Consider the following 40,660-nt stretch of genomic DNA (forward strand, 5'->3'; position numbering starts at 1 on the left):
GACTCCCCGAGGTCCGCCGGGCCCTCCCTAACTAGTTCAGCCCTCCCGTCGACGGGAGGGCTGAACTAGTTAGGGAGGGCTTTTCGGGTCTGGCCGACGCTCAGGGGGTGATCTCGCGGCCGTCCAGATCGGTCACCAGCGAGGTCGTGCCGATGGTGAAGTACATCCGCGGGACGCCGGTGCGGGCCCGGTCGTCGACGGTCACCTGCCAGCGGGTGTCGGCGGTGAACTCGCCTTCTGCGCGGGCCTCGGCGAGCACCCGCCAGATGGACGCGGACCGCACCCTGGCGACGGCGAACGGCGGCAGGTCGGGCTTCTGCGACCGTTCGTTGATGGTCACCGGAACGGTGGACGTGCGCAGCCGGCGGATGGTGGTCGTGGTGCTTCCCGGGAAGTCGACCCAGGCGCCGAGCGTCGACTGGACGCCGACCGCGGTCGCGGTGGTCCGGGTACCCAGCACGTCGGCCAGACCGCGTTCGATGCCGCCCTCGGTGGTGAAGTCCAGCGTCGGCAGCAGGCTGCCGTCCGGGTAGAAGAAGACCGTTCGTGACTCGGGAACGGTCGAGACGCTCATGAAAACCTCGCCGGCGGACGAGTCGACGATCTGCAACTCCTGGTCGCTCTCCGAACCCGAGATGCCGGCGGCGGCCCGGAACAACGCACCGACGTCGTTGATGTGGAAGTCGTCGATCGAGAACACCGTCTGCTGCACATAGGCGACGTCGGTGTCGACCTGCTTGATGGTGTTGTCGCGCCACGCCCAGGTCTCGGGCTGGTCGTCCTTGACCACGGTGATGGCGGCCCACTCCTTGGTGATCTCGACCTGGATCAGCCGCTGCGTCCCGGCCTTGGCGATTAGCCGCCGGACCATCGCACGAGCCTGGCCGGGGGCGGTCAGGTCGAGCGCGACCGCCGACGAACTGGCGGTTGGGCTGGGCGAAGGAGCGGGTTGGGTGCATCCAGCGAGCAGACTGAGCACGGCGATCGCCGCTGCCAGGGCTGGGGTGCGCACCAGGCGAGACTACCGCCCGCTCAGGGCAGACTGACCCCATGGACCTGACCCGTGACTCGCTGACGGTGGCTCCCGAACTGCTCGGAACCCGGCTGCGGGTCGGTGCGGTCACCCTGCGGATCACTGAGGTCGAGGCCTATCACGGCGCGGCCGACCCGGCGGCGCACGCCTACCGCGGCTGGCGTCCGCACACCCGGCACCTGTTCGAAGCGCCGGGAACGCTGTACTGCTACCGGTCCTACGGCATCCACATCTGCGCCAACCTGGTCTGCGGGCCGATCGGCAGCGGTTCTGCGGTGTTGCTGCGGGCCGGCGAGGTGGTCGACGGGTTGGACATCGCCCGCGCCCGCCGTCCCGGCGTCCCCGACGTCCGGCTGGCCCGTGGTCCGGGCTGCCTGGGCCAGGCGCTCGCGCTCACCCTGGACGATTCCGGACGCCGGCTGGGCGATCCCGAGCTGGAATTGCTGCCGCGCACCGGTGAGGTCGGGCCGATCGCGACCGGTCCCCGGGTGGGGGTGTCGGTGGCCGCGACGCGTCCGTGGCGGTTCTGGCTGGCCGGCGATCCGACCGTTTCGCCGTACCGGGCGAGCCCCCGGCTGGGCCGCGGAGCGGGTGCCGTCACCGAGAAGAAATGAAGCTCTGAGACGTCTCCATCGACACGCCGTACAGGGCATCAGGGCCGGGGGTATGGTGTGGCTACCGGTCACCGTCGACCGGGTTCGGACCGATCGGATCGAGGTTTCAATGTCAGATCAGAGTGCGAGCGACTCGCTCGAGGAGTCCCAGGACACCACCGTGGTCGTGCAGCGGTCGGTGTCCCAACCTGTGAAGGAAGTCTGGCGTCTCCTGGTGACGCCGACGGGAGCAGAAGCCCTGCTGGGCGAAGGCGGCTCCCTCGGCGACAAGGGCGACAGTTGGCGTTCCAACGACGGCACCTATGGCGTGGTGCGCAGCTACCATCCGCTGGAGCAGATCCGCTTCAGTTGGCATGCTGAGCCCGACGCCCCCAAATCCCTGGTGGATCTGCATCTGGTCGAGCAGTCCGAGGACTCGACCGTCGTCGAGATCCGCCACGAGCACATCCCGGGCGGCTGGGACGTCGACGCCATCACCCAGCACTGGGAGAGCGCGCTCGAGCGGATCGCCGCCGCAAGCTGAACTCGTTGACGGAGCGGGCGGGCCGGTGATCCGGTCCGCCCGCTGACGTTTTCGGCTCAGCGCGAGGGGGTTAGCTGGCGAAGCGGGCGGCCGAACGGGCGCGGGCCTTGGCGGCTTCGACCTCACGGTTCTTCGGCGGAGCGGACGTGGTCAGGTGCTCCAGGAGATGCCGGGTGATGTGGGCGATCTCCTCGACGGCCTCGTTGAAGTACTGCTCGTTGGCCTTCGACGGCTTGGTCGTCCCGGACACCTTGCGGACGAACTGCAGCGCGGCGTCGCGCACCTCGTCGTTGGTGGCCGGCGGCTCGAAGTTGTTCAGCGGACGGATGTTGCGGCACATGCGGTCAGCGTACGCCGCTGCGCTGCGCTGGCCCATGCCGGCTGACGCAACGCCCGCCCTCGCTGCATCGATCTGCGGCGACCGCGCGAGCAGCGCGGCTGTGTCGCCCATCGGTGGATCGAGGCCAGGGCACAGAGTTCTCACAGACCGGTTCCGTACAACGGATGCATGAGCGATTCCGCATTGGCCCGGCGCATGTCCCGCCGTCTGCTGTTGGGCGGCGCGGTGGGCGTGGCCGGGCTGGGCGGCAGCACAGCCTGGGCGCTGAACCGTTACGTGATCGAGCATGTCGAGGCGTCGGCTGCCGATACCACCACGGCGGCCGCGACCCAGGGCAGCTTCACCGACAACGGCTACACCAGCGCCACCTCCACGGTCGGCATCGAGAAGGTGACGACGGGCTCCGGCTCGGACACCGTGACCTACTTCGCGGCCGAGCTCACCACGACCGACGCGACGCTGATCAGGTCGGCGTTCGCCAAGGACTCCTTCGGCACCAACATCATCGACTACCCGTCCTCGATCGCGGCGACCAAGAACGCGGTGCTGGCGATCAACGGCGACTACTACGGATTTCGCGACACCGGCATCGTCGTCCGCAACGGGGTGGCGTACCGCGACAAGGGCGCCCGGCAGGGTCTGGCGCTGTATCGGGACGGGTCGGCGTCCCTCTATGACGAGACGGCCACCAACGCGGCGGCGCTGATCGACGACGGCGTCTACCACACGCTCTCGTTCGGCCCGGGACTGGTTGAGAACGGCAAGGCGATCGCCGGCATCGACTCGATCGAGATCGACACCAACTTCGGCAACCACTCCATCCAGGGCAGCCAGCCCCGGACGGCGATCGGCCTGATCGAACCCGGCCGGCTGCTGTGGGTCGTGGTGGACGGCCGCAGCACCGGCTACAGCCGCGGCATGACGATGACCGAACTGGCGCAGCTGTTCCTGGACCGCGGCGCAACGGTCGCCTACAACCTGGACGGCGGTGGTTCGTCGGCGATGGTGTTCAACGGCTCACTGGTCAACAATCCGCTGGGCCGCGGCCAGGAACGCGGCACCTCCGACATCCTCTACCTGGCGGGCTGAGCGATGATCGTGCTGATTCCCGCCTTTGAACCGGACGGCCGGCTGCTGGCGCTGCTGCGTGAACTGGCGCTCGCCGCGCCCGAGCTGGCCGTGGTGATCGTCGACGACGGCAGCGGTCCCCGCTACGCGCCGGTGTTCTCCGACGCCGCGGTGCTCGGCGCCGACGTGATCGGCTTCCCGGCCAACCGTGGCAAGGGGGCGGCGCTGAAGCACGGCTTCGCCCACATCGCGGCGCACTATCCCGGACAGGACGTCGTCTGTGCAGATGCGGACGGCCAGCACACCGTCCGCGACATCCTGCGGGTCGGACGCGCCGTCCGGCCCGGTGCGCTGGCGCTCGGCGTCCGGGCCTTCACCGGACGGGTGCCGCTGCGCAGCCGGCTCGGCAACACCCTCACCCGCTGGGCGTTCCGGGCCGCCACCGGGATCTCGGTCAGCGACACCCAGACCGGCCTGCGCGGCTATCCGGCGGCAGCCCTGGACTGGTTGCTGAGCGTGCCGGGCGACCGGTTCGAATACGAACTCAACCTGCTGCTGAGGGCCCGCGGCGCCGGCTGGACCATCGAGGAACTGCCGATCGACACGGTGTATCTGGCCGACAACGCGTCGTCGCATTTCCGGCCGCTGGCGGATTCGGCGCGGATCTATCTGCCGCTGCTGGTGTTCTCGGCATCGTCGTTGGCCGCGTTCGCGGTCGATTTCGTGGTGCTGCTGGTGGTGAACGCGCTGAGCGGGAACCTACTGGCCGCGGTGGTGGCAGCGCGCGGGGTGAGTTCCGCGGTGAACTTCCTGATCAACCGGCGGATGGTGTTCGCCTCCCGGCGTCCGTTGCGCTCCACCCTGATGCGCTACTACCTGCTGGTCGCGGTGCTGCTGCTCGCCAACTACGGACTGCTGTCGGTGCTGACCGGGATCGGCATGGCGCTGGCCCTGGCGAAGCTGGTGGTCGAACCCACCCTGTTCCTGGCCAGCTACGGCGTCCAGCGCAGCTTCGTCTTCGCCGAGTCGGACGCCGTCCGTTCCGCAACGCGCGCTGCCGAACCGATGGCGGTCGGACGCCGCTGAGGGCGACCCGTTCAGCGGAGGAGCCGGACCCAGCTCCCGTGTGCGTCGGCCAGCGCGAAGGGCTGCTCATCGAGGGCGATCAGGAAGTCCGTTGCAGCGGGTTGGATCCCCGACAGCGCGAGCCGATCGCGCACTCGTGGCAGCACCCGGAGACCTTCGTTGGAGATCCAGTGAGCATCGCTGTTCCGCATCCGTTCGGCGAACAGGTCGCGATGGTCCTGCTTCAGATAGGCCAGCACGGCGGTGTGGAATACGACGACTGTCGCCGCCCGCTCGCGAGCCTCATCGATCAGCGCCCAAGTGTCCTCGAGAAGATCTCCGCGCCGGACTGTGGGGCCGAACTCGCGAGAGAGGGCCACCGCTTCATGCAGCCTCCGGACGCGTGCAGTGTCGACCTCGCCGTCGCCCACCGGCCAGATCAGAGCCTCCAGCCAGGCGACATCGGCAGGGTTGTCCGCGGACAGAGGGTTCAGGTCGAGCCCGGCACTCCAGGCGACCTGCGGTGCGGCGGGTAGCGGGCCGTCCAGATCGGCCGACAGCCGCGGCCCGGTGGGGTCTCCCACGGTTAACCCGTTGTAGTTGTACGACCAGCGTCCGGGTTGAAGACACAACCCCATCGACGCACCCACCTCGATCAACGCCAGTGGCTGCGGCAGCGCCGCGAACGCCGGCAGCAGGGTGGCCAGCCGGCGCGCCTCATTGGTTTGCGTCGACCGTCGTCGGATGGTCGCCAGGATCGGGTCCCAGCGTTCGATCACCAGATCTCGGATCGTTGGCCAAGGTGCCAGTGGGACGCCGCAGGCTCGAAAGGCGGCCAGCACGAGATTGGGTTGCTGTTTGACGGGAGGCAGCGAGCCGAGCCTGACCGGCAACTCCGCGTCCGCCGCAACTCCTCGCGCCCAGTCGGCGTACCGCGGGCTCCGTAGGTCGCCCTCCAGTTCTGCGAAGAGCCGGTAGCGGTCTCGGACGTCCGCCGCCGACGTCTCGTCGTCCACGGTTCAGCCGCGCTCGCGCCATTCGATCGCGGGGCAGGTGTCCATCACCATCGGCAGGTCGGCGGCCTGTGCCCGGGCGAATGCGTCGTGGTCGACGACGCCCAGCTGGAACCAGACCCCGCCGGCGCCGATCGCGATCGCCTCGTCGACGAACTGCCCGGCCGCCTCGGAGCGGCGGAAGACGTCCACCACATCCACGTGGAACGGTACGTCGGCCAGTGAGGCGTACCCCTGCTGGCCGAGCACGGTCGGTGCCGACGGGTGGATCGGCACGATCGTCTTGCCGTTGTTCTGCAGCAGCCGGGCAATGCGAAACGCGGTCTTGTCCGGGTCGCCGGACAGCCCGACCACCGCCCACACCTCGGCCTGGTCGAGGAAATGATCGATCACGTCCTGCTGCTGCCAGGCCGGCCGGGTCTGTGTCGCATCCGTCATATCGTCACCTTAATCGCATGCGTGGGGACGGTTCTCCCGGTCACCGGGGACGGTTCCTTTGGTCACTGGGGACGGTTCCTTTGGTCACGTACGCAGTCAGGTGGTGAGTGGGGTGGCGGGCTTGAGGGTGATCCAGAGCGCGCGGCTGGCGGCGAGGAGTTCGCCGTCGGCGCTGTGCAGGGCGGCGGCGGTGTCGTATTTGCGGCCTTCGTGGCCGAGTGCCCAGCCCATCGTGACGCAGGGTTCGCCGACCTGCGGGAGTCGGTACACCTGGGCGGTGAACCGGCCGAGCAGCATCAGCGTCGGCCATTCGGCGAAACAGCCGTAACCGAACAGCGACGGGCAGTCCACGCTGGCCCACACCACGGCGGGCAGCACGGTGCCGTCGTCGGCACCCACTGTGGCGTCCGGCACCCAGGGTGCGGCGGCGACCCGGCGTCCGGCGACCGGGCCGGGGAAGATGTGCAGACCGTCGGGACGGTCGGTGCCGCAGACGAAGCACTGCGGGTACGGATGGTTCACCAACCACGGGCAGTCGCGGCTGGCCTGCTCGGCCTCGGCGAAGCTGACCGGGGCAGGAACCTCCAACTCCAACGGCGCCGGACGTCCGAGCGCGACTGTACCCGCGTCCGAATCGATCCGGACGCCGTCGCCGTCCGTCGCGACCGGCAGGTGGACGTCCAGCGGAGGTGGCAGCTGCAGGGTGACCTCGGCCGGTCCGAGCGGACGGCCCAGGGCCGCCGCGACCGTGCCGGCGCTGTACCCGCCGTTGCCGGAGGTGTTGGGCCCGCGGAATCGGTGCGGGATCAGTACGCTCACGGCTCACCCAGCACATGCAGGACGGCGCGCGCATAGGCCCGCTCGGCGTCGATGTCGAGATGCCTGCTCTCATCGGCCAGCACGACCGCGAAACCGCCCGGCACCGCAGTCAGTTCCCGGAAATGATCGCCGAGGGCATCGCGCAACTGGTCCTCGCGCGGCAGCCAGAGCACCCGGTTCTGGTCGATGGAATCCAACGCCCACTCGGTGGTGCCGTTGAACTTGAAGATGCTCGAGCCGCCCGGGACGTCCTGGATCTGAATCACCATCTCGGCGATGACGAAGATCTCATCGGCCAGCTCGCCACCGGGGATCGTGAAGCGGTCGCCGCTGCTGGGTCGCCAGGGCATCCCCGCCGACCGCAGACGGCCGGCAAGGTCGGCGTCGATCATGGCGCTCAGAATAGTGCTCACCAACCAGCTGGTTGCTGTGCCTCCCCCGCGAGAGAACCGCCGATCAACGCACCCGCCGCTGGCCGGATCCGTCGAAACCCCTCGTCGGCGCGAACACGTCCGAGGTCTCGACAAGCTCGACCAGCGACGGTACTGGCTCAGCCGGCGCGGCTGCCCGGGTTGCAGGTCACCCCGGTGGCGTGCACCGGGCAGTAGCCGTTCGGGTTCGCGTCGAGGTACTGCTGGTGGTAGTCCTCGGCGTAGTAGAAGGTTTCCGTCGGGATGATCTCGGTGGTGATCGGGCCGTATCCGGCTGCCGCGAACTCGGGCGCGAAGGCATCCCGGACGGCCTCGGCGCGACGGGCCTGATCCTCGTTCTGCGGGAAGATCGCCGAGCGGTACTGGGTGCCGCGGTCGTTGCCCTGACGGAATCCCTGCGTCGGATCGTGGTTCTCGAAGAAGATCCGCAGGATGTCCTCGTAGCTCAGCTTGGTGGGGTCGTAGACCACCCGGACCGACTCGGCGTGCCCGGTGCGGCCCGAACATGCCTCTTCGTAGGTCGGGTTCGGGGTGTAGCCGCCGGCATACCCGGCGGCGGTGTTGACCACGCCCGGCGTGTTCCAGAACAGCTTCTCGGCGCCCCAGTAACAGCCCAGCGCGAGCACCGCCACCTCGGCGCCCTCCGGCACCCGGTCGATCCGGTGCCCGAAGACCCGATGGAAGAATGGCTGCCGCAGGACGGGTGTCTCGCGTCCGGGCAGCGCTACGCGCGGATCGACCATGGTCGGTTTGGTGAACAGCATGCTTGGCCTCCTGGCAGATGCAACCGCGGTGGGCCGTCCGGCATTCCTCAGCCGGCCCAGGCCGCCAGTGTCGCGCCGACCTTGTCGAACACGACCCGTGGTGAGTTCGTCTTGTAGCTGCCGAGCATAGAGAAGGTGTACGTCCGTCCGGTCTTGTCGGTGACGTAACCGCTGAGTGCGGTCACGCCGCTGAGCGTGCCGGTTTTGGCGCGCAGATTGTTCTGCGCGGCGGTGCCGACCATCCGGTCGGTGAGCGTGCCGCCGACCGCCGGGTCGGGATTGCCGGCGACCGGAAGCGCGTCACGGAAGGTGCCGAACCACGGACGGGTGCGGGCGTACTGCAGCACGCGGACGATGACCCGTCCGGTCAGCCGGTTGGTGTGCGCCAAGCCCGAGCCGTCCACGATGCGCACCGTCGACGGCACGCTCTGGGTCGTCTTCAGCCACTTCAGGACGCGCGCCGAACCGGCCGCCCAGGTGCCCGCCTTGTCGCCGGTGCGTCCCATGGTCTTGATCAGGTGCTCGGTCATGCCGTTGTTGGACGGCTTCATCAGCAACCCGACGATCGTGCTCAGCGGCACCGAGGTGTCGGACGCCAGCCGCGCCCGTGTCTTCGGGGTGCTGCCGGTGGTGGCGGCGCCGTCCACCGCCACCCCGAGCGAGCGCAGCATGCCGGTGAAGACGTACGCCGCGTACCCGGCCGGCTTGCTGATGGTGATCACCGCGCTGGTCTTCGAGCGCTTGAGGGCGACCCGGCCGGACACGGTGATCGTGTTGCCCGAGCGGCGCAGGCTGATCGCGGCGCCGCTGCCGGCCTTCTTCGTGGTGGTCTTGTTGACCAGCTTCACGTACCCGGTGGCCAACGCCGGGACGACCCCGAGCACCGCCTTCTTGCCGGCCTTCGAACCGGGCTTGTAGCTGACGTTGATGGTGCCGACCCGCAACGCCGAGGTCGGCGACAACGTCAGCCCGGAGATCTGGGCGGCGTACGCGGAGTTCTGGTCGACCGGGTTCCAGTAGTTGTTGTACTTGTCGTTGTCGAAGAACCCGCCGTCGCCGACGACCGAACCGGTGACCCGCCGAACGCCGGACGCCTTCACCTGCTCGGCCAACGACTTCAGATCGGACTCGCGCAGGGTCGGATCGCCGTTGCCGCGCAGATAGAGCCGGCTCACCGTGCCGTTGCCGGTGGGTGCGCCGGGCGCGAACACCTCGGTGCTGAACCTCGCGTCAGGTCCGAGCACATCGAGGGCGGCGGCTGAGGTGAGCAGCTTCATGTTCGACGCCGGTTTCAGCGCGGTGGTGGCCTTCTTGCTGAACAACTCGGTGCCGCTGGCCGTATCGGCGACGACCACACCGACGGTGGCCTTGGCTGCACGGGAGTCCTTCAGGACATTGGCGACCTTGGTGGCCAGCGCATCGTCGTTGACCGCCGACGGCACGGTGGGAATGGCGTGCGCGGCGTCAGGGGTGACGACCAGCGCGAGACTGCACAGGGTGAGGACGGCGGTAAGCATGCCGCGGCGCGTTCGAGACATCGGGAGCTCCAGGGGTGGGGGCCCGCCCACCATGACACAGCCGTCCGGCGACTCGCCAGGCCGTCCGGCTCAGCTCAGCGCCGGCAGTTCCCAGTTGATCGGCTCGGCGCCCTGGGCGACCAGCGCGGCGTTGGCCCGGCTGAACGGACGCGAGCCGAAGAAACCGGAGCGGGCCGACAACGGCGAAGGATGCGGCGAGGCGATCACCGGGACGTCGCCCAGCATCGGCTGCAGATTCTGCGCGTCCCGCCCCCACAGGATCGCCACCAGCGGACCGCCGCGGCTGGCCAGCGCCTCGATGGCGCACTGGGTGACCTCCTCCCAGCCCTTGCCACGATGCGATCCCGGGGCACCCGGACGAACCGTCAGCACCCTGTTGAGCAGCAGCACGCCCTGATCGAACCAGCCGCTCAGATCGCCATGGACGGCCGGCGGAATGCCCAGATCGGTGGACAGCTCGGCGTAGATGTTGGCCAGCGATCGCGGCAGCGGCCGGACGTCCGGCGCCACCGAGAACGACAACCCGACGGCATGGCCCGGGGTGGGGTAGGGATCCTGCCCCACGATCAACACGCGGACGCCGGACAGCGGCCGGCTGAACGCCCGCAGCACATTGGGGCCGCTCGGGAAGTAGCCACGTCCGGCGGCGATCTCGGCGCGCAGGAAGTCGCCCACCGACGCCACCCGGCCGGCGACCGGCGCGAGCGCCTCCGCCCAGTCCGGAGCGACCAGGTCAGCCAACGGTTTCGGGTTCACTGTTCCTCCTGTCCAGCCGTGCCGGGATGAGCGCGGCGGCCACGGCACCCGCCAACAGAATGGCGGCACCAGAGCCGAATGCGGCACCCATTCCCCAACTGTCGGCCAACACGCCCGCGGCGAGCGGACCGAGGATCGAACCCAGGTCACCCGCCATCGAATAGATCGCGACCGGCTGGCTACCGGCGTCCTTGGCCGCATCGCCCAGCGCAGCGGTCGGCGCGGTGCCCAGCGCGGCGGCACCGACGCCGTAGACACAGAGCAGCACGATCAGCAGCTGCATGTTCGGCGCGAACGGGGTGGCCAGCGTCGACGCCGCCGCCAGCAACCCGCCGACGACCATCACCGGACGGCGTCCGAGCGTGTCCGTGGCGCGTCCGGCGGCCGGCAGCGCGGCGGTCTGGGCGATGGCGGCGATCGCGAACGCGATGCCGGCCCACGACGGATCGGACCCCAGGGCACCCACCACCAGCAGCGGCACCAGCGCCGAACGGACGCCGAAACTCTGCCAGCCCTGACCGAAGCTCATCAGGCAGGCGGCACGGAACCGGCTGTCGGCGACCACCTCGCGCAACGATCGGGTCGGGGCGACGGCGGCCGCCTCGGCCATCCCCGGCGGGTCATGCAACTGGCTGAACGCGATCGCGCCCGCAACCACCAGGGTGCCGGCGTAGAAGTAGAACGGCGCGGTCAGTGACACGGTGGCCAGCAGGCCGCCGATCGCCGGGCCGGCCATCCCGCCGAGCAGGAAGCCGCCCTGGTACAGCCCGCTTGCCCGGCCGCGCAGCTCCGGGCCGACGCTGGCCAGCAGCAGAGCGGTGGCCGAGATGGTGAACATCGCCGAACCGAGCCCGCCGATCGCCCGCCACAGCAGCAGTTCCCAGTAGCTGCCGGCCAGGCCGCACAACGCCGACGACGCCCCGACGATCCACATGCCGATGCCGATCGTCCGGCGATGACCGATCCGGTCCGAGATGCGCCGGCAGAACGGGCTGATCGCTAGCCGCATGCCGGCGAATGCCGACACCACCAGGCCGATCATGAAGTTCGTCACCCCGAACGAGGCGGCGAAGATCGGCAGCACCGGGATCATCACGCCGAACCCGACGGCCACGAAGAACGCGGCGACCGCGAGCATCACCACGGTGCGTGGCAACGGCGTCCGCAGCGTCCATTTCACCCGAGTCAACTTAATGGACGCCCGTCGTCGGCCGAACCTCGACCGTCTGCCCGGACCGGACATGTTGGCTATCGGGCAAGTGTCTGAAATCGACCCCAGAGATGGGGAGCTTGTCGTCTTTGCTAAGCCGTCACTGGGCGTCTCCGTCAGCGACTCTGGGGTCGATTTCAGACCAACTCGCGAGTACGCCAGGGAGTCAGAGACCCGGGCGGGGGTCGGCTCGGCCAGCCGAGTCAGTTGATGGTGACGGTGACCCGGTGCAGGCCGCTGGCGCCGTCCGGGAAGGGCGGGGCGACCTGCTCCGACTGCGGAGTGCCGCGGTCGTCGATCAGCCGGCTCTCCAGCGTGTGTTGCCCGGGTGTCGCCGGCCAGCTGAATCGCCACTGCCGCCAGTAGTCGATCCCGGCGTCCGGGCCGATGGTGGCGTCCTGCCATTCCCCCTCGTCGACGCGGACCTGCACCCGGGCGACACCGATCTGCTGGGCCCACGCGGTGCCGGCGACCGTCACGGTCCCGGCAGACAACTGGGACAGGTGACGGGGTACGTCGATCCGGCTGGACGGCTTCACCGGCCCGCGCTCGGCCCAGCCGCGGGCGGTCCAGTAGGCGGCCTGCTGGGTGTAGGTGGTGAGTGTCATCCGGGTGAGCCACTTGGTGGCGCCCACATAGCCGTACAGCCCGGGCGTGATGAGCCGTGCGGGGAACCCATGCTCGGCAGGCAGCGGACGGCCGTTGATGCCGATCGCGACCAGCGCGTCCCGGTCATCGAGCAGCGCCTGCACCGGCGTGCTGACCGTGAAGCCGTCCACCGACCGGCTGAGCACCTGATCCGCCTCAGGCCGGACCCCGGCACGCTCCAGCAGGTCGCGGGTCCGGACGCCGAGCCAGCGGGCGCCGCCGATGTACGGTCCGCCCACCTCGTTGCTGACACAGTTCAGCGTGATGTCGCGCTCGATCACCGGCAGCGCCGTCAACTCGTCCCAGCTGAGGCTGAACGGACGCTCCACCAACCCGTCGATGTCGAGCCGCCAAGTGCCGACATCCACGCCCGGCACGAGCAGGTTGATGTCCACCCGGTAGAAGTCGGACGCTGGTGTCACCCACGGCGACAAACCCGACACGTCGAGGCCGGCAGGCAGCGCCCGCAGGGCCGGGGACGCCTTCGGAAGCACCACGTCGGTCGCGATCCGGGCCCGATCGGCGAACCACTGCCCGGTGACCACCGCGACGGCGCTCGAACCACCGACCACCCCGGTACCGACCAGGAAGGCGCGGCGTGGCATGGCGCGCGGTGCGCCGTCCGGCTGGCCGGGAGCGGACGGCACCAGGGGTGCGTGGGGCAGCAGCCAGCCCAGAACGGTTCCGCTGACGATGCCGGCCACCACGGACGGCAGCGCACCCAGCGTCGTGGACACCGTCGAAGCCGACGCCGCCGACGTCGCCGCGACACCGCCGAGTACCGCCAGAACGGCCGGCATCGCCCAGATCAGCCCGCGACGCCGGACGGCCACCAGGCCGGTCGCCGCCCCGATGCCCAAGGTCACCAGAACCACACCGGTGACGAGAATCGGCTTGTCAGCGGTGCCGAAGGTGGCCACCGCCCAGTCCTTGACGGGGGTGGGTGCGAGGTCGATCAGCCGGCTGCCGACCGCCAATGCCGGGGACGCCTCGGGTGCGATCAGGCCGGCAACCAGGTGTCCGGCGGCCAACCCGCCCAGCATCGCGAGAACGCCCGCGGTCGCGGCCCGCAGCCGTGTGGCCTGCTGTCGGTCGGCGCTCATGGCGCCCCCTTCCGCCCGGCGGCGTCCGCGCGAGCCGTGGCCCCTCCACAGTAGGAGCCCCAGCGGGCGAAGCAAGGGTCTCTGACCAGGACGCCAAGGCCTTACCTGTGAAGCATCTAAGCTGGCGGCTACCCCACGAAAGGACGGGTGCGTGGCATTCAGTCTCTTCCGTCGTCCGCGCCGCCGACCGGCGGTGCCGGCACGGATCACCGAACCGCAGGTGGTGGTCGTCGAGCCGTCCACCGAGTCCACCGAGGATCGCATTCCGCAAGGCGTCCGGACGGCTGCCGGCTGGGGCTGGCGTGCGCTGGTCCTCGCCGCGCTGGTCTGGGGCATCGGCTGGCTGCTGTCGGAGTTCTCCGGAGTCACCGTCCCGCTGGCGATCGCCTTCCTGTTGACGGCGCTGTTGGCTCCGATCGTCCATCGGCTCAAGCAGTGGCGGTGGCCGCCGCTGCTCGCCGCCGCGGGCGGTCTGCTGGTGATGGTGCTGGTAGTCGTGGTGATCGGCTGGGGCATCGGTGCCACCGCGGCCCGGCAGGCACCCGAGTTGGTCGACCAGACCGTCGCCGGGTTCAACGCTCTGATGCAATGGCTGGCCGGCGACCCGCTGTACATCGATCAGGCGCAGATCGACAGCTGGATGACCTCGCTGACCACCTGGGTCTCCGATTCGCGGGCACTGATCGCGGGCTACGCCGCCAAGATCGGTACCTCGGTCGGCCACTTCTTCGCCGGCATCGCCATCGCGATGATCGCCACCTTCTTCTTCCTCGCCGAGGGCGAGCATCTGTGGAAGGGATTCGTCGGCATCATGCCGGCGCGCTACCAGAATTCGACGGACGCCGCGGCGAACCGCGGCTGGGCGTCCCTGGTCAGCTACATGCGCGCCCAGGTGATCGTCTCGGCCGTGGACGCGGCCGGTGTCGCGATCATCGCCGCCATCATCGGTGTGCCGATGGCCCTGGCGCTGTTCGCGCTGACCTTCGTCGTCTGCTTCGTGCCGGTCGTCGGCGCGGTCATCGCCGGAACAGTGGCCACCTCGCTGGCGCTGATCACCCACGGCTGGGTGGCGGCGTTGATCATGCTGGGCGGCACCATTGCGGTGATGTGGCTGGAGTCGCACCTGTTGCAGCCGCTGCTGCTGGGCCGGGCGGCTTCGTTGCACCCGCTCGCGGTGCTGATCGGCATCGCCGTGGGTGCGACCGTTGGCGGCATCGTCGGTGCCCTGGTGGTGATTCCGGTGATGGCGTTCGGGGTGGCTTTCATCCGTCATCTGCGGGGCATGCCCGTCGGTAGCGTGGAGAGTAAGGGTAAGCCCTGAGCCCCTGGCTCTTTCCAGATTAGAAAGTCGGGTTTACATTTGCTTCATGGCAACTGAACCTGACCTCACCGACATCCTCGAAGAGCTGGCCGCCGGCCGGATCGACGCATCCGAGGCAGCACGGCGCATCGACGCGCTCAAGGCCGCCGCCGCGCAAGCGGAACAGGCCGAACCGGCCGCCGAGCCGTCCGACGCCGAGGTGGCCGACGAGGTCGCCGCCGACAGTCCGCAGCATTCCGCCGGCGTGTTCAGCCAGCCGCCGTTCGTCGAGCAGGACGTGCCGCCCAGCCAGCGCCGGGCCAGCGGAGCGAAGGGTGTCGACCGGATCAGCGTGCGTGCGGTGGCCCGCCGGGTGCGGATCGTCGGCGACAGCAGCGTGGCCACGGCGTCCGTGGACGGGCCGCACGTGCTGCGCCGCAGCGGGTCGGTGCTCGAGGTGACCAGCGACGGCGATCAGGGCCCCAGCCTGGACGGCTTCATCCTGCGTCCGCCGCGCAGCTTCGACGACCTGCGGGCGCTCGGGCTCGGCAAGGAACTGCTGGTCCGGGTGAACCCGACCATCGCGGTGGACGCCGAGGTGACCGCGGGCATGCTGACCACCGAGGGTGTCCCGTTCCTCGGCAAGGTGCGGGTCACCGCGGGCGGGGCGACGCTGGATCGGGTGGCCGAGGCCAACGACGTGCTGGTGCAGGCCGGGTCGGCGAGCATCCGGGGCGACCTGGCGTCCGGCCGGTCGCGGATCCGCTGCGAATCGGGCTCGCTCGACATCGAGTTGGGTGAGCGGTCGAACGTGACGGTGCGCACCGACGTCCAGCTCGGCAAGGTGAGTTGGGCCGGCGCCGACAACGACAATGTCGATGAGGTGGTGCTCGGCAACGGGGCGGCGCGGCTCGACGTGGGTGTTGTGATGGGCTGGGCCACGATCAAGGCCGACCTGCGGTGAGCGGGCTGCGTCCGCCGACTGACTGCCCGGTGTGCGGTGACGAGCTGATCACCAGCCGGCTCGGCTGTCCCGGCTGCGGCACCGAGTTGTCCGGCCACTTCGCCCGCTGCGCGTTCTGTGCCCTGGACGCCAAGGAGCTGGAGCTGCTCACCGTCTTCCTCAGTTCGCGCGGCAATATGCGCGAGGTCGAGAAACACCTCGGGGTGTCCTACCCGACGGCGCGCTCCCGGTTCACCGACCTGCTGGTCAAACTGGGCATGGCCGGTGAGCCGGACGCCGCCGGCGCGGCCGCGTCCGATACCCGCGAACAGGTGCTCGCCCAGGTCGCCGCCGGCATCCTGGCCCCGGACAAGGCCGCCGCCCTGCTCGCCCGCCTCCCCTGACACCCGGGGACGGTTCTCCCACATTCGAATCTCGCATCTTCGGGGACGGTTCTTTCACGTGCGAAATTCGCACGTCGGGGGACGGTTCTTCCGCGTTCGAAATTCGCATCTGCAAGAACCGTCCCCGCGCGTGCGAAATTGACACCTGCAAGAACCGTCCCCGGGCGTGCGAAAAGCGAATGCGGAAGAACCGTCCCCGGACGTGCGAAGGGGACGGCTCCCGAGCTTCGCTGCGGTGAACCGTCCCCGTGGAGAGCGGATGGGTGAAGGCGTCAGCCGACGTAGGGCTCGACTTCGAGGATGGTCACGTCGATCGGCTTGCCGTTGGGTGCCGAGTAGCTGGCGGTGTCGCCGATCTTCTTGCCGATGATCGCCGAACCCAGCGGGGACTGCGGCGAGAACACCTCGACCTCGGTGTTGCCGGCCAGCGCCATCAACTCGCGCGAGCCCAGCAGGAAGGTGTCGGTGTCGTCGGGATCATCGTCGTAGTAGATGGTGACCTTGCAGCCGGGGGAGACCTGGTCGGCATCGCCGGCGGGGGCCTCACCCACCTGCGCATGTCGGAGCATCGACTCCAACTGCCGGATCCGCAGCTCCTGCTGCCCCTGCTCATCGCGAGCCGCGTGATACCCCGCGTTCTCGCTCAGATCTCCTTCGTCGCGGGCGCGCGCGATCTTGGCGGTCACCGCCGCGCGGCCGGCGCCCTTGAGGTGTTCGAGTTCCGCCGTTGCGGCGTCGAATGCCTCCTGGGTCAGCCAGACCGTGTCAACCTGCTCGTCAGCCATCGAGCGAGCCTACCAACTTCCTCGAAGGTCTTCAGGAAGGCCCGCAGCTGTCCACGGTGACCGCCGTCCCGCGCTTGAAGGTGCGCAGGCTGACCTCGACCTGGGTGACCCGCTCGGTGCCCGGCGGGATCTCCACCCAGCGCTCGCCGACCCGCTCGTAGCTGACCGCCTGGACGACCAGGAAACACTTCACCGGCTGCGCCGGATCGGGACGGTCGATGGCGAGGGTGGCCTTCAACTCGTTGTCGGAGACCACGGCGAAGGTGTCGATCCGTCCGCTCACCGGCGGGTTCGCCTTGTGCGACGCCACCCAGATCACGTAGCCGATCAGGGCCAGGATGACGAGGCCCAGGACGGCGACCGCGGCCGCCGACAGGCGTTTGGGCGGGTACCGCCGACGGATCCGTTCACGGTCTGCTGCGGTGATGGTCACCCGGACATTCTGCCCGTCCGCCGAGTGGATCGGACGCCGTCCGTTTGCGACGCTGGGCACAATGGCGCCCATGTCCACCACCAGCGCGATCCGCGTGGACGCGTCCGGCGAGCCGCTGCGGCTGCTGCACGTCCACGCTCATCCCGACGACGAGTCGTCGAAGGGTGCCGCCACCACCGCCAAATACGTGGCGCAGGGCGTCAAGGTGCTGGTCGCCACCTGTACCGGCGGCGAACGGGGCTCGATTCTGAACCCGCGAATGGACACACCAGAGAACTGGGCGCGGATCTCCACCCTGCGCACCGAGGAGATGGCCCGCGCCAAGACCATTCTCGGCATCGACCAGACCTGGCTCGGCTTCGTCGACTCCGGACTGCCCGAGGGTGATCCGTTGCCGCCGCTGCCCGAGGGTTGCTTCGGCCTGCAGGATCCCGAGGTGGCCGCCGGGGCACTGGTCAAGGTGATTCGCGAGTTCCGTCCGCACGTGCTGACCACGTATGACGAGAACGGCGGCTACCCGCACCCCGACCACATCATGTGCCACAAGATCTCGATGGCGGCCGTCGAGGCTGCCGCCGACCCGGACGCCTGGCCCGAGCACGGCCCGGCCTGGCAGGTGCTCAAGGTCTACTACCACATGGGTTTCCACCGGGCCCGGTTCGCGAAGCTGGACGAGTTGATGCACGCCCACGGACTGGAGAGCCCGTACGCGGAGTGGCTGAACAACTGGGAGCGGGACGAGGTCGAGGACCGGCTGACCACCTTCGTGCCCTGCGGCGACTACTTCCCGCTGCGTGACCATGCGCTGCGCGCGCACGCCAGCCAGATCGACCCGGACGGCCCCTGGTTCGCGGTGCCGCTGGCCATTCAGCAGGCGGGCTGGCCCACCGAGGATTTCCAGCTGGTCAAGTCGATGGTGCCGGTCACCCTGCCCGAGGACGACCTGTTCGCGGGCATCGACACCCGAACTCCGATTACGCTCGACACATGGTCCTACTCGATCTAGCCGACGCCAGTTGGTTCCCCCTGGTGATGGTGATCGTCATCGCCGGGCTGATGTACCTGCTCTACCTCAGCATGCGACACGAGATCCGCAAGATCCGGGTGCCGCGAAGCGACGCCGCTCAATCGCCGGAGAGTCCCGCCGAGAAGTAGGCCGGCGCCGACCCTCGTTGGTCGAGCTTGTCGAGACCTCCCTGGCAACGGGTCACGACGAGTTCATCCAGGGCAAGGGTGTGTTGAATCGGTGATTCCCTATTCGTCGGCGGTCATCGCAACCCGCCAAGGTCGGACGCGGACTTCCAGCAAACCGCAGGCGACGCTGCCGTCCTGAGTCTGAGCGGCCGACACCAGCAGGCGCGCGGCGTCCACCGAACGCGTCCGGACGATGGTCATGCCCGCTCCAGGCGTGTCGGGTAACGGCCCACCGGCGACCAGCAGGCCGTCCGACTGGAGTTCGCCGAGGAAGCGCAGGTGTTTCGGAAAGTCCGGTGAGGCGAAGACACCCGCCGGCGGCGCGGCCGGGCCTGGCGTGTGCTGCAGGACGAACCACAGGTCGGCGCTGTCGTCGGCGGCTGTCAGGACGTCGGTGAAGCTGCCGAGCACGGTGACCCAGCCGCCGGCGTATTCGTCGCGGGCGGCCTCGGGATCGCCGTACGCCTCCCACCCGGTGTGCTCCAGGGTGACCAGAGTGGCGTCCGGGTTGCCGGTCGGGGTGAACGCCACCGTGACCCGGGTGGCCGCGTCGGCGTCCCGGCCGGGATGCCAGCTGAAGGTGACGGTACGCGGTTCGTCCTCGGCGAGGACGGTTCCCCAGACCGCGACGTCGCCCGCCGGTCCGGTTTCGACGATCCGCCCGTCGGTGAGCGCAAGATTGCCGCCCGCGCCGAAGCACCCGTGCGTGTCGAGCGGCCACCAGGCGCCGATCTCGCCCAGGAACACCCGGTACGCGGTGGCCTGATCGCAGGCGACGAGCACCTGGCGGCGGAGTGGAGGAAGGCTCATCGTCGATTCCTTTCGACGTGCTCGGCGAAGGCGCCGAGCGCGGTATCCCACTGCGCCACCAGCCAGCGCTGGACGACGTCCAGCCCGTCGGGGGCGAGAGCGTAGAGGTTGCGGGTGCCGACCGACCGGTGTTCGACCAGCCCGGCACCCTCGAGCACTTTCAGATGCTTGCTCACCGCCGGACGTCCCACCGGCAGCGCTTCGGCGAGGGCACCGACGGCCTGTGGGCCGTCGCGCAGTACCTCGACGATCCGGCGCCGGGTCGGATCGCCGAGTGCATCGAGCGCGGCATAGGCTTGGTTACTCATGGGCAACGGTTACTCTATGGCAACCAATGGCTTCCGGCAACGGATAACCTCGGTTGCCCGCTTGTGTGAAGCGGTGGTCTCCCCGGGTCGGCGTCGTGTTTGCTCCTAGGCTGTGAAGCCGGGGCGAGGTGGCCCGAGTCCTCCCCTCGCGTGTCATCGGAAGCGGATGCGCATGACCGATCAGGAGTTCATCACAATGGCCAACCGGCTCGCCGAGGCGTCCAGCCCGTACCTGCTGCAGCATGCGGAGAACCCGATCGACTGGTGGCCGTGGACGCCGGAGGCGTTCGATGAGGCACGGCGGCGCGACGTCCCGATTCTGCTGAGCGTCGGCTATGCCGCCTGCCACTGGTGCCATGTGATGGCTCACGAGTCGTTCTCCGACCCTGAGGTGGCGGCCCTGGTGAACGCGCACTTCGTGGCGATCAAGGTCGACCGCGAGGAGCGTCCCGACGTCGACGCCGTCTTCATGAAGGCCACCCAGGCGTTGACCGGGCAGGGCGGCTGGCCGATGACCGTCTTCCTGACCCCGGAGGGCCGTCCGTTCTTCGCCGGCACCTACTACCCACCCGAGCCGGCGCACGGGCTGCCGTCCTTCACCCAGTTGGTCACCGCTCTGGCGGACGCCTGGACGTCCCGACGCGACGAGGTGCTGACCAGTGCGGACTCGATCGTGGCCCATCTCAGTGACGAGTTCGGCGTGCTGCCGGCGTCCGGCGGTCTCGATGTGGCCCAGCTCTACGAAAAGGTCTCGGCCGATTTCGACCCGGTGCACGGCGGTTTCGGCAGTGCACCCAAATTCCCGGCGCCCGGGCTGATCGACGCCCTGCTGGTCACCGGCGAGCCGGCCTCGCTCGATCTCGCCCAGCGCAGCTTGGAGGCGATGCTGCGCGGTGGCATCCACGACCAGGTCGGCGGCGGCTTCCACCGCTACAGCGTCGACGCCGGCTGGGTGGTGCCGCACTTCGAGAAGATGCTCTACGACAACGCGTTGCTGCTCGGCAGCTACACCCGCGCCTGGTGCCGTACCGCCGATCACGATCGTGGGTTGCGGCTGCTGTTCGAGCGCGCCGTCCGCGGCATCGTCGACTTCCTCACCCATGACCTGCAGCTGGACGGCGGCGGTTTCGCCGCCAGCCTGGACGCCGACTCGTGCGACATCCGCGGCATGGTGCACGAGGGCATCTACTACGTCTGGTCGCCGGAGCTGCTCACCGACGCCCTCGGCGAGGCCGACTCCGACTGGGCCTGCGAGGTGTTCCACGTGACGGAGCGCGGCACCTTCGAGCACGGCCTCTCCACCCTGCAACTGCGCGGCACCCCCGACTGGGACCGGTTCGACGCCGTCCTCGACCGGCTGCGCGAGGTGCGGGCCGGACGGTTCGCGCCGGCCCGCGACGACAAGCTGGTCGCCGCCTGGAACGGCTTCGCGATCGACTCGCTGGTCAACGCCGCGCTGGTGTTCGGCGAGCAGGATTGGCTGGAACTCGCCGAGCGGGCCGCGCAGGCGTCCTGGCGGTTGATGGTGGACGGCGAGCTGCGTCGCGCGGGCCTGGACGGCGTGCCGAGCGACGCCTCCGGGATGGCCGACGACTACGGGGCGCTGGCGCTCGGCTACGCACGGCTGGCCGGGGCGATCGGTGACGCGATCTGGTTGGAGCGGGCGGTCGCCCTGCTCGAGACGGCGCTGCAGCGATTCGGGGCCGACGACGGCGGCTTCTACGACGCGCCGGCCGATGGCAACGGCGTCCGGCCCTTCGCCCGGGCTCGCGACACCGCCGACAACCCCACCCCGTCCGGGACGGCGTGCCTGGTCGCCGCGCTGCGCCTGGTGGGACTACTGGCCGACCGGGCCGACTTCGAGGCGCGTGCCGATCAGGCGGCGGCCACGCTGCGCGGCGTCCTGCAGGCGGCGCCCCGTTTCGCCGGCTGGGCGTTCGTCGACGCACTGATCACCGACCAGGCCGCGAAGCGTCTCGCTCCCGCGGTTGCCGTGCTGGTGACCCCGGACGGCGCCCAACTGACCGAACTGATCCGTGCAGCCGCCCGGATGGCGCCCGCCGGCACCGCCCTGGTCGCCGGACCGGCCGGGACTCCCGGTTTCGCCCACCACTTCGATGATCGGGACGCCCGCGGCGGGGAGACCACCGCGTATGTATGTCGCGGAACTGTCTGCTTCACCCCGGCTACCGACGTGCGCGAGTTGCGTTCGGCGCTGTGGAAGAGGATGTGACAGCCCGGAAGAGCAGAGAGCGCGAGCCGTCCCGATATTCCGGCTTGTGGGACGTCCTGGTGGTCATCCGCCCGGGTGACCCTGAAGTGAACCCGGCAATGAGAGGATGTCCGGAGCCCGTGACCTCTCCGGGCGTGATCAGTTGGAAGGTATTCATCATTCTCATGCGCAGAATCACCCCTGTTCTCGCCGCCTCCGGCCTGACTGCCGCGATTGCTCTCGCCGGTTGCTCGGCGCCCGACCCGAAGCCGACCGTCGACCAGGCGGTCAAGGCCCTGACCGCTCGACAGGCGGCGACCACGACGCTTCGCCTGGACACCACCGCCGAGGATCTCAGCACCATTTCGAAGGCCGTGGAGCAGGACGCCGATCCCTCCCGCCTCGCCCAGCTCAATGCGGCGTTCAAGGTGATCCCGATGGTCAGCATCAGCACCGCGACCCGTGCCCACGAGGGCACCCTGCAGCAGGCGACCTCGCTCGACAAGGTCGATTTCGCCACCCGGGTGATGGTCGGCGACAAGCCGCTCGAGATCATGAAGGTGAACGACAAGGGCTTCCTGCGGGTCGATGTGGACGGCATCGGCCAGCAGACCGGACTGTTCACCGGCAGCCAGGTGCGGATGATGGCGGCCAGCCTCGCGAACGGCAAGCCGTGGGTGAACGATCTGATCGACGGCAAGTGGATGCAGGTCGACGGCGCGACGATGAACGAGTTGGCCGCCAAGGCGACCCAGCAGAGCGCTGCGCCCCAGGTCGCCGACCCGGCCAAGTACCTCGACGTGGTGACCGCCAACTCGACGGTGACCAAGGTGAACGACACCACCTACACGGTGGTCACCGACGCCAAGGGCCTGATCAAGGGCCTCGCCGACGTCGACCCCAATGATGACTTCAGCACCGAGGACGCGGACAAGGCGATCGCCGACCTGCAGGACGGCGCCAACCTGGACACCACGCTGACCATCGAGGGTGGCGTGTTGACCAAGGCGTCCATCGACCTCGCCGACATCATCAAGACCTGGCCCAAGGTGAAGGACGGCGCCGACGACGAGGCGCTGCGCCGCCTGCAGGCCGCGCAGTTCAAGCTGAACGCAGTGGCCGAGTTCAGCGACAAGGTGGACATCACCGAGCCGACCTCGGCGACCACCATTCCGGACGCCGACGTGAAGGCTCTGCTGAACAGCCTGCCCGGCAACCGCTGACCTTCGCAGCCGCCGAACGGCGTCCGAGCCTCGATCCTTGGGGCTCGGACGCCGTTCGGCGTTTGTGCGTCCGTAGGGGAGGAGGCCGTGCCAATGTTTGATACGGCTCCGTAACTTACGGTACCGTAGGTATATGTCCACGACCCGCGCACAGTCACTGACCCCGGCGGAGGCGTCCGTTCCCAAGCCGCTGCTGCGCGGCTGGCTGCATCTGGTGATGACCCCGATCGCGCTGCTCGCCGGCATCACCCTGGTCGTCCTGGCACCCACTCAGACGGGACGGATCGGTGGCGCGGTGTGGCTACTGGCCGCCGTGGAACTCTTCGGCGTCAGCGCCCTATACCACCGCGGTCACTGGGGCGAGCGGACCCAGCTGATGCTGCGCCGGCTCGACCACGCCAACATCTTCATCTTCATCGCGGCGTCCTACACGCCGCTGGCGCTGGCCCTGCTCAGCCCGCCGAGCCGGGCCGCCCTGCTGTGGTTCGTCTGGCTCACCGCGCTCGCCGGGGTGTTCTTCAACCTGGTCTGGATCTCGTCCCCGCGCTGGCTGCACACCCTGCTCTACCTGCTGATGGGGTGGGCGGCGCTCGGCTGGATCGGTGAATTCTGGGCCAACGCGCCGCTGCCCGCATTCGTGCTGATCGCCGTCGGCGGCTTCGTCTACAGCGGCGGTGCGGTGGTCTACGCGCTCAAGCGGCCCGATCCGTCCCCGCGCTACTTCGGCTATCACGAGATCTTCCACGCCTGCACGGTGGTGGCCGCGATCTGTCATTTCGTCGCCATCGCCCTGGTCACGCTGCGCTGAACGCCGACCGCTACCTCTGGGCATGACCCCTGCTCCCCACTCCCGGGCAGCCATCAAGCCGCTCACCTGACAGCGATCCTGGCTCGTGTGCGCTACCGGGTCGCGGAGACGTCCGCCGAGTTGGACCGTGGCACTACCCGATAGGGGGTGTTGCGCCGGTATTCTGAGCGGCATGGAGTTGGCCACTCGCGTCGCCCGAGTGCTGTCGGCGCTCGATCCGACCGGTTTGCTCTACCGCACCTACGAGCAGCGGCTGGTCGCCGAGCTCACCCCCGACCAGTTGCCCCGGCACATCGCGGTGATGGCGGACGGCAACCGCCGCTGGGCCCGCCGCAACGCCCCCGATGAACCCGTCGCCGTCGGCTACGACGCCGGTGCCGACAAGCTCAAGGAGTTCGTCGGGTGGTGCGAAGAGGTGGGCATTCCGACTGTCACCGTCTGGGTGCTGTCGACCGAGAACCTCGACCGGTCCAGCGACCACGAGTTCGCCCCGCTGCTGCAGGTGATCGAAGACCTGGTGGTCGACCTCGCCGCCGACGGCCCATGGCGGGTGCAGGTCGTCGGTGACCTTGATCTGCTGCCGCCGACGATGGCCGCACGGTTGCGCCAGGCGTCCGCCAGCACCGAGGGTCGCCACGGCATGCACGTCAACATCGCCGTCTCCTACGGCGGACGCCATGAGTTGCGCGACGCCTTCCGTTCGTTGCTGGCTGCCGAGGCGGCCAAGGGCACCAGCCTGGAGGAGCTGTCCCACACCCTGGAGATCGACCAGATCGCGTCCCATCTGTACACCGCCGGGCAGCCCGACCCCGATCTGGTGATCCGTACCTCGGGTGAGCAGCGGTTGTCCGGCTTCCTGATCTGGCAGTCGGCGCACAGCGAGTTCTACTTCCACGAGGCGCTCTGGCCCGACTTCCGCAAGGTCGACTTCATCCGTGCGCTGCGCTCGTACGCCCAGCGTGAGCGCCGTTTCGGCCGCTGACGGCAAACGGTTGGTCGAGCCTGTCGAGACCCCTTCCTCGCCCTGGTGCATGTCCCGATCCGTAGACCCCTCCCTAACTACCTGTGCCCTCCCTCTGGAGGGAGGGCACAGGTAGTTAGGGAGGGCTTTATGGGCGGCGGCAAGGGGAGAGATGGTGTCAGCCGTCGGAGAGCAGGATCTCGCTGAGCGCGGCACGCAGCGGGTCGGGCAGGTCGATGCCGTCCAGCCGGCGCACCACATCCAGCGTGTCGCCGGGGTGGCTGATCATCGTCCAGGCCCGTTCCTTTTCCGCGTAGTCGCACTGCGCCGCGTTCAGCACGTCGAACAGCCGTTCGGTGATGGTCGGGCCACCGCCTCGCACCGGGTCGGTCAGCGTCACCGTCGCGCCGTCAGCGGTGCTCACCTCGCCGAGGTCGATGGTCAGCCGGCCGGCGCCAGGGGTGGCCACGCCGCCGTCCACGCGCGCGGCATCGCTGATGCCATGCAGGATCACCGTCCAGCGGCGCCGGGCCGGCACCACGTCCAGCTCGCCCACGGCGGGGGCGATGGTGAACCGGGCGGCGTCGTCGTCCCACTCCACGGTTGTCCGGACGGCCCGCGGCGCGGCCGCGTCGTCGTCCTCGTACAGGGTGAACGAGCCGATCGCGCCCGCGAACACATGCACCTCGAACGCGGACGGATTGCCCACCCCGTACTCCTCGGGACCGGTCATCGGCACGATCGCGCCCGGACGGACCAGCACCGGGTAGCCGGACAGCGGCCGATGCAGCTGCACCGTCCGTCCGCCCGAGTAGTGCAGGTCGGTGAAGAAGTCGATCCACGGGCCCTCGGGCAGCCAGGTGGTCACCGCACCCAGCCCGGTGACGCGATCGGCCGGTGCGGTGATCGGCGCCACCAGCAGCTTCGAGCCGAACAGGAAGGTGTTGCGCGAACCGTAGGCGCGCTGCACGTAGATGTCGCCCTCCCGATGCACGTGATACAGCGGACGGCACAACGCCCGGTTGGTGCGGTGCGCCCGTTCGTTCATCGTGTACAGGTAGGGCAGTAGCCGGTGCCGCAGCCGCAGGAAGTCGACCATCACGGCGGCGTGCTCGGCCGGATAATTCCACGGCTCCTTGCCCATGAACCGGCTCAGCGTGGAGTGCAGCCGGTTGATCGGCGAGAAGGTGCCCAGCTGGAACCAGCGGGTGACCAGCTCGTTGTCGCGGTAGCCGAACATGTGGCCGCCGATGTCGTGGCTCCACCAGCCGAAGCCGATGTTGGCGGCCGTCGCGGTGAAGCGCGGCTGGAACTCCAGGCTGCCCCACGAGTTGATCGTGTCGCCGGAGAAACCCACCGGGTAGCGGTGTGAACCCGGTCCGGCGTAGCGCGAGAAGGTGATCGGACGCTGCCCGCGCCGCGCGCTGTCCAGGTAATGGAAGTGGTTCAGCAGCCACAGCGGATCCAACCCGGCCAGCGAGGAATGCGTGCCCTGCTGCCAGTCCAGCCACCAGAAGTCGACGCCCTCGTCCTCCAACGGGTGGTGCACCTGCTCGAAGTAGCTGGCCAGGAAATGCTGGTCGGCGATGTCGAAATCGACCGGCTGCTCGGACGCCGGATCGATGCCCATCGCCCGCGCCATCCGCGGGTAAGCCTCCTCGAACGCCCGGACGCCGTCCGCCGGGTGCACGTTCAGCGCCACCTTCAGCCCGTGCTCATGCAGCCAGGCGAGCATGCCCTCGGGATCGGGGATCAGCTCCCGGTTCCAGGTGTAGCCGGTCCAGCCGGTGCCGTACTCGGGCGGGACGTCGACCAGGTGCCAGTCCATGTCGAGCACCGCGACGCTGAACGGAATGTGCGCGGCGGCGAACCGGCTGATCAGCTCCTGGTACTCCTCAGCGGTGTAGGGGTGGTAGCGGCTCCACCAGTTGCCCAGCGCCCAGCGGGGCAGCAGCGGTTGCGGCCCGGTCAGCCGATGGAAGTCGTCCAGCGCCTGCTGGTAGGCCTCCCCGTGGGCGAACAGGTAGATGTCGGTGTTGCCGGACGCCCGGGGCGCGACCCAGCCGTCGGCGTCCAGTGCCATCGTGGTCGAGTCGTCGAGCACCGCCGAGCCGAGGTAGCTGAGCACGCCGTCCTCGAGGTCGGTGGGCCCGTCGACCTCGTCCAGGGTGCGCGCGGTGCCGCCCAGGTTGGCGTCGCCGCCGCCCCAGAGTTGCTGGCGTTCGCCGTAGCGCCAGGTGCGACGATGACCGGTGCCACCCGCCAGGTGGGCGTACAGCCCGCCCGGGCTGAACGGCAGCTCGTCGTAGCTGAGCTGCACGGTGGCGGTGACGATCTCGATGCCGTGCTTGGTGCGGTTGACGGTGAACTCGACCGGTTCGAAGTCGCGGTTGATCACCATCTGGGTGGCGCGGTCCTCGAATCGGCCCTCGGGGGAGTACTCCAGCCGGAACAGCGCGTTGCTCAGCACCGTGATCCGGTAGCGCTCGCCGCGCACCTGGGATTCGGCGGGCGCCAGCGGTGTGGTGGGCATTCTCAACCGGTCCGGAAGCGTCATGGATCGCAGTCTAGGGAAGCGGCGAGGAGCGCCCGCCTGCCGATGAGGCTTGTCGACCACCTCATTGGACGTCGGCGCGGCCAAGGTCTCGACAAGCCCGACCATCGGTGATTGAGCTTGTCGAATCACCTCACAGGGGTCTCGACAAGCTCGACCAGCGGGCGACCGGGGCAGGGCGTCGGCCACGTGAACGGGGGATGACGGCTTCCGCTGCCCGGCGTGCCGCGCGTCCGGATCGCCCGCGGGCTGCTTACAGTGCAAGTGCGGTCACCCCAATGACCGTCCAGGAGGAAACGATGCGTCGTTTGACCCGCACCGGTCGAACCCGCGGGCCACTACCAGGGCCCGAACTTCCCGGCTGACACAACTATGTGGGCCGGCGGGGGTGCAGCGTCGGCCTCAGGACAGGACCGCTCGTGCCCCGTACAGCAAGCAGTTCCCGCAGCTTCGTCAGCACCGCCGCCGACACGTCGGTGCGGACCTATGTGATCGACACCTCCGTCCTGCTCAGCGACCCGCACGCCGTGCGCAACTTCCACGAGCATGAGGTGATCGTGCCGATCGTGGTGGTCACCGAACTGGAGGCGAAACGGAATCATCCCGAGCTCGGCTACTTCGCCCGGACGGCGCTGCGCTACCTCGACGAGCTGCGGCTGGCGAACGGACGGCTCGATCTGCCGCTGCAGGTCAACGAGGACGGCGGCACCCTGCACGTGGAACTCAACCACTCCGACCAGACCGTCCTGCCGCACGGCTTCCGCCTCGGTGACAACGACTCACGCATCCTCGCGGTGGCGCTGAACTACTCCGGTGAGGGACGCGATGTCGTCCTGGTCAGCAAGGACGTCCCACTGCGGGTGAAGGCGTCCGCGGTCGGCCTGGCGGCGCAGGAGTACCTGCACGAGCAGCCCATCGACACCGGATGGACGGGCATGGCCGAGGTCGAGGTGGAGCGGGCCAGCGTCGACGCCCTGTACGCGTCCGGCACCGCGCTCATTCCGGAAGCCGTCGACCTGCCCTGCCACAGCGGTGTGGTGCTGCACACTTCCGGCGCGACCGCGCTGGGCCGGGTGCTGCCGGACGGCGCCGTGAAGCTGGTCCGGGGCGATCGCGACTGCTTCGGTATCCACGGACGCTCCGCCGAGCAGCGGGTGGCGCTCGACCTGCTGCTCGACCCGGCGGTGGGCATCGTCTCGCTCGGTGGCAAGGCCGGCACCGGCAAATCGGCTCTCGCGTTGTGCGCCGGCCTGGAGGCGGTGCTGGAGCGCCAGTTGCACTCGAAGGTGATCGTCTTCCGGCCGCTGTACGCCGTCGGTGGTCAGGAACTCGGCTACCTGCCGGGTGCCGAGGGCGAGAAGATGGCGCCCTGGGCGCAGGCCGTGTTCGACACCCTCGGCTCGGTCACCAACCGCAACGTCATCGAAGAGGTGATGGCCCGCGACCTGCTCGAGGTGCTGCCGCTCACCCACATCAGGGGACGCTCGCTGCACGACGCGTTCGTGATCGTGGACGAGGCGCAGTCGCTGGAGCGCAACGTGCTGCTCACCGTGCTGTCCCGGATCGGCCAGAACTCGCGGGTGGTGCTGACTCACGACGTCGCGCAGCGCGACAACCTGCGGGTCGGACGCCACGACGGCGTCGTCGCGGTCGTCGAGAAGCTCAAGGGTCACCCGCTGTTCGCCCACGTCACGCTGACCCGTTCGGAGCGTTCACCGATCGCCGCGCTGGTCACCGACCTGCTGGAGGACATCGGCATCTAGCACGCGCCGATCAACGCAGTCACATGTTGGTTGAGCTTGTCGAAACCCCTTGCCGGCCGGCACGTTCCGGGTCTCGACGAGCTCGACCGGCGAAGGTCCGCGCTTCCCCAAGCCGCTGGCCCGAGACCAACGGACACGTTGGCGCCTGCGACTTCGCTGTCATCCCGGACTTGATCCGGGATCTCCACCCGCCGACCCGCGCGGCGTCCGCCAGAGATCCCGGCGCTCGCCGGGATGACGGGGGCCTCAGGCGTGCGCTGCCGATTCGACGACGGCGTCCGAGACCGGAGCCAGTCGCGCCAGGCAGAGTTCCGGCCCGACCCAGGGCCGTAGCTCGGCCACGGTTTCGCCGGCGCCTCCGGCGGCGAGATAGCCCCGCATCATGCCCAGATGGATCCGGCACACGGTGGTGTCGCCGCCCAGGGTGAGATCACGGAACGGGCAGCGGACGATCTCCAGGTTGCGCTCGCCGTCCACCTCAGCAACACGGGAACTGAGGCCCAGCGAATTGACGGCAGCCACCAGTGCTGCGGTGTCGGGCAGTTCGGCTTCGGAGTCGGCCAGGGAACGGCCCCAGGATTCGCCGATCTGCTCGGCGATCGGATTGTCGGGGGAATCGTTGTCGCGCAGGTAGCCGAGGATCGCCTGTACCAACGAACGGTAGGGATGGTCGGTGACCGGCGGGACGGTCGGAGCGGCGGTGAACAGCACCCTGGGTCGCCCCTGGACGCCGCGATGTTCGACCACCCGGCGCACCAGGTTGGCGGTGAGCAGCGCATCAAGATGGAAGCGGACGGTGTTCTGATGGAGGGCGAGGCTCTCGGCCAGCACCTCGGTCGAGGTGGGGTCGGGCAGCTCCTGGAGGTGCGCGAGAACTCGCCGTCGGGTCGGTCCGAGCCGATCCGAGCCATGGTCAGGCACGGTGGACGAGGTCATCATCTTCCATGATGTCACCACCGGTCACCCTGTGCATGACGTTTCGCCCCGGCTCGGAGTCTCTCGCGTACCCTGTGGGCATGACGGTCGAGGTGCGCACACCGCTGGTGTTGGCTGATGCGCATGGCCGTGTCGCCACCGACCTGCGGGTGTCACTCACCGATCGCTGCAACCTCCGTTGCACCTACTGCATGCCCGCTGAAGGCATGCCGTGGCTGCCCGGTGACGAGGTGTTGACCGATGCCGAGCTGCATCGGCTGATGGCGATCGCGGTGGAATCGCTGGGCATCACCAAGATCCGTTTCACCGGTGGTGAGCCGCTGCTGCGCCGGTCGCTGGAACACATCGTCGCCGACGCCAAGACCCTGCGCACCCGCGCCGGCAATGCCCCGGAACTGTCCCTGACCACCAACGGCATCGGCCTGGACAAGCGAGTGTCCGCCCTTGCCGAGGCCGGATTGGACCGGGTCAACGTGTCGCTCGACTCGCTCGATCGGCAGCGTTATGCCGCCCTCGCCCGCCGTGACCGGCTGGACGCCGTGCTGGCCGGGCTGGCCGCGTCCGAGGCTGCCGGGTTGCTGCCGGTCAAGGTCAACAGCGTGATCATGCGTGACGTCAACGACGTCGACGTCGTCCCGCTCGCGCAGTTCTGTCTGGAGCGCGGCTATCAGCTGCGGTTCATCGAGCAGATGCCACTCGGGCCGCGGCACGAATGGGACCGTTCGCAGATGGTCACCCAAGCCGAGATCCTGGAGCGGCTCAATGAGCGGTTCACCCTGCAGCCGGCCGCCGAGCCCCGCGGCGCCGCGCCCGCCGAGCTGTGGGAGGTGGCCGCCGACGGCTCGCAGCCTGGTGGGCGGATCGGCGTCATCCCCTCGGTGACCGCACCCTTCTGTGGCGCCTGCGACCGGACCCGGATCACCGCCGACGGCCAGATGCGCACCTGCCTGTTCTCGCGCACCGAGACCGACCTGCGTACCCCGTTGCGCGACGGCGCCTCAGACGCCGAACTCGCCGAGATCTGGGCGGGCGCGCAGGCCCGCAAGGCGGCCGCGCACGGCATCGGCGAACCGGGCTTCGTGCCGCCGGCCCGCACCATGAGCGCCATCGGAGGTTGAGGATTGTGAAGATTCGGTACTTCGCGGGCGCGGCAGATGCCGCGGGTGTCTCTGAGGAGACCGTGGACGCCGAGTTCGAGGTGACGGTGGCCGATCTGGTGGAGCAACTGGGCTCCGACCGTGAGCGGCTGGCCAAGGTGCTCGCCGTCTCCACCGTCCTGATCGACGGCCAGGCGGCCCGCTCCCGCACCGAGTTCATCGCACCGGGCGCCCAGGTGGACGTGCTGCCTCCGTTCGCCGGCGGATAGTCGCGCTTGCTCGCCCGTCGAGTTGTGGTCGGTCGAGCTTGTCGAGACCCAGTGCCGCCGACGGGCATGGTTTCGACAAGCTCAACCAGCGGTGCTTTTAGAGAAGCGGTGATCCATTCACGTCATCCCGGACTTGGATCGTCATCCCGGACATCGTCATCCCGGACTTGATCCGGGATCTCTCCCGGCCGAGATCCCGGGGAGCCGAGATCCCGGGGAGCCGAGATCCCGGGTCGGAGCCCGGGATGACGTGAATGATCAGCGCTTCCTTAGGTCAGCCGGGGGTGCAGGTCGGTGCTGGCTGGTCGAAAATCCAACCCCGTCAACTCTGGTCCTGACAAGGGGGGATGCGGTATTCTGAAAGACCCCCCAGCGGCGGTGGGGTGCCGGGTTCGGCGCTGGACATGCCCGGGGCGGACGATGCGTCGTCCGGTTCGGCTGCCTCGGCGGAGCGCGTTTCCCCACCGCCGGAGTTCAGTGCCGCGCGTGGCTCTTGAGGCCTCTCCAGCGAGCGACAAACCCCTGGCGTCCGGTGGAGGCGTCGTGTCGCCGTCCGGGTCAGATCAGCGGCCACGGCCAAGCGTGACCGGTCTCATCGATGGGCAGGATTCCCATGTCGAGCACCCTTTGGGTTCGGCGCCGCAGTGCGCGCACCTCGCGTTCGTCGAGCAGTTCGGCGATCTCATCGGGGACGGCGTCCGCGAGCGGCGCCAGGTCAGTCAGGATGTCGGGGGCGATGGGTTCGCCGGCGAAGTCCCAGATCACGGTGCGCAGCTTGTAGCCGGCGGCGAAACACAGGCCGTGGTCGATCGCCCAGATGCCGCCGTGTTCGTCGGTGAGCACGTGGCCGCCCTTGCGGTCGGTGTTGTTGCTGACCACGTCGAAGACGGCCAGCCGACGCAGCCGCTCGTGAGCCTCGGGCGACTCGCGGACCAACCGGAAGTAGTGCATCGCCGGATCGCACTCGATGAACCACTGCAACGAACCCACTCCCAGCGGAGCGTCGGTGCGGATCACGGTGGGCGGCACCAGCCCCCAGCCCAGGGCGGCGTCCAGCAGGTAGGCGGCACGTTCGCGCCGGTACAGCCCGGGTTCGAAATCCCACAGCGGCCGTTCGCCGGATTCGGGCTTGTAGATGGCCCAGGTGTAGTCGTCGTCGCGGGTGACCTCGACGACGAAGGTGGCGTTGCTGCTCTCCACCACCCGGCCGACGAGATTGATGGTGCCCTCGCTGAGCAGCGCCTCCTGCTGGGCGGTGTTCACTGAGCCAGCGGCCCGTCGGTCGAATTGACGCTGCGGACGACGGGTGCACCGTGAGCGGGCCAGTCGATCACCGACACCGAGCCGGTGCCGACGTCCATCCGCTGGAAGTGATCGAGGTGGGTGCCGACCGCATGGGTGAGCAGAGCCTTGATCGGGTCGGCATGCGAGAAGCAGGCCACCGTCTGCCCGCGGTGGGTGGCCCGCAGCCGCTCCATCAGCGCGATCATCCGGGTCTGCAGTTCGACGAAGCTCTCGCCGCCCGGAAACCGGAAGGTGGACGGCGCCTGCTGCACGGTGCGCCAGTCGCGAAGCTTGGCCAGTGCGGTGAGCTGCTTTCCGGTCCATTCGCCGAAGTCGCACTCCAACAGGGCGGGCTCGATCACGGCGGTCAGCCCGGTACTCCGCTCGGAGGGCTCGGCGGTCTCTCGGGCACGTTCCAGCGGTGAGCTGTAGATCGCGGTGAGCCCGGCGTCGGCCAACCGGCGGGCCACGGCGTCAGCCTGCTCCCGGCCACGATCGGAGAGATGCAGTCCGGGAGCACGCCCCGGCAGGATCTGCCCGGTGGTCGGTGTCTGTCCGTGGCGCACCAGCAGCACCCGGAATGTCTTGGGCGACGGCACGCGACGAGCGTACTCGGCTGCGAGGCGGCTGGGTGCTGCTGGTTTCGCCGAGGCCCACAGGGTCCGGCGGACAAAGATCGGGATCGGGCACGGCTGACCGTGCCTGATCTCGATGGTTGTCTTGAACACTTTCGAGCCGGCGGGCGCACGGTGAGGATGTGAAGAACAAGATGGTGCTCGATGCAGAGTTGCGTGCGTTGGCCGAGGCTCAATCGGGCGTGCTGAGCAGGCCCCAGCTGCTGGGCCACGGGCTGAGCCGCAGGGTGATTGCCCGGTTCCTTGCCGATGGCATCGTCGACACTCTGACACCGGGGATCTATCGGGTGGGCACGGGCTCAGCATGGCTTGGGCGAGCCTGGGCCGGCCTCCTGCTGGGTGGTGAAAGTTCCGTGCTCGGCCTGGAGACCGCTGGGCACCTGCACGGAGTGATCAAAGACGAGCCCGCCGAGATCACCGTGTTCACGCCGGAGGATCATGTGAACAGGTTCGGGTGGAGATTCATCAGATCCAGTCGAACGGGCAGCGGCGAACCCACCCGTACCGGACTGGAGAGCACGGTGCTTGATCTGTGCGCCGGGCGCGACGAGGACGAGTTGGCGGCACTTCTCGCCGACGTGATCAGCAGTCGGCGAACCACGGCGAAGCGACTGCTGACCGAACTCTCTGAACGTCGACGGCAACCCAGCCGACGATTGCTGCGCGACATCCTCGGCGACGTCGAGACGGGTGCCCACTCGGCGCTGGAAAGACGCTTTCTGGTCAACGTCGAACGTGCCCACGGCCTGCCGGAGGCGGTGCGACAAGCACGCGCCGGGTATCGGCATCGCGCAGACGCCTGGTATCACGAGTTCGGCGTGCTGGCTGAACTGGACAGCAAGCTGCATCACACGGGTGGTGCCGCATTCCGGGACATGGCAAGGGACAACGATCACGCGAGGGCCGGTCTGCTGACGTTGCGGCTCGGCTGGGGCGATGTTTCAGGTGTGGCAGCGTGCCGAACCGCGCTCATGGTCGGGCAGGTGCTGATGAGTCGCGGTTGGGAGGGTCCCATCCAGCCCTGTGAGCATTGTCGATTGGCGATCGGTTGAACAAAGATCGGGATCGGGCACGGCTGACAGTGCCCGATCCCGACTGTTGTTGCGTGCTGAGCCATCGACTTCGTTGTTACGGGTGGATGCCAGGTGGAACCACCTGTGTCGCGGCGTCTTGTGCCCGGGGTTAGCGTGAGGACGTGACCGAACGCCCCACCATCGCAACCGTTGCAGAACTGCGTGCCAGCGGGCACGTTCAGAAGGGTCTTCGTGAGGAGATCCGTGACAATCTGCTGACCGCGCTGGCGGCCGGGGAGAACCCCTGGCCGGGCCTGCACGGCTTCGACCGCACGGTGCTGCCGCAACTCGAACGAGCCCTGATCGCCGGGCATGACGTGGTGCTGCTGGGGGAGCGCGGGCAGGGTAAGACCAGGCTGCTGCGCACCCTGGAGGGCCTGCTCGACGAGTGGACGCCGGTGATCGCCGGGGCCGAACTCGGCGAACATCCCTACGAGCCGATCACCGCCGAGTCCCGTCGTCGGGCCGCCGAACTCGGCGACGACCTGCCGGTGGCCTGGCGGCACCGCTCCGAGCGCTACTCCGAGAAGCTGGCCACCCCGGACACCTCGGTGGCCGACCTGATCGGCGACGTCGACCCGATCCGGGTCGCCGAGGGACGCCGGCTGGGCGACCCGGAGACCATCCACTTCGGCCTCATTCCTCGTAGCCACCGCGGCATTGTGGCGATCAACGAGCTGCCCGACCTGGCCGAACGCATCCAGGTGTCGATGCTGAACGTGATGGAGGAACGGGACATCCAGATCCGCGGTTACGTGCTCCGGCTGCCGTTCGATGTGCTGGTGATGGCCTCGGCCAACCCCGAGGACTACACCAACCGCGGCCGGATCATCACCCCACTCAAGGACCGCTTCGGCGCCGAGATCCGCACCCACTATCCGCTGGAACTAGCCGACGAGGTGGCGGTGATCCGCCAGGAGGCGCAGCTGGTCGCCGAGATCCCCGAGGTGCTGCTCGAGATCCTGGCCCGCTACACCCGGGCGCTGCGCGAGTCGCCGGCGATCAACCAGCGTTCCGGCGTCTCCGCCCGGTTCGCGATCGCCGGTGCCGAGACCGTGGCCGCCGCGGCGCTGCACCGGGCGGTGGTCCGGGGCGAGACCGACCCGGTGGCCCGGCTGGTCGACTTGGAGACTGCGGTCGACGTGCTGGGCGGCAAGGTCGAGTTCGAGGCAGGGGAGGAGGGGCGTGAGGAGGCGATCCTCAGCCACCTGCTGCGCACCGCGACCGCCGAGGCGGCCCGGGCCCACTTCCGTGGCATCGACCTGGGTCCGCTGGTGGAGGCCCTGGACGGCCAGACCACGATCATCACCGGCGAGCAGGTGACCGCGTCCGAGTTCCTGGACGGGCTGCCCGACGCCGACGACGTGTACGAAGAGATCGCCGAGCGGTTCGACGCCGACAATGCCGGCCGCCGGGCCAGCGCGATCGAACTGGCGCTGGAGGGCCTCTACCTGGCGCGCCGGATCGCCAAGGACTCCGACGGCAGCGAAACCATCTACGGCTAGGACCACCATGCCTCGTAACCGCGCCTCGCGTTACGGCCGCTACGCCGGCGGCCCGGATCCGTTGGCGCCGCCGGTCGACCTGAGCGAGGCGCTGGCGGCGATCGGCGACGACGTGATGGCCGGCTACACCCCCGAGCGTGCGCTGCGCGAATATCTGCGTCGCGGCAGCTCATCGCGCGAGGGCTTGGACGACCTGGCCCGCCGGGTGAACGCCCGCCGTCGCGACCTGCTCAGCCGCTACCGGATGGACGGCACCCTGCAGCAGGTCAAGGAGCTGCTTGACCATGCGGTCGACGCCGAACGGAAACAGCTGCTCCGCGACGCGATGATGGACGACGACGACCGAGCCTTCCGCGAGCTGCGGCTGGACAACCTGTCGCCCTCGACGGCCGCCGCGGTGAACGAGCTCACCGACTACGACTGGGCGTCCACCGAAGCCAGGCAGGACTACGAGAAGATCAAGGACCTGCTCGGACGCGAACTGCTCGACCAGCGGTTCGCGGGTATGAAGCAGGCACTGGAGAACGCCACCGATTCCGACCGGGCGGCGATCAACGCGATGCTCGACGACCTCAACGAGCTGCTCGACAAGCATCGCCGCGGTGAGGACACCCCCGAGGACTTCGATGACTTCATGGCGAAGCACGGCGACTTCTTCCCGGAGAACCCCCGCAACGTCGAGGAGCTGATCGACGCGCTGGCGCAGCGTGCGGCCGCCGCGCAACGGCTGATGCGCTCGATGAGTGCCGAGCAGCGCGAGGAGCTGATGCGGCTCTCGGCGCAGGCGTTCGGGTCGCCCGAGTTGATGGCGCAGCTCGACCGGTTGGATTCCTCGCTGCAGGCGCTGCGTCCCGGCGAGAACTGGACGGGCGGCGAGCAGTTCACCGGCGAGGAGGGGATGGGCCTGGGTGACGGCACCGGCGTGCTGCAGGACCTCGCCGAGCTCGATTCGCTGGCCGAGCAGCTCGGCCAGAACTACGGTGGCGCCCGGCTCGACGATCTCGACTTGGACGCCCTGAGCCGGCAGTTGGGCAGCGAGGCGGCGGTCAACGCCCGCACTCTGGCCGAACTGGAGAAGGCGCTGCGCGAGGGTGGTTTCCTGCGTCGCGACGGCTCCGGTGACCTGCGGTTGTCGCCGCAGGCGATGCGCCGGCTCGGCAAGGCGCTGCTGGCGGACGCCGCCAAGCAACTCTCCGGACGCCAGGGCAACCGGGACACCCGGCTGTCCGGCGCCGCCGGGGAGCCGACGGGGGCGTCCCGGCCGTGGCAGTTCGGCGACTCCGAACCCTGGGACGTCACCCGGACGATGCTGAACGCGGCGACGCGCGACCCCGAGTCTGCGCGCACCTCACCTTTGCGTCCGACGGAGATCCCGGGTCAAGCCCGGGATGACGGACTGCCGCCTGACGCCGCGGGAAGCGTCACCCCGCCGCGCTTCCGGATCCAGCTGGACGACGTCGAGGTGGTTGAGACTGAGGCGCGCACCTCGTCCGCGGTGGCGCTGCTGGTGGACACCTCGTTCTCGATGGCTGCCGAGGGACGCTGGGTGCCGATGAAGCGGACGGCGCTGGCGCTGCATCACCTGGTCAGCACCAGGTTCCGCGGCGACCGGTTGGAGCTGATCAGCTTCGGACGATGGGCGCAGTCGCGGGAGATCACCGAACTCACCGCGTTGCCGCCGGTGCGTGAACAGGGCACCAACCTGCATCATGGCCTGCTGCTGGCGAACCGGTTCTTCCGGCAGCATCCGTCGATGCAGCCGGTGCTGCTGATCGTCACCGACGGTGAACCGACCGCGCACCTGACCGGTGGCGGGGACGCCTGGTTCGACTGGCCGACCGCGCCCGAGACGGTCGCGCTGACTGTCGCCGAGCTGGACAAGGCGTCCCGGCTGGGCGCCGCCCCGATCTTCTTCCGGCTCGGCGACGACCCGGGGCTGGAGCGGTTCCTCGGCCAGCTGGCCCGGCGCTCCGGCGGACGGGTGGTGTCACCCGATCTGGCCGATCTGGGTAGCGCGGTGGTCGGCGAGTACCTGACCGCCCGGTTCCGCCGCGGCTGGGATCTCAGCGACTGGCTGGAGTAGCCGTGGTGCTGAGGTCCCGGATCAAGCCCGGGATGACGGTGAGTTTCGTCATCCCGGTGAACGCCGGGATCTGTACTTGGGCGGGCCGCGGGAAGAGATCCGGGATGACGGTGGGGTTCGTCATCCCGGCGAACGCCGGGATCTCCTCTCGCGGGGTGAAGGGCGATCTGAGTCAGGCGTGGGAAATCGGTACCGCGCGAGGAGCGGACCGGCCAGACTGGGGCGACAAAGCGCGGCGCTCACGCCGCACGAACAGATGCGAGGAGGCACGACGTGGTGAAGGTGCTGGTGGCCGGGGATCGGTTCATCCTGCCGGAGATCCTGCTGGAGGCGTTGGCCCGGCATGTCCCGGACGCCGAAACGACGATCATTAAAGGCAGCTGGCCGGTCACCCCGTTCGCCGACATCGGTGAGGTGCATGAGGCCGAGGGCGATGAGGACGACCTGATCCGCGCCCTGGAGGGTTGCGAGGTGGCCTTCGTCCACGCCTCGCCGTTCACCGAGAAGGTGATCGCCGCAGCCACGCCGACGTTGAAGCTGATCACCGTCGGACGTGGCGGGCCGGTCAACATCAACCTGGACGCCGCCAAGAAGCACGGCGTGACGGTATCCAACGCGCCGGGACGCAACGCCACCGCGACCGCCGAGCACAGCGTCGCGATGATCCTCGCCTCGGTGCGGCAACTGGTCGACCGGCACAACGAGCTGGTGGCCGGCCAGTGGCGCGGCGACTACTACGCCTACGAGAACGTCGCGCCCGAGGTGCGCGGCTCGACGGTCGGGCTGATCGGCTACGGTGCGATCGGTTCCCGAGTGGCCCGGACGCTGCACGCGATGGGTGCCCACGTGCTCGCCTATGACCCCTATGTGGCAGCCGCCGACATGCCGGACGCGGAGAAGCTCGACGATCTGGACGAACTGCTGCGGCGCTCCACCATCCTCACCCTGCACCCGCGGCTGAACGACGAAACCCGCGGCATGATCGGACGCGACCAGCTGGCGCTGCTGCCCGAGGGTGCGATCGTGGTGAACTGCTCGCGTCCGCCCGTCCTCGACTACGACGCGCTCGCCGACGCCCTCGATTCGGGCCACCTGTATGCCGCCGCCGCGGACGTGCTGCCGTCCGAACCGCTGCCGCCTGATCACCGGTTGCTGCACACGCCGCGGCTGATCGTCACCCCGCACCTGGCCGGTGCCAGCCGGGAATCCGCCCAGCTGGCCGCCGAACTCGGCGCCGCCGACATCGCCCGCTGGCTGGCCGGAGAGCCGCTGAAGTACGCGCTCACCTGAGCCGGTCGGGGGTTGCGGCGCAGATCGGCCGGCGAAGCGGCGCCGGACGCCGACTGCGCGCCGGCGTCCGGGTTGCCCCGCGGGCGACGATTGGGCTACCTTCGAGGCGAAGATTGATTCTTCATCAGGGTTGTTAGTCCGCGAGGACGCAAGGCCTGAGGCGTAAGCGCGCCTCAGGCCTTTTTTGTTGCCCTGATCCGGATGAGAGGGAACACATGGCAGTGGACTTCGCGACCTTGGGCGACGACATCGTCGACGCCGTCGGAGGTCTGGGAAACATCAAGACGGCTCGGCATTGCGCGACCCGGCTGCGGCTGGAGCTGCGCGACGAGGACAAGGCCGCCACCGAGAAGGTGAAGGGACTCAAGGGCGTCCTGGCCGTGGTGCAGGCCGGCGGCCAGTACCAGGTCGTGATCGGCAACGACGTGCCGTTCGTCTACGCACGCATCGCCGAGCGACTGGAGGGCGGCGGCACCGTCGAGGAGGTCGAGGACAACTCGAACAAGAGCATCCTCAACAAATTCATCGACCTGGTCACCGGGCTGTTCCACCCGATCCTGTGGCCGCTGGCTGGCGCCGGCCTGTTCAAGGCGTTCGTCAGCATGTTCGCCACCTTCGGCTGGTTGAACACCGAGAGCACCGAGTACGTCGTGCTCAACGCCGCCTCGGACGCGCTGATCTACTTCCTGCCGCTGCTGCTGGCGGTGTCCGCGGCGAAGCGGTTCAAGACCAACCAGTTCACCTCGATGGCGATCGCCGGTGCGCTGGTCTACCCGAGCATCGTGGCCCTCACCTCGGCGGAGGGCTCGCTGACCTTCTTCGGCATTCCGCTGGTGATCATGAGCTACTCCAGCTCGGTGATCCCGATCATCGTCGGCGTCTGGGTGCAGGGCTACCTGGAACGCTTCCTGCTGCGCACCCTGCCCGGCGCGATCCGCAACTTCACCACGCCGCTGCTGTGCATGCTGATCATGGTGCCGCTGATCCTGCTGACCATCGGTCCGGCCACCACCATCGCGGCCAACGCGATCGCCGACGGCATCACCTGGCTGTTCAATGTCGCGCCCTGGCTGGGCGGCGCCCTGATGGGCGGCTTCTGGCAGGTCTTCGTGATCTTCGGCCTGCACTGGGGCTTCATTCCGCTCATCGTGCAGCAGCTCTCCACCGGCTACTCGATCATGATGGGTCCGCTGGCCGGCGCCGTGCTGGCCCAGGCCGCCGCCACCTTCGCCGTCTGGATCCGCACCAAGGACCACGACACCAGGGAACTCGCCGGGCCGTCCGCCTTCTCGGGCTTCCTGTCCGGCATCACCGAGCCGGGCATCTACGGCGTGAACCTGCCCCGCAAGCTGCCGTTCTACTTCGGTGTCGCGGGTGGCGCGATCGGCGGCGTCTTCGCCGGTCTCGCCGGCGCCGGCACCACCGCC

Annotated in this window: 40 protein-coding genes; 21 read left to right on the forward strand and 19 right to left on the reverse strand. The window is 68.9% G+C overall.

The genetic code is table 11. The features are described 5' to 3' along the window. Nucleotides 1-100: 100 nt before the first annotated feature. A complete protein-coding gene (locus tag QM624_RS17205; protein WP_415094074.1) occupies nt 101-1,012 on the reverse strand; it encodes a hypothetical protein in 912 nt (303 codons plus the stop codon). 38 nt (nt 1,013-1,050) lie between these two features. Here QM624_RS17205 and QM624_RS17210 point away from each other — a divergent pair, with 38 nt between their 5' ends. Both QM624_RS17210 and QM624_RS17215 read left to right on the forward strand, forming a co-directional pair. Continuing rightward, on the forward strand, nt 1,051-1,647 hold the full coding sequence (locus QM624_RS17210; RefSeq protein WP_415094076.1) for a DNA-3-methyladenine glycosylase: 597 nt from the start codon (nt 1,051-1,053) through the stop codon (nt 1,645-1,647). 52 nt (nt 1,648-1,699) lie between these two features. Next, entirely contained in the window at nt 1,700-2,170 is a 471-nt protein-coding gene (locus QM624_RS17215) for an SRPBCC domain-containing protein (protein WP_415094078.1), read from the forward strand. A gap of 70 nt (nt 2,171-2,240) precedes the next feature. Here QM624_RS17215 and QM624_RS17220 read toward each other — a convergent pair whose 3' ends face one another. Continuing rightward, entirely contained in the window at nt 2,241-2,510 is a 270-nt protein-coding gene (locus QM624_RS17220) for a DUF2277 domain-containing protein (RefSeq protein WP_298129955.1), read from the reverse strand. 168 nt (nt 2,511-2,678) lie between these two features. On the opposite strand from QM624_RS17220, the gene QM624_RS17225 reads away from it, so the two are divergent. Together QM624_RS17225 and QM624_RS17230 are read left to right on the forward strand one after the other, a co-directional pair. After that, a complete protein-coding gene (locus QM624_RS17225) occupies nt 2,679-3,599 on the forward strand; it encodes a phosphodiester glycosidase family protein (protein WP_415094080.1) in 921 nt (306 codons plus the stop codon). 3 nt (nt 3,600-3,602) lie between these two features. After that, nucleotides 3,603-4,664 carry a GtrA family protein gene (locus tag QM624_RS17230; protein ID WP_415094082.1) on the forward strand — a complete coding sequence of 354 codons (1,062 nt, stop codon included), beginning with the start codon at nt 3,603-3,605 and terminating at the stop codon, nt 4,662-4,664. A gap of 11 nt (nt 4,665-4,675) precedes the next feature. On the opposite strand, the gene QM624_RS17235 is transcribed toward QM624_RS17230, so the two are convergent. The 9 genes from QM624_RS17235 to QM624_RS17275 form a co-directional block, all read right to left on the reverse strand. Then, entirely contained in the window at nt 4,676-5,659 is a 984-nt protein-coding gene (locus QM624_RS17235) for a DUF2332 family protein (protein WP_415094084.1), read from the reverse strand. 3 nt (nt 5,660-5,662) lie between these two features. Beyond that, the gene (locus QM624_RS17240; protein ID WP_415094086.1) at nt 5,663-6,094 is read right to left on the reverse strand and encodes a CoA-binding protein; all 432 of its coding nucleotides are present in this window, start codon (nt 6,092-6,094) and stop codon (nt 5,663-5,665) included. A 96-nt stretch (nt 6,095-6,190) separates the two neighbouring features. Then, nucleotides 6,191-6,913 (reverse strand): hypothetical protein, encoded by a 723-nt coding sequence (locus QM624_RS17245; protein WP_415094088.1) that lies wholly within the window; start codon nt 6,911-6,913, stop codon nt 6,191-6,193. Further along, entirely contained in the window at nt 6,910-7,305 is a 396-nt protein-coding gene (locus tag QM624_RS17250) for a pilus assembly protein CpaE (RefSeq protein ID WP_415094090.1), read from the reverse strand. The genes QM624_RS17245 and QM624_RS17250 overlap by 4 nt, the downstream gene beginning before the upstream one ends. Nucleotides 7,306-7,463: 158 nt before the next feature. Next, nucleotides 7,464-8,108 (reverse strand): peptide-methionine (S)-S-oxide reductase MsrA, encoded by a 645-nt coding sequence (gene msrA, locus QM624_RS17255; RefSeq protein WP_415094092.1) that lies wholly within the window; start codon nt 8,106-8,108, stop codon nt 7,464-7,466. A gap of 47 nt (nt 8,109-8,155) precedes the next feature. Next, nucleotides 8,156-9,646, reverse strand: a complete 1,491-nt coding sequence (dacB, locus tag QM624_RS17260) for a D-alanyl-D-alanine carboxypeptidase/D-alanyl-D-alanine-endopeptidase (RefSeq protein ID WP_415094094.1) — start codon at nt 9,644-9,646, stop codon at nt 8,156-8,158. Nucleotides 9,647-9,715: 69 nt separating this feature from the next. Next, nucleotides 9,716-10,402: a uracil-DNA glycosylase gene (locus QM624_RS17265; protein WP_415094096.1), complete on the reverse strand. Its 687-nt coding sequence runs from the start codon at nt 10,400-10,402 to the stop codon at nt 9,716-9,718. Next, a complete protein-coding gene (locus tag QM624_RS17270) occupies nt 10,380-11,582 on the reverse strand; it encodes an MFS transporter (RefSeq protein WP_415094098.1) in 1,203 nt (400 codons plus the stop codon). The genes QM624_RS17265 and QM624_RS17270 overlap by 23 nt, the downstream gene beginning before the upstream one ends. A 233-nt stretch (nt 11,583-11,815) precedes the next feature. Then, on the reverse strand, nt 11,816-13,363 hold the full coding sequence (locus QM624_RS17275; RefSeq protein WP_415094100.1) for a molybdopterin-dependent oxidoreductase: 1,548 nt from the start codon (nt 13,361-13,363) through the stop codon (nt 11,816-11,818). Nucleotides 13,364-13,514: 151 nt separating this feature from the next. Between QM624_RS17275 and QM624_RS17280 the strand changes: the two genes are divergently transcribed. From QM624_RS17280 to QM624_RS17290, 3 genes are read left to right on the forward strand one after another with little or no spacing between them, the layout of a single operon-like run. Beyond that, entirely contained in the window at nt 13,515-14,684 is a 1,170-nt protein-coding gene (locus QM624_RS17280) for an AI-2E family transporter (protein WP_415094102.1), read from the forward strand. A gap of 46 nt (nt 14,685-14,730) precedes the next feature. Then, a complete protein-coding gene (locus QM624_RS17285) occupies nt 14,731-15,627 on the forward strand; it encodes a hypothetical protein (RefSeq protein ID WP_415094104.1) in 897 nt (298 codons plus the stop codon). Further along, nucleotides 15,624-16,010, forward strand: coding sequence for a DUF2089 domain-containing protein (locus QM624_RS17290; protein WP_415094106.1), 387 nt, complete (start codon nt 15,624-15,626; stop codon nt 16,008-16,010). Before QM624_RS17285 ends, QM624_RS17290 begins: the two co-directional genes overlap by 4 nt. A gap of 272 nt (nt 16,011-16,282) precedes the next feature. On the opposite strand, the gene greA is transcribed toward QM624_RS17290, so the two are convergent. Together greA and QM624_RS17300 are read right to left on the reverse strand one after the other, a co-directional pair. Then, nucleotides 16,283-16,795 carry a transcription elongation factor GreA gene (gene greA, locus QM624_RS17295; RefSeq protein ID WP_415094108.1) on the reverse strand — a complete coding sequence of 171 codons (513 nt, stop codon included), beginning with the start codon at nt 16,793-16,795 and terminating at the stop codon, nt 16,283-16,285. A gap of 31 nt (nt 16,796-16,826) precedes the next feature. Further along, on the reverse strand, nt 16,827-17,228 hold the full coding sequence (locus QM624_RS17300; protein ID WP_415094110.1) for a DUF4307 domain-containing protein: 402 nt from the start codon (nt 17,226-17,228) through the stop codon (nt 16,827-16,829). 61 nt (nt 17,229-17,289) lie between these two features. On the opposite strand from QM624_RS17300, the gene mca reads away from it, so the two are divergent. Together mca and QM624_RS17310 are read left to right on the forward strand one after the other, a co-directional pair. Further along, nucleotides 17,290-18,234, forward strand: a complete 945-nt coding sequence (gene mca, locus QM624_RS17305) for a mycothiol conjugate amidase Mca (protein ID WP_415094149.1) — start codon at nt 17,290-17,292, stop codon at nt 18,232-18,234. Further along, nucleotides 18,216-18,383, forward strand: a complete 168-nt coding sequence (locus QM624_RS17310; RefSeq protein ID WP_415094112.1) for a hypothetical protein — start codon at nt 18,216-18,218, stop codon at nt 18,381-18,383. The genes mca and QM624_RS17310 overlap by 19 nt, the downstream gene beginning before the upstream one ends. 99 nt (nt 18,384-18,482) lie before the next feature. Here the strand turns inward: QM624_RS17310 and QM624_RS17315 are convergent, their stop codons facing one another. Beyond that, the gene (locus QM624_RS17315; protein ID WP_415094114.1) at nt 18,483-19,232 is read right to left on the reverse strand and encodes an SRPBCC domain-containing protein; all 750 of its coding nucleotides are present in this window, start codon (nt 19,230-19,232) and stop codon (nt 18,483-18,485) included. Next, on the reverse strand, nt 19,229-19,540 hold the full coding sequence (locus QM624_RS17320; RefSeq protein WP_415094116.1) for an ArsR/SmtB family transcription factor: 312 nt from the start codon (nt 19,538-19,540) through the stop codon (nt 19,229-19,231). The genes QM624_RS17315 and QM624_RS17320 overlap by 4 nt, the downstream gene beginning before the upstream one ends. A gap of 196 nt (nt 19,541-19,736) precedes the next feature. On the opposite strand from QM624_RS17320, the gene QM624_RS17325 reads away from it, so the two are divergent. The 4 genes from QM624_RS17325 (at nt 19,737) to QM624_RS17340 (ending at nt 24,765) form a co-directional block, all read left to right on the forward strand. Beyond that, nucleotides 19,737-21,773 (forward strand): thioredoxin domain-containing protein, encoded by a 2,037-nt coding sequence (locus QM624_RS17325; RefSeq protein ID WP_415094151.1) that lies wholly within the window; start codon nt 19,737-19,739, stop codon nt 21,771-21,773. A 119-nt stretch (nt 21,774-21,892) separates the two neighbouring features. Further along, nucleotides 21,893-22,975, forward strand: a complete 1,083-nt coding sequence (locus QM624_RS17330) for a hypothetical protein (protein WP_415094118.1) — start codon at nt 21,893-21,895, stop codon at nt 22,973-22,975. A 133-nt stretch (nt 22,976-23,108) separates the two neighbouring features. Then, entirely contained in the window at nt 23,109-23,783 is a 675-nt protein-coding gene (gene trhA, locus QM624_RS17335) for a PAQR family membrane homeostasis protein TrhA (RefSeq protein WP_415094120.1), read from the forward strand. A 172-nt stretch (nt 23,784-23,955) separates the two neighbouring features. Then, nucleotides 23,956-24,765: an isoprenyl transferase gene (locus tag QM624_RS17340; RefSeq protein WP_415094122.1), complete on the forward strand. Its 810-nt coding sequence runs from the start codon at nt 23,956-23,958 to the stop codon at nt 24,763-24,765. Between the two features lie 157 nt (nt 24,766-24,922). Here the strand turns inward: QM624_RS17340 and QM624_RS17345 are convergent, their stop codons facing one another. Next, the gene (locus tag QM624_RS17345; RefSeq protein WP_415094124.1) at nt 24,923-27,301 is read right to left on the reverse strand and encodes a TIM-barrel domain-containing protein; all 2,379 of its coding nucleotides are present in this window, start codon (nt 27,299-27,301) and stop codon (nt 24,923-24,925) included. 416 nt (nt 27,302-27,717) lie between these two features. Here QM624_RS17345 and QM624_RS17350 point away from each other — a divergent pair, with 416 nt between their 5' ends. Beyond that, a complete protein-coding gene (locus tag QM624_RS17350; RefSeq protein ID WP_415094126.1) occupies nt 27,718-29,061 on the forward strand; it encodes a PhoH family protein in 1,344 nt (447 codons plus the stop codon). Nucleotides 29,062-29,307: 246 nt separating this feature from the next. On the opposite strand, the gene QM624_RS17355 is transcribed toward QM624_RS17350, so the two are convergent. Then, nucleotides 29,308-30,015, reverse strand: coding sequence for a helix-turn-helix transcriptional regulator (locus QM624_RS17355; RefSeq protein WP_415094129.1), 708 nt, complete (start codon nt 30,013-30,015; stop codon nt 29,308-29,310). Nucleotides 30,016-30,077: 62 nt separating this feature from the next. On the opposite strand from QM624_RS17355, the gene moaA reads away from it, so the two are divergent. Both moaA and QM624_RS17365 read left to right on the forward strand, forming a co-directional pair. Continuing rightward, nucleotides 30,078-31,115 (forward strand): GTP 3',8-cyclase MoaA, encoded by a 1,038-nt coding sequence (gene moaA, locus QM624_RS17360; protein ID WP_415094131.1) that lies wholly within the window; start codon nt 30,078-30,080, stop codon nt 31,113-31,115. A gap of 5 nt (nt 31,116-31,120) precedes the next feature. Beyond that, nucleotides 31,121-31,363 carry a MoaD/ThiS family protein gene (locus QM624_RS17365; RefSeq protein WP_415094133.1) on the forward strand — a complete coding sequence of 81 codons (243 nt, stop codon included), beginning with the start codon at nt 31,121-31,123 and terminating at the stop codon, nt 31,361-31,363. Nucleotides 31,364-31,921: 558 nt separating this feature from the next. Here QM624_RS17365 and QM624_RS17370 read toward each other — a convergent pair. Together QM624_RS17370 and QM624_RS17375 are read right to left on the reverse strand one after the other, a co-directional pair. Then, nucleotides 31,922-32,626, reverse strand: coding sequence for an SCO1664 family protein (locus tag QM624_RS17370; protein WP_415094135.1), 705 nt, complete (start codon nt 32,624-32,626; stop codon nt 31,922-31,924). Further along, on the reverse strand, nt 32,623-33,246 hold the full coding sequence (locus QM624_RS17375) for a histidine phosphatase family protein (protein ID WP_415094137.1): 624 nt from the start codon (nt 33,244-33,246) through the stop codon (nt 32,623-32,625). The genes QM624_RS17370 and QM624_RS17375 overlap by 4 nt, the downstream gene beginning before the upstream one ends. 158 nt (nt 33,247-33,404) lie before the next feature. On the opposite strand from QM624_RS17375, the gene QM624_RS17380 reads away from it, so the two are divergent. The 5 genes from QM624_RS17380 to QM624_RS17400 all read left to right on the forward strand — a co-directional run. Continuing rightward, the gene (locus QM624_RS17380; RefSeq protein ID WP_415094139.1) at nt 33,405-34,334 is read left to right on the forward strand and encodes a type IV toxin-antitoxin system AbiEi family antitoxin domain-containing protein; all 930 of its coding nucleotides are present in this window, start codon (nt 33,405-33,407) and stop codon (nt 34,332-34,334) included. A gap of 143 nt (nt 34,335-34,477) precedes the next feature. Continuing rightward, nucleotides 34,478-35,860, forward strand: a complete 1,383-nt coding sequence (locus QM624_RS17385; RefSeq protein ID WP_415094141.1) for a magnesium chelatase — start codon at nt 34,478-34,480, stop codon at nt 35,858-35,860. Nucleotides 35,861-35,867: 7 nt separating this feature from the next. Beyond that, complete coding sequence (locus QM624_RS17390) at nt 35,868-37,943, forward strand: vWA domain-containing protein (protein WP_415094143.1); 2,076 nt, start codon at nt 35,868-35,870, stop codon at nt 37,941-37,943. Between the two features lie 273 nt (nt 37,944-38,216). Then, entirely contained in the window at nt 38,217-39,233 is a 1,017-nt protein-coding gene (locus QM624_RS17395; protein WP_415094145.1) for a 2-hydroxyacid dehydrogenase, read from the forward strand. Between the two features lie 215 nt (nt 39,234-39,448). Beyond that, a partial coding sequence (locus QM624_RS17400; protein WP_415094147.1) for a PTS transporter subunit EIIC occupies nt 39,449-40,660 on the forward strand: 1,212 nt, incomplete at its 3' end.

The sequence above is a fragment of the Micropruina sp. genome (assembly GCF_047606365.1).
In the GTDB taxonomy this organism is placed as follows: Bacteria; Actinomycetota; Actinomycetes; order Propionibacteriales; family Propionibacteriaceae; genus Micropruina.

Coding starts and splice junctions, on each gene's coding strand:
- QM624_RS17210 (WP_415094076.1), top strand. CDS start 1,051: ATGGACCTGACCCGTGACTCGCTGACGGTGGCTCCCGAACTGCTCGGA.
- QM624_RS17215 (WP_415094078.1), top strand. CDS start 1,700: ATGGTGTGGCTACCGGTCACCGTCGACCGGGTTCGGACCGATCGGATC.
- QM624_RS17220 (WP_298129955.1), bottom strand. CDS start 2,510: ATGTGCCGCAACATCCGTCCGCTGAACAACTTCGAGCCGCCGGCCACC.
- QM624_RS17225 (WP_415094080.1), top strand. CDS start 2,679: ATGAGCGATTCCGCATTGGCCCGGCGCATGTCCCGCCGTCTGCTGTTG.
- QM624_RS17230 (WP_415094082.1), top strand. CDS start 3,603: ATGATCGTGCTGATTCCCGCCTTTGAACCGGACGGCCGGCTGCTGGCG.
- QM624_RS17240 (WP_415094086.1), bottom strand. CDS start 6,094: ATGACGGATGCGACACAGACCCGGCCGGCCTGGCAGCAGCAGGACGTG.
- QM624_RS17250 (WP_415094090.1), bottom strand. CDS start 7,305: ATGATCGACGCCGACCTTGCCGGCCGTCTGCGGTCGGCGGGGATGCCC.
- msrA (WP_415094092.1), bottom strand. CDS start 8,108: ATGCTGTTCACCAAACCGACCATGGTCGATCCGCGCGTAGCGCTGCCC.
- dacB (WP_415094094.1), bottom strand. CDS start 9,646: ATGTCTCGAACGCGCCGCGGCATGCTTACCGCCGTCCTCACCCTGTGC.
- QM624_RS17275 (WP_415094100.1), bottom strand. CDS start 13,363: ATGAGCGCCGACCGACAGCAGGCCACACGGCTGCGGGCCGCGACCGCG.
- QM624_RS17285 (WP_415094104.1), top strand. CDS start 14,731: ATGGCAACTGAACCTGACCTCACCGACATCCTCGAAGAGCTGGCCGCC.
- greA (WP_415094108.1), bottom strand. CDS start 16,795: ATGGCTGACGAGCAGGTTGACACGGTCTGGCTGACCCAGGAGGCATTC.
- mca (WP_415094149.1), top strand. CDS start 17,290: ATGGCGCCCATGTCCACCACCAGCGCGATCCGCGTGGACGCGTCCGGC.
- QM624_RS17310 (WP_415094112.1), top strand. CDS start 18,216: ATGGTCCTACTCGATCTAGCCGACGCCAGTTGGTTCCCCCTGGTGATG.
- QM624_RS17315 (WP_415094114.1), bottom strand. CDS start 19,232: ATGAGCCTTCCTCCACTCCGCCGCCAGGTGCTCGTCGCCTGCGATCAG.
- QM624_RS17320 (WP_415094116.1), bottom strand. CDS start 19,540: ATGAGTAACCAAGCCTATGCCGCGCTCGATGCACTCGGCGATCCGACC.
- QM624_RS17325 (WP_415094151.1), top strand. CDS start 19,737: ATGGCCAACCGGCTCGCCGAGGCGTCCAGCCCGTACCTGCTGCAGCAT.
- trhA (WP_415094120.1), top strand. CDS start 23,109: ATGTCCACGACCCGCGCACAGTCACTGACCCCGGCGGAGGCGTCCGTT.
- QM624_RS17340 (WP_415094122.1), top strand. CDS start 23,956: ATGGAGTTGGCCACTCGCGTCGCCCGAGTGCTGTCGGCGCTCGATCCG.
- QM624_RS17345 (WP_415094124.1), bottom strand. CDS start 27,301: ATGACGCTTCCGGACCGGTTGAGAATGCCCACCACACCGCTGGCGCCC.
- moaA (WP_415094131.1), top strand. CDS start 30,078: ATGACGGTCGAGGTGCGCACACCGCTGGTGTTGGCTGATGCGCATGGC.
- QM624_RS17390 (WP_415094143.1), top strand. CDS start 35,868: ATGCCTCGTAACCGCGCCTCGCGTTACGGCCGCTACGCCGGCGGCCCG.